Below are 57,424 nucleotides of genomic sequence, written 5' to 3'. Positions count from 1 at the left end.
TTTGTCGCCATAATATCGCCAGTACAATATTTGTATCCACAAGCATCTAGCCCGTCACTGACGTATTTTGCTAATGCTTCAAAATATTTACCGTGCTTTTCTTCTTGATAAGTATCATCAAGGATGATGGCGTTGTCTTGGTCTGTGACCAACAGTTGCTCATCTCGTCCCATAGAGCCAAGGGCGAGGAAGCAGTACGGATAGGAGGGGGACCAAGCGCTTCTTCGGCCATTTCCAATAAACGCTGTTTGAAGCTTCGTCCAATCACTGACATTGCACTGCCGACCATGTGAGAGTTGGCATCTTCATTGACCAGGCGCACGAAGCTACTGCTTACCTCTTCAGCAACCACGGCTAAATCTCAATGGTTTGTTGTTGGAAAATGCTGCTCACCAATAACAATGAGTTTTGCGATTCGTAACGGACGATGTCCGTTGTTTCGATAATGCCAATCGGTAGTTGATTTTTGACCACCGGAAGGTGATGCACGTTGTAGCGCAACATGGTCAGCATCGCCTCATAGATGTAGGCATTGTGGTCGAGAGACATTACCTCGGTCGTCATCACACTTGACACGTCGTCTTGCGGTGATAGCCCTTCTGCCAACACGCGTGTACACAAATCACGGTCGGTAATAATACCTAGTACAGGGGACTGAGGGTCGTCTTCATCACGAACAAAGTCAGGTTCTACGATGAGCAGGGCAGATACGTTATCATTTGCCATTAATTGAGCGGCTTGTTGTATCGTTTGACCGCGATCGATGGTATGTACATCGCCAGTTAGCAATGTTTTCACTTTCGATGTGGTAAGGTCGTTCGCATCTTTGTTTTCTGAAATAGCAAGTCGTAAGCGTGCGCTGTTTTCTACTTCAACAAAGTCTGCGAATGAGTCAAAGAATCGTAAATTTCTTGGAATACATCACCCGGGATACAATAGAGCAAAGAGTCTTCAATGGCTTTGACCGGAAAACGAACTTTGTTATTAGTTAGCATGCCCATCTGGCCAAATAGGTCACCTCATCAAGACGGTTGTAGAGCTCCCCTTTACGTCGATAAACTTCTACAACACCGCTCCTTACCACATAAAGATCCTGAATATAATCACCAAAATGATGATAGGTGTGTCTTGTCGATAGTACGATATTTCGACGCTTTCAGTCACTTTGTTCAGTGTTTCTTCTGGGAGTTCATTGAACGGGGGTACTTGGCGAGAAAGTTATATATCTCGAGAAGTTCTGCATCCATCAAGGTGCCTTTTGGTTCGCAAATAATAAAGCAATCTTAACTTAGTTTTAAAACAGAGTCTTATTCGATCCTTGTTTTTCATACTCAGTCGTAAGATTCTGACATACCGCACGGCAAGAAATCAGCACTTCAACTACTATGTAGACTCTCAAGTCTTAGCATCATATCGTGTTTAGATAGTTCTCATAAGTTTAGATAACTCTCATAAAAGGAAGTTGAATGGTGAGAAGTTTAGTGTTTGGGCTACTTTCAGTCTTACCTGTAGTGAGTAGCGCTTCAGCTGTAGATCAAGGTGAAAAATTTGGTTACGAGCACCTTCATCTTGATGTCGGTGCAGGCACCACAAACGAAGAATGGTTAGATAACTCTAACGCGACCACAGTTAATTTTGGCGGCAACTATTTATTTACCAATAATTGGTTGTTTAATGTTGATTATTCGGCACAGTTTTTTCATCCGGATGATTTTACACTCCGAATTGACCGTTTGTTAGTTGGTGGTGGTATCGTCAAGGTATTACTCCGCTATTCGATATCTACGGTACATACGGGGTCGGTGCAATCAAAGCCAAAGCAACCAATGATAAAACAGATAATACGTTATCTTCCGATAGTGAACTGCTCCAGGCTGTTACTGTAGGTGTCAACTACTTGTTGAGTGAGAAGCTCATCGCAACGGCAGAAGTGGAAGTAAATCGAAGTGATATCGTCGACGAAAATAACGTCAAGATCGGTTTAATTATCAGTGGCACGACGTTATCGGCAGTGGGCTTTTTTACCAATTTCGAGACACTGATTACAGCGGCGAAAGCTCGGACTACATTAATGAAGTGGGTTTGAGTTTAAAGTTCATTTATTAAGTCAAGATAAATAAAAAGGTCAGCACATGCTGACCTTTTGCTTCTTCTGATAATGGGTTTACGTCACTTAAAGAACTGCTGCAATCCCTTTACATAGTGGGCCCATATTTGATTTAGTCATGCCAGCAACGCTAATACGACCTGAGCCGACAATATAGATTGCGAACTCATCTTTAAGGAGATTAACTTGTTCTTTTGATAACCCAGAGAACGAGAACATGCCATTTTGACGCTCAATAAAGCTAAAGTCTGCGTCTACGCCTTCTGACTTAAGTGTCGCAACAAATAGCTCACGCATCTCTTGAATACGATCACGCATCTCTGCGACTTCTGCTTCCCATTCTGCACGTAGTGCTGGGTTGTTTAGAATGTGAGTCACAACTGCGCTACCGTGCGCTGGTGGGTTAGAGTAGATAGAACGAATGATCGCTTTTACTTGTGAGAAAGCCGTTGTTGCCACTTCTTCTGACTCTGCTACAAGCGTAAATGCGCCGACACGCTCATTGTACAAACCGAAGTTCTTTGAGAATGAGCTCGCTACGAGGATCTCTTTATTGTACTTAGCAAAAATACGCAGACCTGCAGCGTCTTCTTCTACGCCTTTAGCGAAACCTTGGTATGCAAAGTCGAACAGAGGTAGAAGGTTCTTCTCGGCTACCAACTTGGCCAGTGCTTCCCATTCTTCGGCTGTTGGGTCGATGCCTGTAGGGTTATGACAGCAGCCATGCAGAAGCACGATGTCGCCTTCCGTTGCCGCTTGTAAATCGCTTAGCATCGCATCAAAGTCTTTATCTTTGCTTTCTGCATTGTAGTAGCTGTATTGTGCAGTTTCGATACCTGCCGCAGCGAATACGCCATTGTGGTTCGCCCATGTTGGGTTGCTGATCCAGATTTTTACGTCGCCAAGCTGACGTTTAATGAATTCACCAGCAACGCGTAGTGCGCCAGTACCACCGGGTGCTTGTGCCGTTTTTGCACGCTTTTCTGCAACAATGTCAGCATCCGAACCGAACAACAGTTTTTGCACGGCTAAACCGTATTCTGCTGTCCCTTCAATAGTGAGGTAAGATTTGGTTGTTTCAGTCTCGATGAGTGCTGCTTCAGCTTTTTTGACAGTCGTAAGAACTGGTGTTTCACCTTGCTCGTTTTTGTAAATTCCTACGCCAAGGTTAATTTTCTCAGCACGAGTATCTTTTTTAAACTCTTCAGTCAGGCCAAGAATAGGGTCAGCCGGAGCGGCAACTACTTTTTCAAACATAATCTTCATCCATGTTAATCGAAGGGGTCTGGTGATATTTATACCTTTCAGCCATATTCGTTACAACCGTTCATGAAAAGAAAACCTGAAAAAATTGCGATTTGAAACGAAAATCTAACATAATTAGAGTTTTGCTATGAAAACGTCAGCTAGGCAAGGAATAAAAGTAATCGTTCACCAAGGTAACTTGACTCGATATTAACGGGGGGAACAGCCTATAGATCAAAGATGTTGGGGTACGGTCTCTTCGCCACAACAGCCGTGATGATCTCACTCAACACTGACATTGCCGACAAGCCACGTTTTTTGCAGGTTTCGATGAGGGTATGTATCCTACTGCGGAATTTATCGCCTGCATCCGAGGTCGTTCCGAAGCTGATTTTCCTTTGGATTACAAAACCTCTAATACATCGCTCAGCTTCATTATTGGTTAAGGGGATTGACACTATCTTGAGGAAAACCCACAAGCTCTCTCTATGTTTGAGCAGTAACTTGCATCGCCCCCGATATCGCTTGACCATGACATCAGTCCCTTTGCTCAACCAATGATCGAACGATTTCTGCAACCTACGCATTCTTCGTAAGTATAGCGCATAATTTAACTCATCTTGTTCATAACGATGCCGAGTATGGAAAATGGCGTTCGTCAGCAAACAAAGATGTCTGCCAATATAAGCGGTGTGGCCACCGCCACTATAATCCGCCATTTGCTGAAGGTTACGCTTCACATGTGCCCAACATAACTGATGACGGTCTGCGGCTATCCAGTTATAGCTAGGGCACTGGTCGCTGACCACAATGCCTGCATAGTCTTCATCAATGACCTTTTTCGCTGATGAGGTCGAGCGCGAATAAAGTATTTGCTCATAGACAAGGTCATCACTTGCCACTAACCAACACCAGCGAAGGCTTTGTTCATCATTTCTGTGATGAGAGGTCTCGTCAGCATGAATCAAAGGCGCTTTCTTTAATGCTTGTTTTATCGCTTGATGTAATGGCGTTAGCATTGAAGCGACTTTCGTTTGAGCTTCGCTGATCGCGCCAACTGAAAAGGTTGTGCCAAGCTGTTCTTTGAGAAGAGATTGGATTTTTCGAACACTGAGGTGATATTGCCCCGCAAGAACCCCAATGTAACTTAATAAGTTAGGCCCTATAATCCCTTGTGATGCATCGTCAGGCTTTTGAGCCTTGACGGCTTCTTTGCAGTGCCGACATTGACCTGAAAATAAACGGTATTCGGTGATATCGACAGTGGGCTTGGGAATATCAAAGACTTGGTGTCGGTAGTAAGGGCCGTCATGAACATCAATGTCAGACTGTTCGCAACAAGGACAACTATCAGGGAAGCAATCAATAATGATATCCGTGTCTTTTAACGGGGAAAGTTTTCGTTGATGCCCTGTGTGGCCTTTTTTAGCTCCTCTCGAATTGCGACCACCAGAGCTTTCATCTTTTTTCGCTCATGGCGATCTTTAGGACTGTCTGATGAGGGCGATTTTGAAGAGTTTTTGGAGCTAGTGGTAAGCTTATCTTCATAGTGCCTGAGCTGCTCCCACAGCTCATCAATAAGCACCTTAGCCTCATTCAGATCAGAGACTTTAGGTGGTGCGTCTTGGTATTTAGGAGCTTTTTTTCTAGTCATATAACTATGATGAAGCTCAAAAATGATCACTCAATACCTAAAGTGGGATCAAGTGCTAGAGGTCACAGTTTTTATGTCAATAGGGTTTGGTGAACACTTACAAGAATATAATTCTCGCTCCTGAGCTGGGTAAATGTAAGAGACAAAGTGCTCTTGAAGAGGTGATTTTTGGACAGAACTTCGTTCAAATAGGTAAAAGGCAACTCGCTATTGTTGGTTATCGTCAATTGAGAGAATCGACAAAAGAAAAGGCTACTAATAAATTCGGAAATGACTTAATTTCTCTTGGAGAAGCATACAAGATTTTCATAGCTGCTATTGCTAATTTATCGCTTATCTATACAGGATGGCGGTTAGAGGAAATTGTTAATAAAAATATTGGCATTAAGAGTGAAAATTTTAAGTTAGATACCATTTTTAACCTGACTGAAATATATAGATATATACAGAAGGAGGGAAAGGAAATTACAAACCGAGAGAAAGCAGTCGTGGGACCGTTTGTTGGTCATTTACTGAATTTACTAGATGAAGTAAATGAAAGAGTAGCAGTAAATTATGAACCAAATACGCCATTATTTTCCCCTAAATTAGCTAGTGTAGACTCTGCTAATACTAGCCTCGCAATTGAATATGCTGGATCAACAATGCAGCATAATCCTCTAAGGGCATTAGCTTTGGAAGAAGGCATCAAAATACCAACCCCTAAGCAATTACGTCGTTATTTTGCTGTTGCTTACTTTTATCAATTTGATAATCCTTACCTCTTAGCATTGTCAAAGCATTACGGACACGGTTCAATTGAAACGACCGAAATTTATGTCACAGATGCAGACTCTAGATCGATTGCTAAAGATATGAGAAATACCATTCCAGTTAAAATGCTCCCTTCTCGTTCCGATATGGACGATAGCCAATTTCGAAAAATTTTTAATGATGCTCGTGATAGTAAACTACGTGACCTAGTCAGTAAAGCGCTTGAAGAAAAGTCTCATGGCGGCTTTCAAGCAACATGTCGAGCGATGTTTAAAAAACTATACAGTGATGTAGAGTTTAAAGAACTGACGAAAGACGTTCAGGAGAAAGCAGCAGAAGATATTGCAGTTAATCTTAAAAATAAAGGGTATTCAGTCGAAGTATTCTATCATGCTAATTGTACCAATTCGGAAAAAATTGCCAATTATTCTGATGGTAATTGCGTTAATAAGACTACTGGCGATATTGAGAGACAGCATGCGGAAGCCACCTTATGTAAAGGCTGTGCATTTCATGACGTACAGACGCAACATATTGAGAATCTGAAAGTTGAACGTGACCGATTAAATGAAGAGTTAGACGATAGCTTTGACTTAAATGAGGTTTTTGGAGGTGGAAAAACGCTTCTAGAAATCAAACAAATTAAACAGAGTGTCAGTGAATTAGATCGAATTATTGAACTATATGAACAGGAGTCAAACATTGTGTAAAGTCAATTGCCGAGAAGAGCATGCTCGTGAAAATATTGTTAACAAAATAAATTTGATAAAGAACTGGTCTTCTAATGGTATCCCCATTAAAAAAGATGCCGATGGAAATGAGCTTTATATTAAAGGCGTTCCTCGTTTATATCGTATACCCGTAACGAAGGATGCCTTTAGGCGATGGAAAGACGTAAATTATCAAATTAGTTCAACCAATGATACTACATTTAAAAATTTTTTTAACACATCATCTAATGACTTCACTCTAACTCAATTAGAGTCAGAATTGAAAAAGCTGAAATTAAAATTTGAAGACCAATTATCGATATTTACTAAGTCAGGAAAGAAAGCTTTAGAGGAAAAAATTGCAAACCAAAATAAATTAATTAAAGTTCAAAATGATGAAATAGCTGACTTGATACTAGAACAATCAGAATTAAAAGGACAAATTTCAGATATCATGGAGCAAATACGTGATATTGAAATCTTCTTTGAAGCGAAGATCACAGCAAAAGATAAGGAGATCAAGAGACTCAACGACACACTTGGGCGTTTTCGTTCTTTGAAGGAGGTGCCGAATGGCTAAGACAAATGTAGAACGCGGCAAAGAAAATGCTCAAACACTACGTCAATACATAGAACAGAATGATACATTCCCCCTTTACCAAGGACGCTTAAATAAGCGCAAGCTGGTACTTGAACTTGGTTTGGGTGAAGCAGCTTTACAAAATGAAGATATAAAAGAACAACTAAATCAACTTGCAGTAAAGATTGCACAAGGAAATAGTAAAAAGTTACATCAGAGAAGAATTGGTGATGATAACAGTCATACAATTAGCCAGTTGCGTAAGTTGGTTGATTCACTTACGAAAAAGTTAGCATTATCAGAAGCTAAGTTAGATGAATACCGCCGTGCAGAAATCAGTCACTCTCACTTAATCAAAACAGGTAAGTTCATCCGACAAAAACCAGAATCTGAGGAATAGTGATGAAACAAAAGCTTTTTGTTGCTACAGGAGAACTTGAACAATGCGAAGGTACTGTTGAATCGATTCCATTTAGTCACGACGATTCGTATATTTTAAGACTTCGTCTTAATGATAATTCAAAAATTTCCGCTGTTATCGATTATGGACTGCTACTTGGTCCACCCATAGTTGTCGGCGAACACCTTAAACTTAAAGGTGAGTTCAAGTACAGCATGCAATTTGGTGATCAGCTTTATACTGTTGAAGTAAATCGTAAAACAATAAATAGCAGCAGTAATCTTGTTAAAGAATGGATTGCTCGGGACAGAAATATTCCTGGTGTCGGCATTGCCTCGGCACAGAAACTCGTAAGTACGTACGGAAATAAACTAATCGGCATACTAAATAGGCAAGATGTTGAACAAATTATGTCCGATACAGGTATCCATCCAACAAAAATTATCACTTTAATCGCTGCATGGAAGAAATATGATCAGGAACTAAGGACAATCAACTACTTAGTTGAAAAGCAGTTTCCTTATGCTCTTTCCAAAAAATGTATTAGTGCATGGGGTGATAATTGTAGAGAAATTTTAGAACGTGACCCTTACTACTTAAGTGCTTTTCTGCCTTTTGAAAAGCTAGACACTTTTGTGCAGACAAACTGGAATATCTGTAAAAATGACCAAAGAAGGTTAGTGGCTTGCGCTGAAGATATTTTGTACCGAAGCTACCAAGAAGGTGGGAATACAGCAATGTCTGCTAATGATCTTGACACAAAATTACGACAGAAAACTAAATACGGTATCGATACAATCACAGATAGCCAAGATGCATTCTATGTACATGAAAATGGCCTCGTACAATCTACAGGTGCATTTATTATGGAGTCTTACGTTGAACTTCGGCTAAATGAAATTGCAAGAACTCGTTTGTTTCCTCGTACATTTTCGGAAGAAAAACTTGAGTATTATCAACACTATTCTGGTTTTCCATTACACGCGAACCAGATAAATGCGATAAAAAACTCTGTGATTAATCCTGTGAGTATTATTCAAGGTGGCGCTGGAACAGGGAAGACAACTGTTATTGAAGCTATTATCGAGCAATACAGAGACACTGAACGGGAAGTTGTTTTGTTAGCACCGACTGGTAAGGCCGCGTTACGCATGCGAGAAGCCACAGGGAGGAACTCACAGACCATTTGTAAATTTGTTAGTGAGACAACTCGCTTTGGTCGAACTAGCCACTATCAAGGAGCCATTATCATAGTCGATGAATCTAGTATGATAGATCTACCGACCATGTATTCTTTGTTGTCGAGTATACCAAACAACATCAACTTAATCATGGTAGGTGATAATCGACAGCTCCCGCCTATAGGAGCTGGTTTAGTTTTCCAACTTTTGGTGAAACAAAATTGGATACCGCAAGCTAAACTGACTGTTACTCAGCGGCAGAAACTAACAGCGGGTATTCCTGATATGGCTCAAAAAATCTTGGATTACGAAGTACCTGAGTTTGAGCCGATGAAAAAAATTATGTTTGAGGGGGTTAGTTTCAAGCATGATTCTGATTTACAAAGCACGATTACTAATGCAGCGAAACTCTATGTAGCCATTCATTCTAGAATTGGTGACTCGATTAATTATGATTTGCAGTTGATTGCTGACACGAAAGCCACGGTAGCAGAGCTAAACAAGGAAGTTCAGAATATGCTTAATCCAATTTCTGGTGATGATTACGTTACGAAAGCGATTTATCAGCCTGATAAGACGATGTTTGTGGCTGGAGATAAAGTTGTATTTAATGAAAATAATTATGAGAAGAATTTGACTAATGGCGTTGTTGGAACAGTTTTAGAAGTATACCCTCAAGGTAAATTCTATGGGGTTTCAGGAGAAGTGGTCAAGTATGCGATAAAGATTAAATTTGAAGATATTGAAGATGATGTGTACTTAACTGAAACCGAATTTTATACACAAAAAATAAGCCTTGCTTACGCTGTTACTGCGCATAAAAGTCAAGGAAGTCAATTTCACACAACTATTATTGTCGCTAACTCCACATATTTGGTTGATAATTCTTGGATATATACAGCTATTACTCGTGCTAAACATGCATGTTATCTACTGGGAGATGAGGAAGTTTTTAGAAATGGAATAAAGACTGAAACACAGGCTTTAAAACGATTGACAGGAGTTGCTTTTGCTAAACATCATTAAAAATAACTCTTCTACATTATCTTCGAACTCATGTATTCGGGTTATTTACTCTAGGAAATCAGGCCGCGATTATCCCATTTTTTATGGTGAAGATCATCGGGTGATACGTGATGTTACGTTTACAGTGCTTGCTCTGTTTCCAGATGGAGTTTCAATTGATTCATCAAGTCATGACCGAAATTGGATTTATGAAATTAAGCGGTTTTTATCCTATTTAATGGAGAATGATATACCTCTAGCAAGATGTAATGACAAGGTGTTGGAACTATATCGAGGTATAATGTTAGTGAAAGCCATAAAGAGTAAAAGTGGCAAGGCTAATGAATATAAAGCGAAACGAAGCGTTAATGTTTATTTAACATATATATACAAGTTTATCGCAAAGTACTATGAATTAGATCGAGTGGCTAGGCCTTTTTTGATTGGCTGTACAGATGACCATAGAATTAAATCAGGGATGTTTAACCATGAGGGAACAAGGCTCGATAGCTCTAATAAAGACAAAGAGCTAAAATTCTATCCTCTACTATTCAAGATTGCGAATGCATCGTCAACCCTCAACCCTCAAGATATACCTACTGATGCTGAATATTTCGAATTGTTAGAATGTATTGATGAAACAGCGAAATCTTCATTTGTTAAAAATAGAGACAAACTGCTTGTAAATATTGCTAGACATAGTGCATTCAGACGAATCAGTTTGAATAGCTTAAATGCTTCAGATTTTACTGACAATGTTATCCATCAAGCTGAGTCTGACGGCACTGCTCCCATCACTCCTAAAAAGCAAAAGTTCGGATATGGTAAGTCATTCGATCTTGATTATTCACTGCTTTTACAAATTCAATCTTACATTAACCATTCGTTGAAGCCTTATTTGGAATCAAAAGAATTATTGGCTAGTTGGGATGGCGCACTCTTTGTTAATACTACTGATGGTTGCAGAATGACGAAGAGGTATATGACACAAGCTATATCGAAATACTGCCGTAAATTGGGCTGGAAAAAAGGGAAAGTTATACATGCACTCAGGCACTTATTCGCGTCTAGTGAGTTTGAAGATGAGTATGAAAAGCAACTCCAAATTGGTGATAAAGATCCAAGTAGAGCAATGCGAGCTGCTAAAGTTCATTTGAAAAACAAGCTCGGGCATAATAGTCTTGCATCACAAGAAGCTTATCTAGTCTCGGCTAGGCTTCGTGAATCTAAAGCGTTTGAACAGAAAAAGCATGAAGCGGAAAAAGTTGAAGTTGCTTACCGAGCCAAACAGCAAAGAGAGCACCAAGAGGTTGAGAGCAAGCTGGAATTGTTAAAGAATAATCCTCATTTAGATATAGACTTTTTTTAAGAGAACGTTATATGAAAAAACACCTGCTAATAAAGCTTCTTTTCTGACGGTTGTAACTTGCTCATGTAACGCTAGTTAACTTCTCTTTTGGCAAGGAAATTGGTGCGTTGATTAAGTTATTGATTATACTTATTTATTGGTGTACATCGTCTACTTTAATCATTTCCTCAATATGATTTGGATCTTCAGAAGGTAAGAGATCGTGTATTGAGCAGTCTAAGTGGGCAGCCAATATGTAAACCTTTTCCAATGTTATTCTCTGTTCACTCCGCTCCAGTATGCCGACTAACTTCTTGTTAAAACCGCACGCTAAACTAAGTTTCTCTTGGGAAATTTTTTTTATGGTTCTCTGGGTATGTAGCTTTTTTGCAAACTCGCGCACTATCTTATTCATTTTTATGGATTTTAATTTTTAGATACTTCGAGATGAAGTTGTTTTCAGATTTACCTCCTTTTTCCTACGTTGATCTTTCTATTTCAACCCATTATATTGGGTTAATGGTAGTTTGCTAAGGCATCCCCAATGACTGTACGATTAAGAGAACCATTCTTTAGTATTTACAACTCCCTAGAGAGTGATGAGAAGATCACACTTAACGACTTCGTTTCACGTATGAAGCAAATCGATATAGGTTACGAAAAGTTTGATGAAAAAGAATTGAGAAAAATTGCTTATCGACAAATATGTCGGTTGAGAGAAGAGGAACTACTTATACAGCTATCCCCGAAATGGGATCAAAACCCTGAATTTGTGAAAATATGGAATCAAAACACTTCCATTGTACCAATGTCAGGGTGCCGTATTAGCCCTTTTACTTCTAAAAATGGCAGTGAAGATGAATTTTCTGAGGTGCTTGAACATGTACAAGCTCAGATTGACTCTGTACAGACCAAAAAAACAGAACTAGCAGGAGAGGCAGAAGCATATAGAAAATTGAGTGAATGCTTTCCAAGAATTCAAAATGTCATCGCAGAACGAACACGAACGTTAAACTTTGAAACGGCGAAGCTAAATGGAATGCTGAATGCCCTTACGCTAACAATCGACACTCTCCGTTCAGAATCAAATAGGATGTAGCGTGTGACTGTTACAAAGATCAGGAGTTAATTTGTACAACTCCATACTTTACGCATATGCCGCAAACAACAATATGCTCGTGGGGCAGTTTATCCAACAATCGAAGACTAACTGGTCATTTTCATATTCTGACGAATGGTTAGCATATGATACAGCCTTCCCGATCTCGTTAAGCCTGCCACTAAGAAAGGGAGAGATTTCATCATTTAATGCATTGAACTTTACGCATAATCTTCTTCCTGATTCAATGGAAGAACGATTTAGTCTTGCTCACTCGGTCGGAGTGCAATCCCAAAATGCACTAAGTTTACTCTCCAAAATTGGTCACGATTGCACTGGTGGTGTTTCATTTTCAGGAAGCAAGGAACCTCCAAACACTGAATGGCAATATCGAGAAATCTCGACAAATGAATTAGATCAACTCATTACGCTACGTAAATCATTTCTCCCATTCTTTGGAAACTATCGACCTTGTATTTCGGGGACACAGCGAAAAACAACGTTGACTAAGTTGAATGGTAAATGGTACGTGCCTCAAGGGAAATCACTGAGTAGCCACATCGTTAAATATCCAATGGATGTGATTGCACAAAGCAATTCGGTACTAGATATGAGCAGCAGCATTGAGAATGAATTCATCTGTACTCAAATTGCCAAGGAACTTGGTTTTAACGTTCCCAATATAGAGATAATAGAGACTGAATCAGGAGCTAAAGCTCTTGCTGTGGAAAGGTTCGACCGATGTTTTGGCGAAGGAGTTGTGTCTCGTAGACACCAAGAAGATTTCTGCCAAATTTTCGGTGTGCCTGAACTAAAAAAATATCAATCGGAGAGCAACCAAGGAGTCTCCAAAATTGTTGATGTTTTGAGTCTCTCTGCGGAAAGTAAGGCGAACAATCATGACTTTTTTAAGTTCTTGGTTTTACAGTATCTTCTTGGTGCGACAGATGGTCATCTCAAGAATTTTTCTGTGCATATCGATTCAAATGGATGCTATCAACTAACGCCGTTTTACGATCTTTTGTCGGCTTACCCCGCTATCGGTAAGAGAGGCTTAAATAAGCGAAAACTAAAGTTAGCAATAGGACTGAAAGCATCGAGAGGATACAAATACCATATCAACAAAATTCTCTTTCGGCACATAGAGCAGACAGCGAGTCAGGTCGGTATCAGTAAGGTGGAATGCCTCGAAATCATCTCATATTTTCTCTCTCAATTTGGTAACGCACTTAGCTCTATAGATAAACAATTTCCAGGGGAAGAGTTCATGTTAGTAAAGGACGCGATATTTCAACATTCCATTGAAACCGTCGAAAAGTTAAACAGAACAATCAAGTAAACATCTTGGGTAACAATTGTTGCCCTTTTTGTAAGCATACTCGCTAGCGATGAGGGGAAAATGGCTGACACCACGACTAACGCCAGTAACTCGACTCTTGATTTGAGGCAGTCTTTCGCGCTGTTAAGTGTCGATAAGAACGGTATCGTAACCATGAAATTCGGTGATGAAGTAACGGTTTTTATGAACGATAAATGTCCAGCAATCGCGGCAGATTTGTTAAAAGTGATTGCGTCAATAAAAAGCGGGAGTAGCTAACAGAACGTTCTTGTGAGAATCAGAACATTGTTCACTTTCTAGACCTGCTTGTAAAAGACATAGCACAGCATATAGGAGTGAGGATGGTATGAAGGCAAGAATCGGCATTTTATCAGAAGAGCTTGCCCGTAAGCGCATGATTCGCATTACCTGTATTAGCATTACCTGTATTAGCATTACAAATCACATTAGCACAAATAAAACTTAGGAAAAGCCGCTTAAACAGTGGCTTTTTTCATTTGCAACTAATAACTGGAATGTGCTTCCAATTAGTTGTGTATTGAGGACTTAAAAGATCTCTTCTCATTTCCCACTTCTTTTGTGTGCCTTGTGAACCGAGAAACACAGTATCACGCCCATACTTATCATTCAGAGTGTCAAACACACTCATAAGCTTTTCGTTGTTAGGCTCTGGGTTGAATAAACCAGATTGTTCATTTTTCCCGTAAACCACATCCAAAAGCGCTACAACTAGATATAGCGAATTATGTATTGTTACTCGCAAGTTAAGTGCGTAGGAATTGATCATGTATAAATTGTGGTTAATTGTGCTTCCATCTTGTGGCATGTGTGGTTAATTATGTGTGATTTGTGTAAGCCCTGTATTGGTGTTATCAATGAAAAGTTTATTGGACATAGACAGAAAGGGAAATATAAGCAAGAGGTATTCCAAGAATTAGGGCAGTTTTTAGAAGTTTCCGCAAAAATAGCAGATAGATCGGATATTAATGTTCGTTCTTTTTTGCACTGGGTTAAACCAGCAATCCTTCATGATCAATATTTTTTATTGAAAAATGAAGGGGATTTAGAACCTTTCGGTTATGTTTTATGGGCTTGGGTAAGTAAGAAAACATTAAATAAATACCTTACTCAGAAACGTTTTGCTCTTCATCCAATGTGTTGGAATGAAGGAGAACATCTAATAATTGTAGATCTTGCTATTACTGATAATACAATGTCTAAATCTGTTGTTCGAAGTCTATATCAAAAAGCTAGAAAAGACGCAAATGTTTCTTTTAAACAAATCAATATTTGTATTCGAGATAATTATGGTTTAATCACTAAACATAATAGGAAATATTCTTATGTTTAATAATGTGACTGAAGTAACTACGTCAAAATGTGATGTTTTTAATAAAAAGTTACCTACTATTTCATTTGTACCTTTTGAGTGTAGAAGATTAAAAGGTGCGGAAGTTGTTTGGTTAAACAAAGAACTTTTGCGTCTTTATGGTATTTCAGGGCAAATTGAAGAAATAGAAAACCTGTTACTAGATGAATTTGCCTATGTTTCGGATGGCTATACAGAAGATTACCGACTTTTGGGTGAGCGGCGTAAGGTTTTCTGGGCTGATCGATATGGATCACGACATGAAGTATGTAATGGCGGGAGCGCTAGATGTGGATTTGATGGTGCTTTCCAAGTCAAAGGGATTGGTATAACCCCTTTACTAGCCCAGAACATGAGCGAATCACATTCTACTGGTAAGTTGTTTTTAGATGAAGCTATATCAGAAGCTATTTGGGGTGAAATATGCCAAAAACATCTACCTTTAGGAGCAATTAGAACAGTCGCAATTATCAAAACCAATGTAGAGCAAGAATTTCTATATTTAGATGACAAACCTAAAAAACCTTGTGCTTTAGCCATTAGAGAATTCGCTATTCGTCCTGCTCATTTTGAGAGAGCCACTTTTTTTTGGCCTTCTTATGACAATAAAAAGTTGCGATTAAATGATGCAAATAGAGTAAGAGAAGCGATTAAGTACCTGAACATCGCATCTGAGGTCGGTAACGAAGAGCTTTCTACAAAAGACGAGCTATTGACTTGTTTGGATTCACTAATCTCCAAAATAGCCAAACAAATAGCATATTCAAGAATCAAAGGGATACCACATGGATCTTTGACAAGTTCAAATATTGGAATTGATGGTCGGTTTTTAGATTTCGGAACGATAACAGCAGTGCCTGATTTCGGGAACTATGTGCTTGCCGATGGAGTTGGAGCCGTTTGGGATGATCACCTCCTTATTACTAATTGGTTACAAAACATAATAACAACGTTGAATAACTACACGACATTTGAGGACTCTATTTCCAAAACCGAAGAAAAAAGACTGATAGATCAGTTTCTTAATCATCTCAATTATCATGAAAATTTCGCCTTACTTGATGAGTTAGGGGTGGAGGAAAAAGACGCTGAAAATTTAAAGTTAGCGTTTAAATTGAAAGAATCATTCGTTTCGCTTCATAGAAGAGTTCTAGGTGATTTTAATGCAGATGATTTTATAGAAACTATTGTTAGGTCTGCAAAAGAAGAAGGGCTAAAAGTCGGAGACATAAGTTTTAAACTTAGAAAGTTTAAATATTCATCATTTAAGATACTTAACGATAAAAATGTTATTAAGTCAGGTTATACGAAATGTTCTGTAAATGAATTAATTGAATATTATTGTAAAGGTTAAATTTATGTACGACTGGATAGAAGTTTTCTTAATTGTAAGCTCTTCAATAACATTGTTAACAACGATTGTGCTTTTAGTAGCGTATAAATATATCGAAGAACATAGTCAAAATACTAAAACGCCTTCTGTGACGGTTTTTGTACCATTTTATAATGAAGATGAAGGTTTGCTATTGAAAGCACTATCCTTCTTGGAAAAGCAAAACTACCCACATGAAATGGAAGTTCTCTTGATTGATGATGGCTCAACAAATGGCACTACAGAAGTAGTTGAAGAATGGCTGTCTACGGTTAGACAACAAAATTATAAATTAATAAAAAAACCATTTAATGAAGGACGTAAAGGGTTTGCTTTAGATTACGTGTTAAAAGAAGGCATTCCTACAGGTGATGTTTATGTTGTTGTCGATAGTGATACATTTATCGAAGAAAATGGGATTTATGAACTCGTTCAAAAGCTATGGTCAAACAAGCGTTATGCGGCAGTATGCGGGTATATTACACCTAATAATTATCAAGATAGCTTTGTTGGGCTATTACAACATTATGAACATATTAGTTTTTATGGGGCAATAAGAGCAGCTCAAGACAGGTTGGGGTGTGTACCAGTGTTAGCAGGTGCATTTGTTGCTCATAGAGCAAGTGTTGTGAAAGAGTTAGGTGGATGGAGTGAATGGCTTGTCGAAGATATTGCATGGTGTTGGAAGGCTATATCAAATAAATATAAGACTGGTTATGCGCCAAGAGCTAGAGCAACTACTCAATGTCCAACGGATGTAAAGAGTCTGTTTAAACAAAGGAGAAGGTGGGCTAGAGGTCGAGTTGAAGCTTATGCTGTAGCTTGGAAAACACATTGGTTTGCAGGTTTGTGCTCAACTCCATGGTTTATTATAACAGCAGCACAATATATTTTTCCGTCAAGCTTAATTTTATTAGGGTTAATGATTGTATTCCAGATATGGATTCCTTTGGTAATAGGATTGCTCAATATGTCTTTATATCTGTACTTAGTTAATGAATATATAAAAGACTACGACTTAAAAACTGACATTGACAACAAAACAATGTTCAAAGCTCCTCTATTCTCATTACTCTTGGAAACTATTACTTGGCTACCAAATCTAACAGGTTATTTAGACGAATTGATTGGTAGAAAGAAACATTGGTTAACTAGATAAACTTCGAGTAATCAATTATGAGCGCAGTACTCTTTTACTGTATAAATAAAAGGAAATTAATATGTACAATTTGAATGCAGAAGAAATCATGATGGTTGATGGTGGTGGCGATGGAGGCTACGGAGAGGTGATAGGTTGTTCGATAGTTGGAGGGGTCGCAGCCGTTGGTGCTGGGTTAGTTACAAAAAATAGTAATATTGTCAGTACAGTTTCAAGTATTGTAACTGGTAGTTGCATGGTTGCAGCTCAAGGCGGTAACAATGGTAATCAAGGTGGGAGTACTTCCAATGTAGGTTCAGGTGGATATATGGGTAATGGGTTACAATCTGGAGGTGGAATGATGGGTTCTCCAACTGGCGGAATGGGTAACGGATATTAAAATTTAATTTTGAAACCTATTTCTTCTTTGAAGTAGGTTTCATTTCAGGGGTTTGGATATGTACTTTAAAATATTTTTTTGTTCTTTTTCTACAGCACTTGTTTATTCGTTCATATTTGATTTAACAAATAGTAAGTATATTTCATTTATTATCGCGGTGATTTCTGGGGTAATTATATTTTCCGCTTGTGAATTGGTTGTCAGAAAGATGAAATCATAAGTTAAACTGACTTATAATAAATTTAAAGTAATTTGCCTAAATGGATTTATATTTGAGTTGAGCTTTTGAAGTTGTAGGCTATAGGTTACATATAATTATATGGTGCGGTTATTATAATGTTCTTTACTACTCGAATTATAAACAATTGACTTGGTTTAAGGTTAACTATGAATAAGTTACTAAAAATTAATAATGATAAAGCTTACTTTGGTATTAACTGGGCTTTGATGAATCATTGTAATTATAAATGTAATTATTGCCACTCTGATCTAAATGGTGGAACGATCAAGCATCCAAAATATGAGGAGGTAATATTTTTTGTGAAAAAAATTATTGAACATTCAAGTAAGCTACGTTTTAACCCTTATTTTGAATTTGGGGGTGGTGAAGTAACCTTGTTACGATATTTTCCTGATTTGATCAGATATATTTGTGAACACCAAGGATTAGTTAGTATTATTTCGAATGGTTCAAAATCTTTGAAATGGTGGGAACAAAATGTTCAGTTTTTAAATGGTGTTAGTTTAAGTTATCATGTAAATGATATTAAGAGTGAAACTCATTTCATCAAAGTGGCTAAAATATTGGAAGCATCCCGTATTACTCGATTACATGTTAATGTGATGATGGATCCTAGTCAATTTGAAGGTAAGTGTTCACCAAACCCTATTGACATAAAAACTGTGACCTCTAGCACTTGATCCCACTTTAGGTATTGAGTGATCATTTTTGAGCTTCATCATAGTTATATGACTAGAAAAAAAGCTCCTAAATACCAAGACGCACCACCTAAAGTCTCTGATCTGAATGAGGCTAAGGTGCTTATTGATGAGCTGTGGGAGCAGCTCAGGCACTATGAAGATAAGCTTACCACTAGCTCCAAAAACTCTTCAAAATCGCCCTCATCAGACAGTCCTAAAGATCGCCATGAGCGAAAAAAGATGAAAGCTCTGGTGGTCGCAATTCGAGAGGAGCTAAAAAAGGCCACACAGGGCATCAACGAAAACTTTCCCCGTTAAAAGACACGGATATCATTATTGATTGCTTCCCTGATAGTTGTCCTTGTTGCGAACAGTCTGACATTGATGTTCATGACGGCCCTTACTACCGACACCAAGTCTTTGATATTCCCAAGCCCACTGTCGATATCACCGAATACCGTTTATTTTCAGGTCAATGTCGGCACTGCAAAGAAGCCGTCAAGGCTCAAAAGCCTGACGATGCATCACAAGGGATTATAGGGCCTAACTTATTAAGTTACATTGGGGTTCTTGCGGGGCAATATCACCTCAGTGTTCGAAAAATCCAATCTCTTCTCAAAGAACAGCTTGGCACAACCTTTTCAGTTGGCGCGATCAGCGAAGCTCAAACGAAAGTCGCTTCAATGCTAACGCCATTACATCAAGCGATAAAACAAGCATTAAAGAAAGCGCCTTTGATTCATGCTGACGAGACCTCTCATCACAGAAATGATGAACAAAGCCTTCGCTGGTGTTGGTTAGTGGCAAGTGATGACCTTGTCTATGAGCAAATACTTTATTCGCGCTCGACCTCATCAGCGAAAAAGGTCATTGATGAAGACTATGCAGGCATTGTGGTCAGCGACCAGTGCCCTAGCTATAACTGGATAGCCGCAGACCGTCATCAGTTATGTTGGGCACATGTGAAGCGTAACCTTCAGCAAATGGCGGATTATAGTGGCGGTGGCCACACCGCTTATATTGGCAGACATCTTTGTTTGCTGACGAACGCCATTTTCCATACTCGGCATCGTTATGAACAAGATGAGTTAAATTATGCGCTATACTTACGAAGAATGCGTAGGTTGCAGAAATCGTTCGATCATTGGTTGAGCAAAGGGACTGATGTCATGGTCAAGCGATATCGGGGGCGATGCAAGTTACTGCTCAAACATAGAGAGAGCTTGTGGGTTTTCCTCAAGATAGTGTCAATCCCCTTAACCAATAATGAAGCTGAGCGATGTATTAGAGGTTTTGTAATCCAAAGGAAAATCAGCTTCGGAACGACCTCGGATGCAGGCGATAAATTCCGCAGTAGGATACATACCCTCATCGAAACCTGCAAAAAACGTGGCTTGTCGGCAATGTCAGTGTTGAGTGAGATCATCACGGCTGTTGTGGCGAAGAGACCGTACCCCAACATCTTTGATCTATAGGCTGTTCCCCCCGTTAATATCGAGTCAAGTTACCTTGGTGAACGATTACATTTGAAGATTGTTATGCTTTCGCAATGAATCTAAAGAAGCAAGTTAAATGCTCAATCGCATTGCAACCTTTATTTGAAGGTTTTGGTAGCGGAGGAATTACACATAAATATACATATACTAAAGAACAAGAAAAGTTGATGCAAAAATTCAGAGGTAGACCCGATGAAAAAGATCTACCTGAGCCTAGAGCTTTTTTAAATGTTGAATATTCAGATGGTTCAGTCGATACATTATCTACTTTTGATTTGTTAATTAATGATAAAGTTAATTTTATAGGGTGGGATTGTTATGCAGGTGTTGAGAGTGTGGTTGTTACATTTTCAGGTGATATTTATCGAGCATGGTGTATGCAAGATGGTCCAATTGGCTCAATTTACGATAAAGAAATTAATCTCCCAACTAAACCTACCCGTTGCCGAACTAAAATATGTCAGTGTGGGGCTGGCATTTCATCTACCAAAATAAATAGAAATATACTTAGAAGCAAAGATAATTGCATAGACATTACAGAACTTGATTAAGAGTGTATTTATATGGTAGCAAGGGGGAAACACATATATCGACCTGAATATTTTGAAGCTCAAAAAACAACAAATGAAGGTCGAATTTTACTTAAAACTTCATTGAATCAAAATGTTTACCTTTTTTGCTCTATGTTGGTTTTGTTTGCTGTGGTTACATTTCTAACTTTTGGTGAATACACGAGGAGAGAAACATTAGTTGGCTTGGTTAGCCCTTTAGGGGGAATGATTAAAGTTCAAGCTAATGACTCAGGTTACATACATAAGTTGTTCGTAAAAGAAGGACAGGTTGTCGAAAGCCTAACACCACTTTATGAAATACAAACAGAACGTTTTGATGAATCTGGCATTGGCGTGAAAAGTAGACTTTTAGATTCAATTGATAACCAATATCAGTTGATTACAGAGAGAAGAAAACAAGAAAAAGAAAAGGTTAATTTTGAACGTCAAGTTATATCTGAAGAGATTAAACGCTTAGAAGCGGAACTAACTATTTTACATAATGTTCTTAACTTATCCAAAAATGAATTATCCCTTACCCAATCAATACTTGATAAGCAAAGAATTCTTTTAAAAAATAATTTTCTTTCAGATTTAGACTATCAAAAACAAAAACTTGATTTGATGGCTAAACAATCACAAGTTGAAGGTCATAACTTGAATTTACAGAGATTGAAACGAGAAAAGGAAAGCTTAATTGCCACTTCTAAAAATCTTAGTATTAGCCTAAACATCACTCTTAAAGATATAGATAGACAATTAGAAGAAATTACGCAGAGTAAAGTAGAGTTTTTGCATAATAGTGATAGTCAAGTTCTTTCGCCTATTGGTGGTATTGTTGCTTCGATTCTGGCCGAAGAAGGTCACTCTGTGACTAATGGTCAACCCCTACTTATTATTGTGCCAGAAGGTAAAAAAGTCTTTGTTGAACTATACGCACCTAGCAGAAGTGTGGGGTTTCTTAAAGTTGGCCAAAATGTACGATTGAGATTTGATGCCTTTCCTTATGAAAAGTTCGGTGTTCAAACTGGAACAATCGCTAATATATCAAAGTCTTCTATTGCTCCCGAAATGATCGAAAATAGACGGCTACTCAAAAACACTGAAGTTGAAGGTTTATATCGAGTCAAAGTCGAATTATCAAAATCTACTATCACAGTTTATGGTAAAGAAGAAACTCTAATTTCAGGTATGACGGTAACTGGTGATATAGAGTTAGATACTAGAAAGGTCTATGAATGGATCTTAGAACCATTATACACAGTAAAAGGGAAGATTTAAGCTGTGGAAATAAACAATAAAATTGATTGGGGCTTCAGCAAAAAGTTAGCGTTGGTGCGACAGACTGAAAACGCTGAATGTGGTGTCGCTTGTCTTGCAATGATCGCCGATTGGTATGGTTGTAAAATTAGTTTAAGGCATTTACGTGAAAAATTTGGTATCACGCAGCATGGTATGTCATTTTCTAGGCTGATTGAATGCGCTGAGTTGATTTCCCTTTCTGGACGTGCAGTTAGACTTGATTTAGATGAACTGGAGCAATTAAGAAAACCATGTATTTTACATTGGAACTTAAATCATTTTGTTGTTCTTAAGTCAGTTAAAGGTAAGAAGGTTATCATTCACGATCCTGCGAATGGTATTGTTACTCTTACCATGTCTGAAGTTAATAAACATTTCACTGGCATAGCTCTTGAGTTAACTCCGACTCATGATTTCAAGAAGAATGATGAAAAGGACAAAGCTAAACTTTCAGATTTAATTGGTAGGACAGTCGGATTAAAATCGTCATTAATTAAAATATTTATGTTTGCGTTGGTTTTAGAGGCGTTAGCTTTGTTATTACCAATGCTTAATCAGATAGTGATTGATGAGGTTTTAGTCGGTTATGACGAAAACTTGCTAATATTGATAATCATTTCAATTCTTCTTATCACGGCAACACAGACTCTTATTGGTCTAGCCAAAGAATGGGCAACCATTACGTTATCCGTTAATTTTAATATGCAATGGACAGCAAATGTGTTCCATCATCTATTTCGGTTACCTATTGAATGGTTTGAAAAAAGGGATATTGGCAATATCAGTGCAAAGTTTGCTGCAATCAATGTGATTCAAAATACTCTGACAACTAGCGTAATCCAAGCATTGCTAGATCTTGTTTTAGTTATTGGTACGGTAATAGTTATGCTGCTATACAGCCCAACACTTTCGTCCATCGCTATTGTTGCTTCAATACTATATATATTATTAAGATTTGCTTGGTTTGCTCCTTTCAAACGAGCAGAAGAGAATACTTGGGAAGCAAATACGAAAGAAGAAAGTTATTTTTTAGAAACAGTTAAAGGAATACTGAGTTTAAGAGTTAATGGTAGTTTGCCTTGGCGTGAATCTTCGTGGCGAAATTTAAATATTAATAGAAGAAATGCCCAACTTCATGAGCTAAAGTTGGGGATGATATATAATACCATTAACGTAACTATTATCAGTTTAGTTTCAGCTTCAGTTCTTTGGGTTGGAGCTAGCTTAGTATTAAATGAACAATTTACTATTGGTATGTTAGTTGCGTTTTTATCTTACCAAAGTCGTTTTTCTGGAAGCATAAGTTCATTAATTGACAAGTATTTTGAATATAAAATGTTATCTGTGTATAACGAGAGGCTTGCAGATATAGTATTAACCGAAAAAGAAAAGAATGATGGTCACGGATTCAAGTTTAGTCAATTAAACAACGATAATCATCAGGAACTAATAAATTTTTCTGACGTGTCATTTTCTTATGGTAAAAATGAGCCTCTTTTACTTAATAATGCCTCATTTTCTCTCAAACGAGGAGAAATAGTTGCGCTAGTTGGCTCTTCTGGTTGTGGTAAGTCTACCATTTCTAAATTACTACTTGGAATTTATAAACCTCTGAGTGGGACCATTAATTTTTTTGATAACTCCAACCTGTCAATAAAAGAAGTTAGAGAGCGTATAGGGTCGGTTCTTCAAGATGATCAGCTGTTTAGTGGCTCTATTATTGAAAATATTACCTTTTTCGGTTCTGAGTTAGACGAAGAATGGCTAATTGAGTGTGCTCAAAAAGCAGGTGTTCACGATGATATTGAAAAATTAAATATGGGTTATCACACGCTGATAGGTGAAATGGGAGGGAGTCTATCTGGAGGTCAAAAACAACGGATTTTAATCGCTAGAGCACTCTATAAAAAGCCAGATGTTTTAATATTAGATGAGGCTACGAGTAGCTTGGATATCCATACTGAGTCATTAGTTTGTCAGACCTTTAGAGATGTCAATCTCCCTATATTAATGATTGCACATCGCCCCGAAACAATAGCATCTGCGGATCGTGTGTTGTTTCTACAAGATGGAGTGATTTCAGAAGTATCAAACTCATTTAAAGCGAGGTGAAATAAATGTTGTATCAGTCAAATCGAATACTCTGCCCTATAGATGGTTCTGATCTAACAGATGAAGAGGTCATGAATCGTTATGGGCAATATTTTGGAATGGAACCTTGGGTAAGTTTTTCAGGTTGCCCAGCAATCACCCTTACAAGGGTTAATGAGAGAACTTCCTCATTGTCATCAGATAGAACCGAACAATGTATTAAGATTGATGTTGGTTGTTATATTGAATCAACGATAAGTCCTGCTTTCCCTTCTAGCCCTACAAAGTTAACTTGTGTCTCTGTTTCAGACGCAGAATATGGGCAAATAACAATCGGGAGTAACACTACTTTACAAGGAACTTCGATCTGTTCATACAAATCAGTATCTATCGGAAAAAATGTCATATTTGGACCGAATGTCGTTGTTATGGATTGTAGTGGTCACTCGATTGATCGTAGAGGAGAGCAAGATGAACTAAGTCGTTTGAAAATCGCTCCCGTCTGTATTGGTGATGATGTATGGATCGGCTATGGAACAATTATTTTACCTGGCGTTTCTATTGGAAATCGAACTGTAATTGGTGCTGGGAGTGTTGTGTGCAAGGATATCCCTGAGGATTGTGTAGCAGTGGGAAACCCTTGTACTGTCAAATACAGTTTAAAAAATTAAGGAACTTAGTTATGAAATCCAAAAAGTTATATTTATTAGTTCTATTTGCTTTTTTGACTGGTTGCCAAGAAGAAAACATTGAAACTGTTGTCACTTACCCGCCTAGTCACAAAATCCAAATTGTGAGAGATACCCTCATTTATAATGGAATGATTACTGGAGATGCGGTGTTAGAAGCCCTCCGATTAGTCAGAGAAAGTGACAAATCAATAAAAAAACTCAAGATTACTAGTTCAGGTGGCGATATGGCCGTAGGAATTGAGTTTGGTTATTTTGTAAAAGAACGTGGTCTAGATGTGGAAGTGAGTGAGTTATGCTTTTCTTCTTGTGCCAACTACGTACTACCTGCTGCAAAATCTGTTGTAATTAATACTAATTCTTTGATTGGTTGGCATGGTGGAACACATCAGTCTGATGAGCTTTGGGAACAAAGTGTACCACAGAAAGACAGGTCTCAATTTATGGCTTATCTTAATAGATTGCGTGTAAAGGAAACGGTGTTTTTTAATTATGTCGGTGTAGACCAAAAAATTACTACTTATGGCCAGACAGTAAGTAATAGCTGCCAAGTTGAGAAAAATACAAGTGGATGGTATTACTCGGTTGAAGACCTTCGGACAATGGGGATTAAAGATATTACTATTAAAGGTGCTGGTTTATTGACTGAGATCGACTATAAGAATAATGGCGCTCAAATAAATACAACAAACTCGAATGCTACTAAGATTACTTCTTGTCTATTAAATGATGTTTTTGAATCTTAGAATTTAGTTGTGAAAATAAGTTTATGCTAATTGAGGCTCTAATTGAACAAGCTCTACTGATTAGAGCTTGTTCAATTATTCACCTCTTAGTTCTTCTATTTGCTTCCTAACTTCTTTACGTGAGTTACCTTTTAAAACCTTCATAGAAGTCTGAAGGTTTAATATTTCCATAAGACTTAGTAGTTTATCTATAGAAAACTTGTAATGAAATTCTTCAGGTCGAGAAAGTTCACTAACTCTTGGTTGTGAGATCCCTAAAATCTTTGCTATTTCTTTTTGCTTTGCTTTTTTTGGTATTAAAGAGAATGTATTCATTATCTCTTTCATTAAGTAAATGTGTAGCTCTTTCTTCGTCATAATCAACTCCTTTTTATTTGTTATATATTATAAAAATTACAGTATATAAAATGATTGTCAATTATAAGGCAGAACAGATAATGAAAAACTTGTAATCATAAAATCTAAAGTTTTAGTTTTTAACACAAAACCACCTTTTGTTTTTTCAGTAAAAAGCAAAAAAATTAAAAAATATTTATGCTAGGAGGTTTATAAAAAAACACCATTAATTAAGTAAAATATTATAGTGATAATTTTAAAGCATAATAATAAGTAAGAAAATTCTAGACGTAATTTTTGACGGCTTCTTTTTATATGTTAACTAAATACTTATGACAGTTAAAAAATGGATTTTTAACTAAGTCAAAGTTAACAATATAAAAGGAATTAAAAATTATGTTCAGTTTAATTATTGCAATAATTTCAGTTGCATTAGTAGCAGCTTTAGCATTAACTTCAATCTACCATGGTGGAGAATCATTAGATAGATCAAGAATACAAATTGAAGCTTCAACGTTTGTGCAACACGGTCAAACTTTAGAAATGGCAATCACTCAACAACGCTTAGATAAAAATGATGCAGTTGTAGCAATTAGAGATTTAGTTATTGAAGGTTACTTAAAAGACTTTCCGATTTTAAGCGAAGGGAATAGCTATGATTTTCACGCTTTATCAGATGATTATATCTGGATTCCTGAAAGCCAAAGTGATGAACTATGTGCTCAAATCAACATAGAAGCGAATAACGTAGACGCAGGAGGCGAACCAACATATGAAGCTTCAGGTTCAGAAGTAAGATTATTTGGTTGTAATGATGGAGGATTCCCTTACTACAAAACAGGTGATTTATACGTTAACGCAACTCCACCACCTGCATAATGAGAAAAGAAAAAGGAAGTCGAAAGACTTCTTTTTTTTCTTATACAAAAGAAAAACTCTACCGAAGTAGAGTTCAAGCAAATCAGAACCAATGGCTTTAGTTCAGAGTTAATTTTGATTTGCTTTAGTATCTTCACACAAAACAAAGGATATTTTAAATACTATTCTTCAATTTAATAATAATGAAATAGATAACTTGTATCTATTTAGAAATATATACCAACAAAACATTTAGTCAATACGCTAATTGTTTTTATTTTAAATAATCTTGATTTCTACAGATCGTAGAAGGAAAGAAAATAATTATTTTTTATAATTATAGTTTCATTATTGTAAGTTCCCCTTTTTATGATTAGATGATTCATAGAAGGAGTAACATTATGATATTTAAAATGACGAAAGTTGCACACACTTTCAATCAAGTGAGAAAAGAAGAAAAAATATACATCGAAATAGATTCTAAAGGTCGTCAGCACTCTATCAAAAAAACAGAGAATGTAAATGATTCTGCTAATTTTGGAAACCATATCTATTACAACGTAAAGAACAAAAAAACAGTAGAAATGTTTTACACCAGATGTCATATATCGTGAAAACTTGATTTAATCAGAGCTAATAGCAAGCTCTTTCCCTTGATTCAGACGAATCATAAACAAAACTGACACAATCATAACACCTGCCGCAAAGAAAAAACCAAGCTGAGTTACACCAAAGTGGCTTAGATATGCGATAGCTACGTAACTAATACTTTGTGCTAAGGTAGAAAACATCTGTAACCCACCATCCGCTAGCCCCCGTTGGTCAATACTTATACTATGATGCATCCAGTTTGTTCTAGCAATGCGATTTAACGCGTTAAATGTGCCAAAGAAAAAAGTAAAAAACAGTAGTAGTAATGGCGATGAAGATAAACTCATTCCTATCAGCATTATAGCTGCACACCCCATAGCGCCAATCATAATACTCTGATGTGAGCCTAAACCTAATAACTTCCCAATCAATAATCCAGTTACTAATGACCCCATTCCAAAGGCAATATTATAACCAGCAAACCAATCACCTGAAGTACCAGTTTCTGCAAACCAAATAGGTACTAACTTGGCAAGGAACGTTAATATTGGGTAACTTAACGCGGATAAAAGTAAGAAACCGTAAAAATGTGGCCGTTGAATAAATATCTCTCGGCTTTGTTTCAACTGAGTTACAAAAGAGATTGAGCTAGACTGAAGCAGTTGTCGGCGATAAGGTGTCAACATATAGCTGATAGCAGCAATTCCTGAAGCAATCGCAGCAAAGCTAGAAAATTCAAACATCCCCCACGCCTCCAATAAAATGACACCTAAAGCCCCAGCTCCTAAAGTTGTCACTTGCATAATTATCTCTTGCTTTCCCGAAATTGAAGCATATTCATTTTGATAGAAATTTTCTTGAGTAAAGGCATTATTGGTTGACCAAGCTAAGTTACTCGAATTCCAAAAGACCAACTGGGCAGCCGCGAGTAACCAGTTAGATTCATACCCAATTTCATAAAAAACAGCAACGATAGCGGCAGTTCCAGATTGTAATAACTGAACCAAAACCAGCAATCGCTTTCTTGAAAATCGGTCAATCAGAGTTGAGAAAAAAGGCGTAAGAATAAATGAAAGTGCTGTACATGATAAAGCGAGCATAGCGACAAAAGCTCCCATATGAGGGCTTAATAGCATTACCCAAGGAAGAGCCATCATAAAAAGCCCTGAAGATATTCCATCAAAGAATCTCCCAGTTAAATATGTTTCTGTACGTGTTTTGACTTCTAATTCCATTCTTTTTATTCCCTGTAAGACCAACTTAATGCTACGTTAATACCTCAAGTTAACTTTAGGTAAAGTGTTTTTTCATATAATTTGAATAAATGTCAGTTCAATAGGAGGACACAATATGGAAATGATGGTAGGTGAAGTTGCTCGAAGGTCTGGAATTAAAGTATCAACCTTACATTTTTACGAGCAAAAAGAGCTTATTTATAGTTGGCGTAATCAGGGCAACCAACGCCGCTATCATCGCAGTGTTTTGCGCAGAATAGCAGTAATCAAAGCAGCACAGATGGTAGGGCTAACTTTAGAAGAGATTGCAGATTCATTATCTGAGCTACCAAAACATAAGGCACCAAGTCAGAAGCAATGGACACAAATGGCCTCGAATTGGAATTCTATGCTTGAGCATCGTATTCAACAGTTGAAGGCTCTACAAAGTGATCTTGGAGGATGCATTGGCTGTGGTTGTTTATCTATGGAATCATGCGCTATTTACAACCCCCAGGACATTCGTGCCGAGAGTTTTTCGGACAAAACACGATTGACTAACCCTGAAGATTGGTCATCTGAAGTCTAATAAGCATACATTAGTTAGACTTAGTCAAAATGGGTCAATTATGATTCAATTCAGGGCCAGATAAGTGATGTATATCTGGCCCCATCTGATAATTTTTTGTCAATCAAAGACTGTTTGTCTGGTTTTCACAACCAAGCAGCATTCACAAGCCATTTTTGTCTAAATATGCCGATACTTTTACCGATCAATACAATAATGACCGCTCCAATGAGAACAGGGGTAATCAAAAATCCCCAGCTTTGTCCTGATAGCATAATTAAAATTGGATTAGCACCAGCAGGCGGATGCGTGGTTTTTGTTACTAGCATTGCACTTACAGCGATTCCCGTTGCCAATGCTAAGCTTAGTGCCGATACACAGATAAACTGAACAAATAAAACACCAACAAAAGCCGTTAATACATGTCCAAGAATGACATTTTTAGGCTGAGCCAATGGACTTTCAGGAACCCCGAACACTAATACCGTGGTCGCTCCAAATGGAGCCATTAGTAAAGCTATATCATTAAATTCATGTTCAAAATAAGACAATGCTCCAATAGCAAGGCTTGCACCGATCCCTGCAATAATTGCCAACAGAATACGATTCATATTTACTCTCCCTTTTAGTTAAGTAGACCGATTTGTCTACTTGCTGAATGGTAGACAAGTCGGTCTGCCTATGTCAACATAGTTTTAAAGGAGAATGTCTATGAGTAAAAAACGTCAGATATTAATCGACACAGCGTTAGCGCTTTTTTATCAAAACGGAATCAATTCCATAGGTATTAACGAAATTCTGAAATGCGCAGGTGTGGCTAAAAAAACCTTATATACAGACTTTGACAGTAAAGAAGCTTTGATATTAGCGACATTACACCAACGACATGACCGTTTTATACACTGGTTGGATAGTAAGCTTTCCGAGTCAGATTCTGATACCAGTGTCATTAACAATTTATTTAATGCATTAGAGAGTTGGTTTGATAGTAAGGAACCTGAGCTAGGCGACTTTAGAGGCTGCTTTTTTATTAATACATCCGCCGAATTTAGCGATACAAATAGTGAAATTGCCCATTTTTGTAATCATCATAAACAGCAGGTACGTGAAGTAATTCAACGACATCTTCGTAGCAACGACCCGCTATTATTGGAATCCATATGTGTACTAAAAGAAGGTGCCATCATTACAGCATATATGAGTAGCGATAGTCATACTGTAATAACGCATTGTCTTGATATATTGAAAGTGCTTCAGAAATAATCAAGCAGCGTCAATGCAGTTAGCCATCGTTGTTAGAGGAATAGCGATTTTGGGGCATGTGTGATTTAGGCAACTAAGAAGGATTTCTTCTCAGTTGCTAGTACGGAATAGGGCATAAATCCGCCAGTCTGTCAGATCTAATCACACCGATGAAACGAAGCTGACAGACTGCATTCAGCCTATATGTATATTACTCCCAATCACACAGATTAGATTAGGCACTTTTAACTGCTGCATGAGTAAAATTAACAGCATCTAATTCGAGATCAGTCTTTGCTCTACAGATGCAAGGCAAGATTTGATTGCCTTCTGTGTATGCCATTGCAAAACCAATATACTCAATCTCACCAGATACGAGATTGCAGCGACATGCACCACAATGACCATCTCGACAGTTGTATTCTGGTGATAATCCCGCATTTTCCATCGTTTCAAGCAAAGTGTTCGATGGATTTGATGAGATAGTCGTAACTCGATTTATTTTTAGATTTGGCATTACAGCTCAAAACCTTTAAAGTCTTGAATTGAAACATCATTTTCAATCTGCCCGACAAGGTACGAGCTAATCTCGCTTTCTTGAGGTGCAATTTGAACGTTGTCAGAAGATAGCCAAGCATTGATCCAAGGAATCGGATTTGAAGTCGAACTCGGATAAGCCACATCCAAACCTACTGCTTGCATACGTATATTCGTAATATATTCCACGTATTGGCAAAGAATATCTTTATTTAAACCAATCATTGAACCATCTTTGAATAGGTATTCAGCCCATTCTTTTTCTTGTTCAGCAGCAGCTTTAAATAAATCAAAACATTCTTGCTTAGCTTCTTCAGCAATTTGCATGAAGGTAAAATCATCCTGACCATTGCGAAGCAAGTTGATCATATGCTGTGTCCCTGAAAGATGCAGTGCTTCATCACGAGCGATTAACTTGATGATTTTTGCATTACCTTCCATGAGTTCACGCTCAGCAAATGCAAATGAACAAGCAAAGCTAACATAGAAACGGATCGCTTCTAGCGCGTTTACTGACATTAGGCAAAGGTAAAGCTTTTTCTTAAGTTGATATAAATCAACCGCAATTTCTTCACCATTAATGGTATGTTTGCCTTCACCAAATCTATGATAGTCATTGGTTGCTTCTATAAGGTCATCATAGTAGTGCGCTATGTCTTTGGCACGTTTCAAGATCTCTTCATTTTCTACGATATCATCAAAAATTTCTGATGGATCATTGACGATATTACGAATGATATGTGTGTATGATCTTGAATGTATAGTTTCAGAGAATGACCAAGTTTCAATCCAAGTTTCAACTTCAGGTAGAGAGACCAAAGGTAGTAAAGCAACATTTGGGCTACGGCCTTGAATTGAATCAAGAAGTGTCTGGTACTTTAAGTTAGAGATAAAAATGTGTTTCTCATGGTCAGGAAGCTTTTGATAGTCTATGCGATCAGTAGATACATCGACTTCTTCTGGACGCCAAAAGAAGCTAAGCTGCTTTTCAATAAGCTTTTCGAAAACCGAGAACTTCTGTTGGTCATAACGTGATACATTAACATTTTGCCCAAAGAACATTGGTTCTTTGAGTTGGTCATTCTTTTGGGTGTTAAAAGTAGAGTATTTCATAATCTGATATTTCCTTTTCTATTCACTAATACAGCAGATTTTAGATTTTTGTTTTATAGCTACTAATGAAATGTTTTTGGACTGGATCCTAAGCGGCTTGTTGGTGAGCAGGGTCGTAACAAAAAACAGGTGTTTTTAATGGGTGTACATTTATTTCCGCTTCTTGAGGTGCAACTTGAACGTTATCCGATGACAACCAAGCATTAATCCATGGGATTGGGTTGGTTGTTGCTTCTGGGTACGCCGCTGGAAGTCCAACCGCGTGCATACGGATGTTCGTTATGTACTCAACGTACTGGCTCAAAATGTCTTTGTTTAGACCTATCATGGAACCGTCTTTGAATAGGTACTCTGCCCATTCTTTCTCTTGCTCTGCTGCTTCTTTGAAAAGATCAAAGCACTCTTGTTTTGCTTCTTCTGCAATTTGAATGAACGAGAAATCGTCTTGACCATTACGTAGTAGGTTGATCATGTGTTGAGTACCATTCAAGTGAAGGGCCTCGTCACGAGCAATGAGCTTGATAATTTTTGCATTACCTTCCATTAACTCGCGCTCAGCGAAAGCAAATGAACAAGCGAAACTCACGTAGAAACGGATTGCTTCTAATGCGTTAACCGACATCAGACAGACGTATAGCTTCTTCTTCAGATCGTGCAGGCTGACTTTAACCGTTTCACCGTTGATAACGTGATCACCTTCGCCGTAACGGTGGTAATCGTTCGTTGCTTGGATCAAGTCATCGTAATAGTGCGCGATGTCTTTCGCACGCTTAAGAATATGTTCGTTTTCTACGATGTCGTCAAATACCACACTCGGGTCGTTGACGATGTTACGAATAATGTGTGTGTATGAACGAGAGTGGATCGTTTCAGAGAAGGACCAAGTCTCAATCCAAGTTTCTAGCTCTGGCAGAGAAACAAGCGGGAGCAACGCTACGTTTGGGCTACGACCTTGGATAGAGTCTAGCAGCGTCTGGTACTTTAAGTTGGAGATAAAGATGTGCTTCTCGTGATCAGGTAGCTTGTTGTAATCGATACTGTCGCTCGATACGTCAACTTCTTCTGGGCGCCAGAAGAAAGAAAGCTGCTTCTCGATGAGTTTTTCGAAGATCTCGAACTTTTGTTGGTCGTAGCGAGCAACGTTTACTGATTGACCAAGAAACATAGGCTCCTTGAGCTGGTCATTCTTTTTTTGGTTAAAAGTACTGTAAGCCATAATGCCTCAATTCCTTTTAAACCTCCCCATGAAGAGGAGGTTTTCGATAGTCGGTTTTTTACGAATGGTTGGAATGGGTAAGATTAAATCTTACAACCGCCGCCTGCACAATCGTCATCTTGTGGTTGAACAGCATCTTTCTGTTCGTCTTTCGCACCATCACGAGTGTTATGGTAGTAAAGTGTCTTCACTCCAAATTTGTATGCAGTCAGTAGGTCTTGAAGCAGTTTCTTCATTGGAACCTTACCCGTCTCGTAGCCAGATGGATCATAATTAGTATTCGCTGAGATCGCTTGGTCAACGAACTTCTGCATAATACCCACAAGGTGTAGGTAGCCGTCGTTAGAACCGATGTTCCAAAGCAGCTCGTAATTGTCTTTCAGCTCAGTGAAATCTGGTACAACTTGCTTCAAGATACCGTCTTTTGATGCTTTTACAGAGACGTAACCACGTGGTGGCTCAATACCATTAGTCGCATTAGAGATCTGAGAAGACGTCTCAGAAGGCATTAGCGCAGTCAGTGTTGAGTTACGTAGGCCGTGTTTCATAATTTCTTTACGTAGGCCGTCCCAGTCATAGTGCAGCTCTTCGTCACAAATTAGATCGATATCTTTCTTATACGTATCAATCGGCAATAAGCCTTTTGCATAGTTCGTTTCATCAAATAAAGGACATTTGCCTTGCTCTTTTGCGAGTTCTACCGATGCTTTCAATAGGTAGTATTGCATTGCTTCAAACGTACGGTGAGTCAGGCCATTTGCGCTGCCATCGGAGTACTTCACACCATGCTTCGCGAGGTAGTAAGCAAAGTTAATCACACCAACACCTAGTGTACGACGGTTCATGGTCGATTTGTATGCGGCTGGTAGTGGGTAATCTTGATAGTCCAATAATGCATCAAGAGCACGAACAACAAGCTCAGACAGTTCTTCGAAGTCGTCAAGTGACTTGATCGAGCCAAGGTTAAATGCCGAAAGCGTACATAGCGCAATCTCACCTGAGTCATCTTCAACATTAGTCAATGGTTTAGTTGGAAGTGCAACTTCCAGACATAGGTTCGATTGACGAACGGGTGCGACTTCAGAGTCGAATGGACTGTGCGTATTGCAGTGGTCAACATTCTGGATGTAGATACGGCCTGTGGATGCACGTTCTTGCATTAGCAATGTGAACATCTCGATCGCTTTAACCGTTTCTTTTTTAGTCGAAGGATCGTTTTCGTATTTCACATATAGGCGTTCAAATTCCTCTTGGTTCTCGAAGAATGCGTCGTATAGGCCAGGTACGTCCGATGGGGAAAATAGCGTGATATTGCCACCTTCAACCAGACGTTGGTACATCAATTTGTTCAGCTGTACGCCGTAGTCCATGTGACGAACGCGGTTCTCTTCTACACCACGGTTGTTTTTAAGCACCATTAGAGAGCGAGCTTCGCCGTGCCACATTGGGTAGAATACAGTCGCTGCGCCACCACGAACACCACCTTGCGAACAACATTTTACTGCGGTTTGGAAGTATTTGTAGAACGGAATACAGCCTGTGTGAAATGCTTCCCCACCGCGGATCTCAGAACCTAGCGCACGGATACGACCTGCGTTGATGCCGATACCTGCACGTTGAGAGACGTAACGAACAATCGAGCTTGCTGTTGCGTTGATAGAATCAAGACTGTCGCCACACTCGATCAGAACACATGAACTGAACTGACGAGTAGGAGTGCGCACACCAGACATAATTGGTGTAGGTAGAGAAATCTTAAATGTCGACGTCGCATCGTAGAAACGTTTAATGTAATCAAGACGTGTCGCTTTTGGATACTTCGCAAACAGGCACGCAGCGACAAGGATATATAAGAACTGAGCACTCTCGTAAATTTGACCCGTCACACGGTTCTGTACGAAGTACTTACCTTCTAGCTGTTTGACTGCAGCGTAAGAGAAGTTTAGGTCGCGTTTATGGTCGATGTACGCATCAAGTTCGTCGAGTTCTGCTTTTGTGTAGTCTTCTAGAATATGTTGATCGTACTTACCTAAATCGACAAGGTGAGACACATGGTCATAAAGCGTAGGTGGCTCATATTGGCCATACGCCTTTTTGCGCAGATGGAATACCGCTAGGCGAGCTGCTAGGTATTGGTAATCCGGAGTCTCTTCAGAGATCAGGTCTGCCGCAGACTTGATGATAGTCTCGTGGATATCTGTCGTTGTGATGCCGTCGTAAAACTGGATGTGAGCGCGCAGTTCTACTTGGGAGACTGAGACATTATCTAGACCTTCTGCAGCCCAAGTGATAACGCGGTGGATTTTATCCAGATCGATACTTTCTTTACGGCCATCACGTTTGGTGACGGTAAGTTGTTGGTTCATTCTGCTTTATTTCCCTAAGAAAACTGATAAAAGCCGTATTTTTGTTTGTTTATATGCCATATGAGTAAAGCTTGCGGCGGCTTTGTGATCAAAGTCTATCTATATTTTATCCATATATATTGTAGCTCAAGCACAACATATAGGGGTTGATTTGATTTCGGGTTACAAGATAGAGCTATTACACTGATTTATCAAGGCACAGATTTGGGATGACTTGTGGATAACTAACAAAATAAAAAAATCAGTAAGTGAGCACTAACCGATGAGAAAAGGGCAGACTTGAGTGCTTAAAAGCAAGGTTTTCAGATCGGTTTATAAATAACCGCATGTAAAAAAAATCTCCTTGATCTTTGACCGTTTTTACCTACGAAAAATGGGTTAGTCAAAATGGAAGCTAGAGCACGAATTTTATCCATAAAAAGACAAAAAAGTAGCAACTTTGTGCTACCAATTTTGATTCATTTTTCGCAAGAGATGTCAATCAAGGAAAGTATTTTTAACACAACGTGGTATTAATCTTTTTTAGTATGGACAATGTAATTTACATCTACATTATGACCAAGCTTATAAGTGTCATTTAGAGGGTTGTAATGTAGCCCTGTGATGCCCATTTCAGTTAGATCGGTCTGGTCAATCATCTTCATCATCTCAGCGGGTCTGATAAACTTTTCGTGCTCATGAGTGCCCTCAGGAACAATCTTTAGCAGCTTCTCTGCACCGACAATCGCAAATAAGTACGACTTGATGTTTCGGTTCAAGGTCGAGAAAAAGACGTGTCCACCCGGTTTAACCAGTGCTGCACAAGAACGGATAACGGAGAGGGGATCTGGTACATGTTCTAGCATCTCCATGCAAGTTACCACATCGTAGGTTGCGGCGTTTTCTATCGCATGATCTTCTATCGTACTTTGGATGTAAGTAAGTTGAGTACCGGTCTCCAATGCATGCAGGCGTGCAACTTCTAATGGTTCCTTGCCCATGTCGAGTCCGGTCACAAGGGCACCTTCTTTTGCCATGCTCTCTGCGAGAATACCACCACCACAACCGACATCAAGTGTACGTTTACCAAACAAGCCATTTGCTTTCTCAAGTACATAGTTTAAACGAAGTGGGTTAATCTGGTGCAGCGGTTTAAACTCACCTTCTAAATCCCACCATCGAGAAGCCATGTCCTCGAATTTTTTAATTTCACTAGGGTCGACGTTCTGTGCTTTAGTCATCATGGTTGTACAACGTTCAATCTGAGTCCTTTAGAGGGGGTCAGTATACTCCAACGTTTGTTCAGGATTAAACAGATTAATCTCGGTTTGCACGTGTTGATTCCTATTTTGCTCAATACTGGCCGAAATATAACCACTAATCAGAAAGATATGGGATGAGTGTGCAAATTCTCGACATTTGATTCATAACCAAACTCACAACCTGATAAAAGGAGAGGGAAAGTGATGCCGAACTGGTGCATTATGTGTTATATTTTTGCACCTTACACGTATCGTAATTACGATCAGATAATAGAGGGATAATGGCTCTATGAGCGATTTAGCTAAAGAGATCACGCCCGTAAACATTGAAGATGAGCTTAAAGGTTCATACCTAGACTACGCGATGTCAGTCATCGTGGGTCGTGCTCTTCCAGATGTGCGTGATGGCCTAAAACCAGTACACCGCCGCGTATTATTCGCGATGAACGTACTAGGCAACGATTGGAACAAACCATATAAAAAATCAGCCCGTGTTGTCGGCGACGTGATCGGTAAATATCACCCTCACGGTGATAGTGCTGTGTACGATACTATCGTACGTATGGCTCAGCCGTTCTCACTTCGTTATATGCTGGTCGATGGTCAAGGTAACTTTGGCTCGATTGATGGCGACTCTGCTGCGGCAATGCGTTACACCGAAGTTCGAATGGCAAAAATTGCCCACGAGCTTTTGGCTGACCTAGAAAAAGATACCGTAGACTACGTACCTAACTATGATGGTACTGAGCAGATCCCAGCGGTTCTTCCGACAAAAATTCCCAACCTATTGGTCAACGGTGCTTCTGGTATCGCAGTAGGTATGGCAACCAACATCCCGCCACATAACCTTGGCGAAGTGATCGATGGTTGCCTCGCATTCATCGATAATGAAGAAATCACGATTGATGAATTAATGGATTACATTCCTGGTCCTGATTTCCCAACGGCAGCACTTATCAGTGGTCGTAAAGGCATCGTAGACGCGTACAAAACAGGTCGCGGCAAAATCTACATGCGCTCAAAAGCTGATATCGAAGTGGAGAAAAATGGTAAAGAAACCATCGTTGTCAGTGAAATTCCTTACCAAGTCAACAAAGCCCGCTTGATTGAGAAGATAGCAGAGCTAGTTAAAGATAAGAAAGTTGAAGGCATCAGCGCGCTACGTGATGAGTCTGACAAAGACGGTATGCGCATCGTTATTGAATGTAAGCGTGATGCTGTGGGCGAAGTGGTCCTGAATAACCTTTACGCTCAAACTCAGCTGCAAACGACTTTTGGTATCAACATGGTGGCGCTAAATAACGGCCAGCCACAGTTATTCAACTTGAAAGATATGTTGAAGTGTTTTGTTGATCACCGTCGTGAAGTAGTGACTCGTCGTACCATCTTCGAACTACGTAAAGCGCGTGAACGTGCGCACATCCTCGAAGGCCTAGCGCTTGCGCTGGCTAACATCGATGAAATCATTGAACTTATTCGTAAAGCCCCAACGCCTGCTGAAGCAAAAGCGGGCCTTATCGCGCGCGGTTGGGATCTAGGTAACGTTTCGGTAATGCTTGAGCGTGCTGGTACTGATGCCGCTCGTCCTGAATGGCTAGAGTCGCAATATGGTGTCCGTGACGGTCAGTACTTCCTAACAGAGCAGCAAGCACAAGCCATTCTAGATCTACGTTTACACAGACTAACAGGTTTAGAGCACGAGAAGATTCTGGGTGAATACAAAACACTTCTAGAAGAAATCGCGGAGCTAATGCACATTCTCGAGAGCACTGAGCGTTTGATGGAAGTGATCCGAGAAGAGTTAGAATTGGTTCGTGATGGCTTTGGCGATGCTCGTCGTACAGAAATCACAGCAGCTAGCCATGACATTGACATGGAAGAGCTGATTGCACGTGAAGACGTCGTAGTTACGCTGTCTCACGGTGGTTACGTTAAGTACCAAGTACTGAGCGACTACGAGTCACAGCGCCGTGGCGGTAAAGGTAAGAGCGCAACGAGGATGAAAGATGAAGACCATATTGATCGTCTTCTAGTGGCGAATACCCACGACAACATCTTATGTTTCTCTACCCGTGGTAAAACATACCGCTTGAAAGTTTACCAACTGCCGCTTGCGAGTCGTACTGCTCGTGGTAAGCCTATCGTGAACATTCTTCCACTAGAAGAAAATGAACGTATCACGGCTATCCTACGCGTAGGTGAGTTCTCAGAAGATAAATTCATCTTCATGGCAACAGGTGACGGTACGGTTAAGAAAACGCCGTTGAATCAATTTGCCAACGTACGTTCAAATGGCCTAATTGCTGTTAACTTGCGTGATGATGATTCATTAATTGGTGTTGATATCACTAATGGTGAAAATGAAATCATGCTGTTCTCGAAAGCGGGTAAAGTTGTTCGCTTTAAAGAGGCAGAAGAAATTCCTGTACTTGATGAAAATGGTAATCCAGTTCTTGATGAGAACGGTCAGCCTGAAATTAGGTTTAAAGGGGTTCGTCCTATGGGTCGTACCGCTTCAGGTGTTCGTGGTATGAAACTGGCAGAAAACGACCAAGTCGTCTCTCTCATCATTCCATCACATGAAGGCGACATACTAACGGTTACAGAGAATGGTTATGGTAAACGTACCGCGCTTAATGAGTACCCGACAAAAGGTCGTGGCACTCAGGGTGTGGTATCAATCAAAGTCTCTGAGCGTAACGGTCCAGTAGTTGGAGCGATCCAGGTCGACGAAGGCGACGAGATGATGATGATCACCGACGCTGGTACTTTAGTTCGTACCCGTGTTTCTGAAGTTAGTCAAGTCGGTCGTAATACTCAAGGTGTGACGTTAATCCGCACAGCAGAAGATGAGTCAGTTGTTGGCCTACAGCGCATCGAAGAAATCGATGAAGCAGAGCTAACAGGTGGTGAAGAAACGGAAGCCACTGAGTCAACTGAAGCAAATACGCAACAGGATGCTCCAGAAACCCCTGCCGTCGATGATGCAGAAGAAGGCAATGAAGAGTAATCTTTTGTCGCTATTCTAATATTAAAAGCCGAGCCTTAAACGCTCGGCTTTTTTGTACCTGTATCAACGCAATTGTGACGGTAAGTTCGAGATTGTTGGTCAACATTTTTGTCGATGGTGTCGAAAGCACGCTCTACATACGGGCGAGTTAATGCCAGCGCGAGCTCGCCTTTCTTAAGCCCTTCAGAACGCGTATCGTGACAATCTGAACAGCCAATAGGATTGACGATTTCAGCCCCCAAGCGGCCCATTTGTCTTCAAAGTAACCGTCGTCACCACGCTCTTCTATCACGCGCGCAAAGTCGGGGCTTTTTCAGCTCCAACAAACCATCGGTATTGGGCCTGAGTTTCATCGCTCGGCGCACCAGTACGTAAGGTTTGGCGTACATCATCTATGGCGTAAAAGTGGTCACGTGCTTTATTGTAATCTTTGGCGAAGCCATAGCCTGCCCACATAAGCACCATGTTTGGATCTTCGCTTAAAGCATCTTCGATATGTTGGCTTTCTGAAGTCGCTTTCCAAGAGTGATATTGGTCAGGATGGTTTTGTTCAAAGACATCATTATAAGGTTCGATGAGAGCTTTATCTTCCGATGCTAACGGAGCGCCGACCAACATTATTTGGCTAGCGAATAAGGCCATAACCGCGGTAGGTATTTCCGTTGTCTCTATTAGTACTTACCGTATTAGCGATAATGCCAATATTGCAATAGTTTTGCTCAATATAGAGGCAAGTTAAGTATTGATAAATGAGACTCGCTATTTTCAGGGTATTTTAATGTCGTACTTTAAATATTTCTATATCACTATTTTCATGTTGGCGTTATTTTCTCCCATTACTAAAGGAGAGCCAATAAAGCAACATGTAGATCTATTTGAGTTCCATTCGATTGAATTGCAGCAGAGAGCAATGTCGCTTGCTAAGACCTTACGTTGTCCGCAATGTCAAAACCAAAACCTTGTAGAATCAAACGCACAGGCCGCGAAAGACTTGAGGCTAAAGGTCTACTCTATGATGAACGAAGGAAGTAGTGAGCAAGAAGTAAAAGATTACTTAGTCGAGCGGTATGGGAATATCGCTCTATATCAACCTCCATTTAATTATGCAACGGCGATATTGTGGATCTTTCCTGTGTTATTTTTTATCCTTTTCGTCTTATTTTCAAAGCGAATGTTAAAGCGTCATTAATGTGATTACTATTCCACTCTGGAAAATAAATTGTGCACTTAACAAGCAGAGTGTTATCATTTTCAACGATTGATGAAGGCTCCGTATTTAGCAAGCTATCAGATTTGAGCTGGATAAGTAATAAAAGAACTAAGTAGGTGTACGCAGTGGATTCAGTTATATCGCAGTTAAAACAGGACTTCTATTCGCAGATTCGTGCATTGCAAACACCGAAACTGCCTCAAGTTACTTCGACTCTCGCCGTGTTAACCGACGAGGAAATTCAAGAACTCGAAGCAGTATGGATAGAGCTTACGGTTTGGAAGCGTAGCCAAACGCATTAAATCTCTTTCCTAACCCCTACTTTTTAAAAAAACCCAGACAGAATTTGTCTGGGTTTTTTTATTGTAGTTTGGCGAAAATGTTATAATATAACATTTCATCCGCGTCGCGAAGTCACCATCGTCTTTGCAGGCCTGAGAGAGTATGATTCATTCAATTGTGATCTCTATATTGAAAAATACGGTATCAATCCCCATAGTTGAGAAGCAATGAGTGAATCCCATGAACGCAATAATAACGAACACGCATCAAGCGCATCAAGCAATAAATCGAGTGAGTATAGATATGGCTGAAGTACGTGCCAGAGTAGATTTTAAAGTCGGGGCTAAAAGTAATATCGATGCTGAAATCCTGTCTTTCCATGGCCTGAAGACAGATAAAGAGCATGTGGCAGTTATCTTCAGGCAAGCGGATAAAACGCAAGAAACGCCTTTAGTACGAATGCATTCAGAATGTCTCACTGGTGACGTTTTTCACTCGTCTCGCTGCGACTGCGGTGAGCAACTAGAAGAAACCATTCAGCGAATGGGCGAGTTCGGCGGCATCATCCTTTACTTACGTCAAGAAGGGCGTGGTATCGGTCTATACAACAAGATTGATGCATATTGCTTGCAAAGCCAAGGAATGAATACCTATGAAGCGAACAACCATTTAGGTTTCGACGATGATCTTAGAGACTTTACCGAAGCTGCGCAAATGTTGGAAGCGTTGGGGATAAGCAAGATTCGACTCGTCACGAATAACCCTAAAAAAATTCGTGAGTTAGCAGAATATGGCATTGAGATCGTCGAGGTTGTCAATACGTCAGCACATATTAAAAAAGATAATGAAAATTACCTTAAAGCGAAGGTTTCTCACGGAAAGCATAAGCTAAAGTTCTAATATAAAAGAGAAAATCAGTTTTTTATATTTGAAAGCCTCATAATAATGAGGCTTTTTTTGTATCTGGGAGTTGCAAAAAAATTGTAAATTTGTATTATCTTGCCAATCTAAGTGTAAATAAGAATAATTAGCACTACTAATCAATAAAATAAATTGTTCAACAAGGATGCTCCTAATGAATGCAAAAAGCGTGTTAGTCCGATCTATAACGGCTTCATTTCTCATTGCCAGTGGTTCTACGGTGGCGGCTCAAGTAACGAAACAACAAGTTGTCGAACATTATGCTGATGTTGCGCACGCGGTCTTCGCTGATTCAGTGACGACAGCGAAGGTACTTGATGAAAAAATCGATGAATTTCTAACCGCTCCGTCTGCTGCAAAGCTTGAAGAAGTAAAGCAAGCGTGGTTTGACTCTCGCGTTCCATACCAACAGTCTGAAGTTTTTCGTTTTGGTAACGCTATCGTTGATGATTGGGAAGGCCAATTGAATGCTTGGCCACTGGATGAAGGTTTAATCGATTACGTGGCCACTGACTACCAGTATGAACTGGGTAACGAAGGTGCAGCGGCAAATATTATCGCGAATACCAGTTTAACGATTGGCGCTTCTCAACTCGACATTGCAAAGATCACCCCAGAACTTATCGCAAACCTGAACGAAATTGGGGGATCTGAAGCGAATGTAGCATCAGGTTATCACGCCATTGAATTTCTACTTTGGGGTCAAGACTTGAACGGTACCAATGCTGGCGCAGGCCAGCGTGCTTATACAGATTTCGTTGTAGGCGCTGAATGTACGAATGGACACTGCGATCGCCGTGGTGAATATCTACAAGCGGCAGCGGATCTTCTAGTGCAAGATCTGGAATGGATGGAAAAACAGTGGTCTGCGGATATCAAAGATAATTACCGCCAAGCGCTTATATCTGATTCTGCCGATAATGGGTTACGTAAGATGCTATTCGGCATGGGATCTCTAACGTTAGGTGAGCTGGCGGGTGAGCGTATGAAAGTGGCTTTAGAAGCGAACTCGACAGAAGATGAACATGATTGCTTTTCTGACAATACGCACAACTCTCATTACTACAATGAGCAAGGCATCTATAACGTTTACACTGGCTTGTACAAACGTGAAGATGGCACGTTACTTTCTGGGCCAAGCATTGCCGATTTAGTGGCGCAGCAAGATAAGCAAGCAGCAAAAGAAATTCAGAAGCAATTCGACGTTACACGCCATCAAGTTGGTGAGCTTGTCACATCTGCTGAAAAGAATGGTCAGCATTTTGACCAGTTGATTGCAGCAGGCAATACGCAAGGTAACGCGTTAGTGAATGACGCAATCATGTCGCTAGTCGCTCAAACGGGCGCCATTGAACGCGCCGCGGGTATTGTTGGTATCGATAGCCTAAGTCCAGATACTGCTGATCACGAGTTTTAATCCGACAACCCAATAGATAAAGGGTTCTTTTTGAACCCTTTATTGTTTGAGCTCGTGGTATCCCTCCTGTTGTATTTTTTGAGCAATGATATGAAACCATACTTAATTTCGGCGATAGCCGTGTTCCTTTCTTGTTCTGCTATGGCTTACGACGTTAGGTCTGGCGGTAAAACCAGTGTTAAAAAAGAAGGCGCAAACGCCTATTCGCTCCCAGCTGCCAATCTTCCAATGAGCAAACGTCTTGATTTCAGTGTAGGCAATAGCTTTTTTAGAAACCCTTGGGTGCAAGCACCTGCTTCTACTGATGCGCGTGATGGATTAGGGCCGTTGTTTAATACCAATGGTTGCCAAAACTGTCATATCAAAGATGGTCGCGGTCATCCGCCGGAATCTGGCGATACTCATGCAGTGTCAATGTTAGTACGTTTAAGCATCCCAGCGATGACAGCGGAGCAAAAGCAAGCTTACATCAAAAATGGTGTGATTCCGGAACCAACCTATGGTGATCAATTGCAAGACTTTGCTCTTCAAGATCAAAAACCGGAAGGAAAGATAGACATTACCTATACAGATGTTCCGGTACAGTTCGAAGATGGCACGACCGTTATATTAAGGAAGCCAAATTTGAAAATTACCCACTTGGGTTATGGTGAAATGCATCCTGATACCCAGTTTTCTGCCCGTGTTGCGCCGCCGATGATCGGTTTAGGACTACTAGAAAGCATTCCAGACGCAACGCTATTTGCTTGGGCGGATGAGCAAGATGTCAACCACGATGGGATTTCAGGTAAGGTTAATCGAGTCTGGGACATCGAAAAAGGAGACTTGGCAGTTGGCCGCTTTGGCTGGAAAGCCGGACAACCGACACTGATGCAACAAAACGCTGCGGCGTTTAATGGTGATGTGGGTTTGACGAGCCACTTATTTCCTCAGCAAAATTGCACATCGAATCAAACTATTTGTGACGATATGCCAAATGGTGGGGCGCTGGAAGTCAGTCAAAACATTCTCGATTTTGTTGAGTTTTATAGTCAACACCTAGCGGTACCGACTCGTCGTAATGTCAACGAGCCTAATATCCAGTTAGGGCAGCAGATTTTCTCTGCATCTGGTTGTGAAAGCTGCCACAAGACCAACGTGAAGACGGCGAAGCGCAATGGTTTACCAGCACTGTCTGAACAAGAGATCCATCCTTATACCGACCTGTTACTCCACGATATGGGAGAAGGGCTTGCGGATCACCGACCTGAGTATCTTGCGGATGGTCGAGAGTGGCGCACGCCAGCGCTATGGGGAATCGGTTATACCAAAGAAGTGAGCCGTCATACGTACTTTTTACATGATGGTCGTGCTCGTAACTTAATGGAAGCGGTACTTTGGCATGGTGGTGAGGCTGAAACGGCCAAACAAAATGTATTAGCGCTTAGTAAGAAAGAGCGTGATGCACTGATTGCATTTTTGAACTCCTTATAAGGAATCGACCGTGAAAAAAATGATGTTAGCAAGTACGGTCGCCGTGACTGTAGGCTTGGTGGGTTGCCAATCGAGCACAAACTTAAATGGTGCTCAGCCTGATACAACGAGTCATATCTCTCAAGGTGTGTATGAAGTTGAGTTTCAATCGGCACACAAGTTTTTAGCACAAACCGCCCAGCTAAAACGGGACTTAACTGCTTATTGTTCTTCAGAGATGAAAGATGATGTACCTGCGAAGCTGCAATGGCATGAATCCATGCTCGCTTGGATGGCACTCCAAGGTCAAGAGCGTGGCCCAGCGACCGCGTTAAAACAAGGATGGAGCGTTCAGTTTTGGCCCGACAAGAAAAACACCACAGGGCGTAAAATGTCGGTGTTAACCAAATCGAATCTCATCTGGACAGCCGACCAAATTTCAGCTCAAAGCGTGACAGTGCAAGGTTTAGGCGGGTTGGAGTGGTTACTTTACGATAACGCATCGACGCTTGCTACAAATCACAATACTTGCATGACGGGCATGGCTATCGCTGAAAACCTTCACAATAAAGCGCAGGTCATTGCCACGGCTTGGGCACAAAACCCTTGGAAATCAATGCAGCTGACAGAGTGGGAGTCAGAGTACATCTCTCTGCTTTCTAATCAGCTGGATTACAGTATGAAGAAATTAAGCCGGCCCTTGGCGAAAATTGGCCAGCCTCGCCCCTATTTTTCTGAGTCTTGGCGCTCGGGAACGTCACTGTCAAATTTAAAGGCGAACCTTGAAAGCTTAAAGGTCCTCTATTTTGCGAATGGTAATGGTTTGGATGCGTTGTTAAGAAAGCAAGATAAAGCACCGTTGGCGAACCGTGTTGCGCGTCAGTTTGAGTTGACTTTAGAGACGTGGCCTGAAGAGGCAAGCCTTTTTTCGGCACTGCAAACTAAAGATGGTTATCGCATGGTGTTGTCACAATATAACAAGCTTGAGCAACTGAAATACCTTATCCATGAAGAGGTTGCTATCGAACTTGGCGTAGTCATAGGATTTAATGCAACCGATGGTGACTGATCAAACTCGACGAACGCTACTAAAAGCGGCGTTGCTTGGAGCTGGAGTTCCTGCTATGCCTTTTGGCTGTGCTTCTACTGCTTATCGACAACCAGCTTTGATTGGTTGCTCGATCATCGGGCGCGATAAATACGCAGCGGTGGTCGCGGATGAGCATGGTATGCCGATTTCAACGCTGCCGATTCCGGATCGCGGACACGGTGTGGCCACTAATCCGCAAGGACATGCGGTGGTATTTGGCCGCCGCCCCGGAACATTTTTTATGGTATTTGACTATCGCACCGAGCAAATGGTTAAGCTTCAACTCGCAAAGTCAGAGCGGCATTTTTATGGGCATGGCGTTTATTCTCACGATGGTGATTATTTGTTCGCAACAGAAGGAGAGCGGGGCACAAGCCGAGGGATTATTGGTGTCTATGATGTACAAAAACAATATCAAAAGATTGATGAATTAACGAACTTTGGTATTGGCCCTCATGAAGTGATCATGATGCCCGACGGTACATTAGCGATTGGTGTTGGTGGTGTGCATACTAATGGTCGCGAACCGCTAAACTTAGCAAGCATGACGCCAACCTTGAGCTACTTGTCACAAGATGGAGCGTTGCTTGACCAAGCCTCTTTACTGGATCACAAGCTCAGTATTCGCCATTTAGCCCATGATGGCTCAGAAACCGTACTGTGCGGGCAGCAATATCGTGGTGAACCTGATGAATACCCTGCGCTTCTTGCTATGCATACCCGAGGTGGCGAGATGCAAACACTGCAAGCAGAGCCTGAAGAATGGGCGCGTTTCAATCATTATGTTGCAAGCATTGCCGCGACAGAAGATTGGATACTGGCGACATCGCCACCTGGTAGTTGTTACGGTATTTGGTCAAAGGGGACAGGCAAGCTCGTGGAATTAAATGCACTACCTGATGCATCAGGTGTCGTGATCTACGGAGATGAATTTAGGATAAGCTCAGGTGCAGGTAAAGCCGTTGAGCAGAGGCCAAATGAATTTAAAAGCACGATTTTTAGCGGTATCCAATGGGATAATCACTGGTCAAAAATCGTTTAAAAAAGGTCAAGTTATCGTCCGATATTGAAGAAGTAGCGTCAATTTACCTTGCGGTATTCTTAATTTTAAACCTGCAAGCGGTGAGATGTTTGCCATACTTTTCATTGTGGTTCAAGTAACGCAATGGTGGTTTCAGTGTTTGCTAGAGTTTTAATAATGACGGCGCTTATGATGCCGCTTTGCAGTTTTTCTAGCGCGTCTGTCGCAGTTTCCTTTGAAGCTTCAGCCCAAACGAAGCAAGAGGGAGCAGTGCAACAGCTGTCATTAGAAAAACTGATCCATTACCCAGAGGTGATTGATCGATTATATCAAAGTACCAACTATCGCCTGAATTGGGAAAATGAAAGTGATGTGGAAGAGCTCATTTTTCAAATGAATCTTGTTGCGCTTGCTGATGTCACTAAAGAGTTTGAAAATCAACTCTACCGAATAAATCAAGTGAAATGGCAAGGGGATAACCTCGACTTTGATTTGGTGATGACCGACTCTCTGCTGTTGTATCTCAGTTACCTTGAACAACTCCCTCAAACAGGCGTCAGCTGGCTGTTTGCAAAACAAGCTCATGTCACGCTTCCTGCACCGAGTATCGACATTCTGTCAGTGCTTAGTAATGAAATCACCGTAGGTAAGCTTGGCCTATTTCTAGCGAGTCTTCGCTCTCCATTGCAAATGGATGAGACGTTTTACTCCGCCTATTCATCGCTATTAGAACATACTCAATATCAATACCCTCTATATGAACAAACAGGTTTAGCACGTGTGGGTGATCCACTAGAAAATAAGCCGCTGCTGGCTGAAAGAATGGAAGTGGTAGGGGTAGATGTCAGCCAGTTAGATTTAACCACGCAACGCTATGATGAGACGTTAGAACAGGTTGTAAAAGAGTTTCAACGAATTCATGGCTTAAAACAAGATGGTGTGATCGGCCCTAATACAATTCGATGGATAAACTTTTCTCCGCAACAACGATTACATTTATTGGCGTTGAATGCCGAACGTTCGCGGATTTGGTCCAAAGCGCGAGACAACGTGGTATTTGTCAATGTTCCTGGTTACGAAGTGACTTACTGGCACGATGGCCAACCCCTCTTTGAATCTAAAGTGGTGGTGGGTAGAGCATCAAGAAAAACCCCCATTATGACCGGGACATTAGATTCCGTTATTCTAAACCCAACTTGGAATGTGCCATGGAAGATCATGGTGAAAGACATCATTCCGAAAGTGAAACGCAACCCAATGTATTTGATGGAACATAACATTCAAATCATCCACTCTTGGACATCCAACCAAATTATCGACCCTACGACCATCAATTGGGCGACGGTGAACCCAAGAGCATTCCCTTATCGGATGCGACAAACTTCCGGTTTTCACAATGCATTAGGGTTGTATAAATTCAACATGCCAAACCCTCAAGCCATTTACCTGCATGATACGCCTAGTAAAAACTTGTTCGAGCAAGACAGAAGAGCGTTTAGTTCTGGTTGTGTCCGCGTAGAAAATGCCGATCAGCTTGCTGAACTTTTGTTTAAAGCACAAGGACTAGAAGCCCGCTTGGCGAAGAAGCGGGAAAGCGCTAACCGACCAAATACGTCGGTTCCATTGGCAGAGCGGATTCAAGTGCATATTATTTATCAAACAGCATGGCTTGAAGAAGGGACGCTCTATTACCGCGACGATATTTATCAATACGATCATCGAGGTTGATACACTCAAAAAATTTAACGAAAATTTACAAAAGAGAAAATAGCTTTATCGTTCAATCATTAACCAAAACTGAACTGGGCTTTACTAAACGCTGGTCACGTTTATGCGTTTGACGTGACGATTGGGTTTGGGTAATGTCCGCTGCCTATTTGGTTACTGAGCATTATTTTTAAAATGGTAAGTCGTAATTTTTCCCGCCGAGATTTCCTTAAAATCACCGCTGGTGGCGTTGTATTAGCGTCTACCATGCCAGCCCTTTCATGGGCTTCGCTTCCGGATAAACCGCGCGTGTTGGCGATGAATAACCTTAATACTGGAGAGCTACTCGAAACGTGTTACTTCGATGGTAAAGGTTACATCAATGATGAATTACAAAAGCTGAATGAGTTTTGTCGTGATCATAGACGTAATGAAGTGCATCCAATGGATCGACGTTTATTCGACCAGATTACTCAAATTCAAAAGTTGATTGGTACTGAATCTGAAGTCGTCGTGATTTCTGGTTACCGCGCTCCTGCGACCAACGCTTCTCTACGTCAAGGTTCTCCGGGAGTAGCAAAGAAGAGTCTTCATATGGAAGGTAGGGCGATAGATTTCCGTCTCGATGGTGTGAAATTGTCCGATGTTCGTGATGCTGCGATAAGCTTGAAAGCAGGTGGTGTCGGTTACTACCCAAGTAGTGATTTTATACATATTGACACTGGGGCGGTGCGCTCTTGGTAAGTGATGTAGCGGCTTCTGCAAGTCTTGAAGTCACCTAGGGTTAGTGTCATAGTTGCCGCAGTTTTTAACGCAAATTTGTTTGGAAATAGGTTTTCTATGGCTCTGAAATATCAAGTTGTCCCAGTGACAGCTTTTTCTCAAAACTGTTCAATTGTCTGGTGTGATGAAACAATGAAAGGCATTGTGGTTGACCCAGGCGGTGATGAAAAGCAGCTTGCAACGTTGATCAAAGAGCTTGGTGTCGAGGTCGTCAATTTGGTGCTCACACATGGTCACTTGGATCATGTCGGGGGCACAGAACCGCTGGCAGCCATGCTCGGTAGTCCTGAGATCGTTGGCCCTCACAAGGCAGATAATTTCTGGCTGCAAGGTTTAGAAGGGCAGAGCCAGATGTTTGGTTTCCCACTGACTGAAGCATTTGAACCACACCACTGGCTGAATGAAGGTGACGTTGTCACGTTTGGTGGGCAGGCATTAAAGGTGCTTCATACTCCGGGTCACACACCAGGTCATGTGGTTCTTTATAGTGAAGAAGCACGTTTGGCATTTGTTGGTGATGTTCTTTTCAATGGTAGTATTGGTCGTACGGATTTTCCTCAAGGGGACTTTAATACCTTGATTCGCTCGATTAAAGAAAAGCTTTGGCCATTGGGTAATGATGTCACGTTTATACCTGGTCACGGTCCGCAATCCACATTTGGTCATGAACGCAAAACAAACCCGTTTGTTGCCGATGAGATGCCAATCTACTAAAGCCTGTTCCGAATGACGGTCAGTTAGCACTAATCTGGCTCGGCGGCCGCTAAGTATCGTCGAGTCAATCCCACAAACTCTTCCGCTTCTCGGTCGAGGTCACTGGCAGAAATAAACAGGTCATAACCGTAAAAGCCTCGCTGATATTTCATCCTATTGGCTAACATGGCAAGTAGGCCTTTGTATTGGACCCCATTGCGGTTGATATAAGGTTTGGGGTCAAGCACCATATCTTCAAATTTCTCTTCACATTGATTTTGTCTCGCACCTAAATAGAGTAACGCGCGCTGACCTAAGAGGATTTCAGTTGCTATACGTGGGCAAATTGAATCTAAATAAGGCGAATAATTTTTTAGACGTATCCCTATCCAAGGCAATGGCTGGTGCCATCCATCTTGTTGGTAACTGCAAATACCAATCGATTCAACGTTTCGCCAGCGTATTACCCATCCACCTTTGAATAAGTGTTGTTGAAAGTGTGAAGCGGTAAGTGTGAAAGCGACTTGGCTCTTTTTGATCATCAAGATGGCGAAGCCAACAATCACGGTCATCAACATCACGGATAATATTGCTTGTTTCCATCCAGGTGACAGTATCACTAAAAACAGAGTGATCAGTGCAACAAGCAACAAAATCAGTTTATTGATCGGGGAGTCAGATTTGAAGTGTGAATTTGTCAGATGAAGCGTTTGCATGCTTTTATCCTCGTTGAACACTAGCGTGAAGACTTCCGTTTCTTTTTATGCACTTTTATTCATTAGGCGAGCAAAGAAACCTCTGTCTTTATACCCAGTATTCAATAAATCCGTTCACAAAATAACTGGTTAAATTGTAGACGTTCTAAGCTTTGTGCGTATTTTTCATCGCGTTTCGCCGCTAAAACCTACAAATTGTTTGTAAATTTTGATATAAAACGCGCTTCAAATTTTCATCCCTGCTGAGATGCAGTGAACTGGAGAAATATTCAATGAGACTTGCTCATAAGCGTAAAGTGCAGATGAAACTGCAAAAACGCATTAAAGCGACAGTAGCTAACTTAGCTGTAGTATCTAAAGCAGCAGCAAAACCTGTTGTGGAAAAAGCAGTAGCTGAGAAGAAAGTAGCTGCAGCGCAAACTGTTGATGTTGCCCTTACTCCTAAGCAACAACAAGTATTAGACATCGTTGTAGCAAATGCTGAAGGCATCAACCCTAAAGGCATCGGTTTAGCTGCAGGTCAAGAAGACACTAAAGCGGCATCCTGGGCTACTGGCGCACTGAAGAAGCTTCTTGAAGATAACCTAGTTCAAAAAGAGCAGTTAGTAGGTAATAAAGTTATTTACAAAGCAGTTTGATTACCGCTACCGTTCTGTTTCTAATACCTCGACGATCGGCGGGGTATTTTTTTGCCTTAACTTCTGGCTTTCTTTATCTCAACAAACTCAATTCTAGAGGCTTAGATAAGGGCTTTGTCACGTTTTTTTTAATATTATGTAAATTCTTTAATGAAAGAATACGTACGTACTCTTTTTGAAGTTCGCTCCAGGATAAGATTCCAATTTATTGATTTTATTTAAATAGAGATATGGTGTTATTTATATATTGCGTATTAATACGTAATACTAATGGATAATAAGTCTTTTAGTAAAAAGCGAAATTCAGTGTTCATGCTTATTTCGCATTGGACAACATTGTTACATCTTTTATAACGAATACACCTAATCCTTGAAATGGATGACAACGATAACTCTGGTGATAAAGGACGTGAACAATGAGTCTAATTAAAAAATCTTTAAAGCGAGTGCTCAAAATAACCGCTGTCGTCGCAGCTATGACTGTCGTGACGACTTCTGTGAGTGCGGCTGAAAAAGTCTACCGCTTAAAGCTTGCTGAAACGTGGGGCCCCAACTTCCCAATTTTTGGGGATGCAACGAAAAATATGGCAAAAATGGCAGAGGAGATGTCTAACGGGCGCCTTCAAATCCGTATTGACTCTGCTAACAAACACAAAGCGCCTTTTGGTGTGTTTGACATGGTTAAGTCTGGCCAATACGACATGGGTCATTCGGCCTCTTATTATTGGAAAGGAAAGGTTCCAAACACACTTTACTTCACTTCTATGCCTTTCGGAATGCTACCGACAGAACAGTATGCGTGGTTTTATTACGGTGGGGGTATGGAACTGATGGAAAAGGTGTACTCGCCGCATAATCTAATGTCTTTCCCTGGCGGTAATACGGATACACAGATGGGAGGATGGTTCCAAAAAGAGATCAAATCCGTTGAAGACCTTAAAGGTTTGAAAATGCGCATTCCGGGTTTTGCTGGTGAGATCTTGGCTGAGCTAGGTGCAAAACCAACCAACATTGCACCGGGCGAGTTATATACTTCGTTAGAGCGCCGTACAATCGATGCGCTGGAGTGGGTTGGCCCATCGTTAGACTTACGTATGGGTTTCCACAAAATCGCGCCATATTACTACATAGGTTGGCATGAGCCTGCAACAGAGCTTCAGTTCTTAGTCAACCAGCGTACTTGGAATCGACTACCTGACGATCTGAAAGCAATTTTACAGGTAGCGATGAAAACGGCCGCTTACGACATGTACACCCAGTCTAAACACGAAAGTGGTAAAAACTGGACCTCTATCCAGTCGGAATATCCAAATGTTGAAGTAAAAGACTTCCCGCCAGAAGTGGTGTCTGCATTACGAGAGGCAAATGATCGTTTGCTGCAAGAGCACGCAGACAAAGATGCTCTGGCAAAGGAGATTCAAGAGTCTCAAGCGAACTATTTAAAGCAAGTTCGCCCTTGGTCAGATATTTCACATCGAGCTTACTTAAACAGCCAAGCACAATAAGCACTGCACTAACGGGCTAGCCTTGGTATGGCTAGCCTGAATTCAGCTCAAGGAAAAACTTTCGTTGAGAAGATTGCAAATACTGATCAAAGTAAGTGGTGCGGCATTGGTAGAAAGAATACTGAAGGTTAAGGCAGAACTTTTCGATAAGTAGTGATTCTACAATCAAAGGCTTCAACGTCGTTACCTCGTGTTTTCAAAAGCTTGGATGACCCGCAAGACTTACGGTGATTGATATAAAAAGTGCTCCATAACACAGTGGAGCACACCCACACGTTCCACGGAGTTCGGAATGAGAAGCCTTATTTATATTGAGCGACTATTTAACCGCTTCGGTGATTTTCTGGGGTGGTTGTCCAGTATCCTCTTCATTTTGTTGTTAGCAAACGTGGTGTACGACGTTGTGATGAGATACGTGTTCAATGACGTGTCGATTGCCTTTCAGGAGATGGAGTGGCACTTGTTCTCTGCGGTATTTCTGCTTGGGGTCCCATACGCGATTAAATCGGGTGGTCACGTACGAGTCGACATTTTTTATGAACGCTTGTCTTACAAAGCGCAATCGGTCATCGACATCATAGGCACACTTTTTTTTCTTTTTCCTTTTTGTTTATTGGTGGCTTGGTTTGGTATCGATTTTGCCAAAGAAAGTTACGCGCTAGGGGAGACGTCCGGCGATCCTGGCGGCTTGCCTTATCGCTGGATTATTAAAGCGATGATACCGCTGTCGTTTTTCTTTATGGCGGTCAGTGGCATTGGGTTGCTGCTGCATTCGATTAATAAAATTGTTAACCCTCATCTTATCTATGCCGGTAATAACGGTAAGTCGTAAAAGGAATTCATGATGATCGGTATAGTGATGTTTTTTGTCGCGTTATTTGCGCTTCTACTCGGGTTCCCTGTTGCGTTTACTTTTGGTGGGATCGCATTGATTTTCGGTGTTTGGGCTGAAGGCGTAGAAATGTTTGCGTTCATGCCATATCGTATTCAATCCATCATGGAAAACACGGTGCTAATGGCCGTCCCACTGTTCGTTTTTATGGGGTTGGTGTTACAGAAAACGAAACTGGCAGAACAATTGCTCGAGTCCATGGGACGTCTGTTCGGAGGCGTACGTGGTGGTATCGCGATTTCGACCGTATTGGTTGGTGCATTGCTCGCCGCCTCAACGGGTGTGGTTGGGGCATCAGTGGTTGCAATGGGGTTGATTTCGTTGCCAGTCATGCTGAAATACAATTACGACAAAGGGTTGGCATGTGGAACCATTTGTGCGTCCGGCACTTTAGGTCAAATTATTCCACCTTCTATCGTGTTGATCCTGCTTGGTGATGTTCTTGGGGTTCCTGTCGGGGACCTTTTCCAAGCGGCTATCTGGCCAGGTATTATTTTAGTGGTCGCCTATGTAATCTACATTCTTATTTATGCCAAGTTGAACCCTCAAGCGGCGCAAGCGATTGAACGTGATGAGTCTATCAGCCGTAAGCAAGAGGTGTTTAAGGCACTGAAAGCCGTGATACCACCATTGGCATTAATTATCGTGGTTCTGGGCTCTATCTTCGCTGGGATTGCAACACCGACCGAGTCTGCTGCGCTTGGTGGTGCTGGCGCGATAGTATTGTCACTGCTGTATAAGCAGTTTAGTTGGTCGATGGTTTACGACGCTTCGAAAGAAACCGTTAAAGTGACAGCAATGGTCTTTGCTATCTTACTTGGGGCGACAGCGTTTTCCATGGCGTTCACCTACACAGGTGGTGATTACCTAGTTGAAGAGTGGATGCTAGAGTTACCGGGTGATAAGTGGGGTTTTCTTATTATCACTATGGTTGTGATTTTGATTTTGGGCTTCTTTATAGACTTCGTCGAGATCTGTTTCATCATTGTGCCGATAATCGCTCCTGTCGCTGAACTCATGGGGATCAACATGACTTGGTTTGCGATACTTGTTGCGATGAATTTACAAACGTCCTTCTTAACGCCTCCATTTGGTTTCAGTTTATTTTATCTAAAAGGCGTAGCACCTACGGGCGTGACAACGCGAGATATTTACAAAGGCGTAATGCCGTTTATCGCTATTCAAGTTGTTGTGCTGGCTTCACTGCTCTTTTTTCCAGGCTTTTATGGCATGAGTTAAACAATGGGTGGGAATAAAAGCGATTTTGTGAACTGAGAGTTTTCACCTTTCAAAGCAAGTTGATAAGCTGCTGATGATTACTATATCCAAATAACTTCAAGATGCTCGGTTGTTCTGAACTCGGCGTCTTGAGTTTATTTTGGGTATAGGCAGCGTTTCATGGAGGGAAGGGATGCCTCTTAAAGCAAAATTAATTCTGTTAACACTGATACCGGTGGTATTGGTGTCCGCCAGTATCAGTTGGATTTCTATCTATCAAACCAAAACGCTTGGTACTAGAGAGGTAGAAATTTTTCATCAAAACTTGATCCAATCAAAAGAAGCGGCGTTAAAAGATACCGTAGACGTAGCATTTGATTCGATCTCTCATATCTATGACGATCAAACCCTAGAGAAAACTACCGCTAAAACACGTGTGAAGGCCATTTTAAATCGTTTAAGTTACGGCTCGGATGGTTATTTTTTTGTATACGACAAAAACGGTACTAACCTCGTTCATCCCGTTTTGCCTGAGTTAGTCGGAGAAAACCTGCTTCATTTACAAGATGAAAATGGAGACCGTTTAATCGAGGCATTGTTATACCAAGCACAATCGGGTGGTGGATTTCATCAATATTTATGGCAAAAACCCTCTACAGGAGAGGTGGTCCCCAAACTCAGTTATGCTGCTTGGCTTGAAAAGTGGGAGTGGATGATTGGCACAGGGCTGTACATTGAAGATGTGAGCCAAGAGATCGCCGATATGCGCGCTGCTGTGAATCAAAACATCGAAACAACCTTTTTCTCAGTAGTGATGATATTAGCCGTGACGGTGGCAGTCATCATTGTTCTTACTTTAGCGATTAATTTGCATGAACATCGCCTTGCCGATAAAAACCTCAAAGAGTTAGCACATAAAACCGTTATGTTTCAGGAGGATGAGAAAAAGCATCTTGCGCGTGAGCTCCATGATGGCATTAATCAGTTGTTAGTTTCCAGCAAATGCCATTTGGATTTAATGAGTCACCGATTGGAAGATGAAAAGCTTAAAGCGCACCTAGACAAATCACAACGGTCCTTGGTGACGGCGATAAACGAGGTGAGGCATATTTCCCACCAACTGCGCCCGAGTGCTCTGGATGATATTGGTTTGGAGGCAGCATTGACGACTTTATTGCAGGACTTTCATTCGCACTCCAGAATTGATATCGAAAATCACTTTGATATCCAACAGTATAAATTGACCTCGGAAGTGGCCACCACCTTGTATCGGGTCGCTCAAGAGTCTCTGAATAACATTGAAAAACACGCTAGAGCGAAAAAAGTCACCGTTATTTTGCAAAAAATGGGCAATATGCTGCAATTACTCATACGTGATGATGGTGTTGGCTTTGTGGTCAACCAAGCCGTGCATCAGCAAGGCATTGGGTTGAGAAACATGCAAGAACGTGTTGAGTTTATAGGTGGGGAGTTTGAGCTTATGAGTGAACTTGGATTAGGGACAGAAATTACCGTGCTGCTGAATTTGGATGAGTTAGTTTATGGATAAACCGATTAGCGTGGTGATTGTCGATGATCATCAAGTCGTATTAGATGGATTTATGGCACGTTTGGAGTTGGAGACTGATATTGAGGTTCTCGGCACCGCCAGTAATGGTTTAGAAGCGATTGAGGTCGCGAAGCACCTCAGGCCGGATGTTATTCTTATGGATATCAGCATGCCCATAATGAACGGCATTGAAGCAACGGGCGTTATCAAAGAGGAGCGGCCAGAGAGCAAAATACTCATGCTGACAATGCATGACAATCGTGAGTACATCATGAAAGTAATGCAAGCCGGTGCGGTCGGGTATATGTTGAAGGAGATTTCGGCCGACAAGATGGTACAAGCGATCAAAACGGTCAATCAAGGTTCGACTTACTTTTGTGAGTCGGTCACGCAGACGTTATTTACTCAAGAAGTCCTGCCTGCTAACCAAAAAACCAATCCTCTTAGCCGCAGAGAAGAAGCGGTACTTAAGCTAGTCGCCCAAGGGAACAGCAGCAAAAAAATCGCGATATTATTGAGTATTAGCTATCGAACGGTAGAGA

At 40.5% G+C, this 57,424-nt stretch carries 50 protein-coding genes and 4 pseudogenes (1 of these 54 running past the window's edge); 40 read left to right on the top strand and 14 right to left on the bottom strand.

Going from position 1 to position 57,424, the window contains the following annotated elements:
- Positions 1-1,247: pseudogene (locus ATG66_RS14115) on the bottom strand (DUF294 nucleotidyltransferase-like domain-containing protein); the annotation flags it as partial.
- Between the two features lie 219 nt (positions 1,248-1,466).
- Here ATG66_RS14115 and ATG66_RS14110 point away from each other — a divergent pair.
- Positions 1,467-2,106: pseudogene (locus ATG66_RS14110) on the top strand (outer membrane beta-barrel protein).
- Positions 2,107-2,173: 67 nt separating this feature from the next.
- Here the strand turns inward: ATG66_RS14110 and ATG66_RS14105 are convergent.
- Both ATG66_RS14105 and tnpC (ATG66_RS14100) read right to left on the bottom strand, forming a co-directional pair.
- On the bottom strand, positions 2,174-3,364 hold the full coding sequence (locus ATG66_RS14105; RefSeq protein ID WP_098415812.1) for an amino acid aminotransferase: 1,191 nt from the start codon (positions 3,362-3,364) through the stop codon (positions 2,174-2,176).
- A gap of 215 nt (positions 3,365-3,579) precedes the next feature.
- A protein-coding gene (gene tnpC, locus ATG66_RS14100; RefSeq protein ID WP_098414497.1) for an IS66 family transposase occupies positions 3,580-5,006 on the bottom strand; the annotation gives its coding sequence in 2 pieces (ribosomal slippage) (positions 3,580-4,814 and positions 4,814-5,006; 1,428 coding nt in all).
- Between the two features lie 89 nt (positions 5,007-5,095).
- Between tnpC (ATG66_RS14100) and ATG66_RS14095 the strand changes: the two genes are divergently transcribed.
- The 8 genes from ATG66_RS14095 to ATG66_RS14055 all read left to right on the top strand — a co-directional run bounded on the left by ATG66_RS14095 (position 5,096) and on the right by ATG66_RS14055 (position 13,679).
- Positions 5,096-6,469: a site-specific integrase gene (locus ATG66_RS14095; protein ID WP_098415858.1), complete on the top strand. Its 1,374-nt coding sequence runs from the start codon at positions 5,096-5,098 to the stop codon at positions 6,467-6,469.
- Positions 6,462-7,049, top strand: coding sequence for a hypothetical protein (locus ATG66_RS14090; RefSeq protein WP_098415857.1), 588 nt, complete (start codon positions 6,462-6,464; stop codon positions 7,047-7,049). The genes ATG66_RS14095 and ATG66_RS14090 overlap by 8 nt, the downstream gene beginning before the upstream one ends.
- Entirely contained in the window at positions 7,042-7,449 is a 408-nt protein-coding gene (locus ATG66_RS14085) for a hypothetical protein (RefSeq protein ID WP_098415856.1), read from the top strand. Before ATG66_RS14090 ends, ATG66_RS14085 begins: the two co-directional genes overlap by 8 nt.
- A 2-nt stretch (positions 7,450-7,451) precedes the next feature.
- A complete protein-coding gene (locus ATG66_RS14080; protein WP_098415855.1) occupies positions 7,452-9,656 on the top strand; it encodes an AAA family ATPase in 2,205 nt (734 codons plus the stop codon).
- Positions 9,640-11,004 carry a site-specific integrase gene (locus ATG66_RS14075; RefSeq protein ID WP_143699703.1) on the top strand — a complete coding sequence of 455 codons (1,365 nt, stop codon included), beginning with the start codon at positions 9,640-9,642 and terminating at the stop codon, positions 11,002-11,004. The genes ATG66_RS14080 and ATG66_RS14075 overlap by 17 nt, the downstream gene beginning before the upstream one ends.
- Positions 11,005-11,527: 523 nt before the next feature.
- On the top strand, positions 11,528-12,082 hold the full coding sequence (locus ATG66_RS14065; RefSeq protein ID WP_098415852.1) for a hypothetical protein: 555 nt from the start codon (positions 11,528-11,530) through the stop codon (positions 12,080-12,082).
- A 31-nt stretch (positions 12,083-12,113) separates the two neighbouring features.
- Positions 12,114-13,421, top strand: a complete 1,308-nt coding sequence (locus tag ATG66_RS14060; RefSeq protein WP_257145746.1) for a HipA domain-containing protein — start codon at positions 12,114-12,116, stop codon at positions 13,419-13,421.
- Between the two features lie 60 nt (positions 13,422-13,481).
- Positions 13,482-13,679, top strand: coding sequence for a hypothetical protein (locus ATG66_RS14055; RefSeq protein ID WP_098415851.1), 198 nt, complete (start codon positions 13,482-13,484; stop codon positions 13,677-13,679).
- A 235-nt stretch (positions 13,680-13,914) separates the two neighbouring features.
- Here ATG66_RS14055 and ATG66_RS14050 read toward each other — a convergent pair whose 3' ends face one another.
- Entirely contained in the window at positions 13,915-14,070 is a 156-nt protein-coding gene (locus ATG66_RS14050; protein ID WP_257145754.1) for a DUF4113 domain-containing protein, read from the bottom strand.
- 189 nt (positions 14,071-14,259) lie between these two features.
- Here ATG66_RS14050 and ATG66_RS14045 point away from each other — a divergent pair, with 189 nt between their 5' ends.
- The 11 genes from ATG66_RS14045 to ATG66_RS13995 all read left to right on the top strand — a co-directional run bounded on the left by ATG66_RS14045 (position 14,260) and on the right by ATG66_RS13995 (position 25,496).
- Positions 14,260-14,772 (top strand): toxin-activating lysine-acyltransferase, encoded by a 513-nt coding sequence (locus ATG66_RS14045; RefSeq protein ID WP_098415850.1) that lies wholly within the window; start codon positions 14,260-14,262, stop codon positions 14,770-14,772.
- A complete protein-coding gene (locus ATG66_RS14040) occupies positions 14,765-16,144 on the top strand; it encodes a protein adenylyltransferase SelO family protein (RefSeq protein WP_098415849.1) in 1,380 nt (459 codons plus the stop codon). Before ATG66_RS14045 ends, ATG66_RS14040 begins: the two co-directional genes overlap by 8 nt.
- Before the next feature lie 4 nt (positions 16,145-16,148).
- Positions 16,149-17,321 carry a glycosyltransferase gene (locus ATG66_RS14035; protein WP_098415848.1) on the top strand — a complete coding sequence of 391 codons (1,173 nt, stop codon included), beginning with the start codon at positions 16,149-16,151 and terminating at the stop codon, positions 17,319-17,321.
- A gap of 61 nt (positions 17,322-17,382) precedes the next feature.
- Entirely contained in the window at positions 17,383-17,700 is a 318-nt protein-coding gene (locus ATG66_RS14030) for a hypothetical protein (RefSeq protein WP_098415847.1), read from the top strand.
- Between the two features lie 387 nt (positions 17,701-18,087).
- Complete coding sequence (locus tag ATG66_RS14025) at positions 18,088-18,621, top strand: radical SAM protein (RefSeq protein WP_143699702.1); 534 nt, start codon at positions 18,088-18,090, stop codon at positions 18,619-18,621.
- Between the two features lie 48 nt (positions 18,622-18,669).
- Positions 18,670-20,096 (top strand): IS66 family transposase gene (gene tnpC / locus ATG66_RS14020; protein WP_098414497.1). Its coding sequence is split into 2 segments (ribosomal slippage): positions 18,670-18,862 and positions 18,862-20,096, totalling 1,428 coding nucleotides; the frame shifts between segments, so codons are not numbered across the junction.
- A gap of 74 nt (positions 20,097-20,170) precedes the next feature.
- Complete coding sequence (locus tag ATG66_RS14015; RefSeq protein ID WP_179885671.1) at positions 20,171-20,668, top strand: hypothetical protein; 498 nt, start codon at positions 20,171-20,173, stop codon at positions 20,666-20,668.
- Positions 20,669-20,680: 12 nt separating this feature from the next.
- Positions 20,681-21,949, top strand: a complete 1,269-nt coding sequence (locus tag ATG66_RS14010) for an HlyD family secretion protein (protein ID WP_098415846.1) — start codon at positions 20,681-20,683, stop codon at positions 21,947-21,949.
- Positions 21,950-21,952: 3 nt separating this feature from the next.
- On the top strand, positions 21,953-24,082 hold the full coding sequence (locus ATG66_RS14005) for a peptidase domain-containing ABC transporter (protein ID WP_098415845.1): 2,130 nt from the start codon (positions 21,953-21,955) through the stop codon (positions 24,080-24,082).
- Between the two features lie 5 nt (positions 24,083-24,087).
- Complete coding sequence (locus ATG66_RS21145; RefSeq protein WP_306471567.1) at positions 24,088-24,732, top strand: DapH/DapD/GlmU-related protein; 645 nt, start codon at positions 24,088-24,090, stop codon at positions 24,730-24,732.
- Between the two features lie 11 nt (positions 24,733-24,743).
- Complete coding sequence (locus ATG66_RS13995) at positions 24,744-25,496, top strand: hypothetical protein (RefSeq protein WP_098415844.1); 753 nt, start codon at positions 24,744-24,746, stop codon at positions 25,494-25,496.
- 75 nt (positions 25,497-25,571) lie between these two features.
- Here ATG66_RS13995 and ATG66_RS13990 read toward each other — a convergent pair whose 3' ends face one another.
- Positions 25,572-25,853: an XRE family transcriptional regulator gene (locus tag ATG66_RS13990; protein WP_098415843.1), complete on the bottom strand. Its 282-nt coding sequence runs from the start codon at positions 25,851-25,853 to the stop codon at positions 25,572-25,574.
- Positions 25,854-26,228: 375 nt separating this feature from the next.
- Here ATG66_RS13990 and ATG66_RS13985 point away from each other — a divergent pair, with 375 nt between their 5' ends.
- On the top strand, positions 26,229-26,711 hold the full coding sequence (locus ATG66_RS13985) for a hypothetical protein (RefSeq protein ID WP_098415842.1): 483 nt from the start codon (positions 26,229-26,231) through the stop codon (positions 26,709-26,711).
- A 602-nt stretch (positions 26,712-27,313) separates the two neighbouring features.
- Here the strand turns inward: ATG66_RS13985 and ATG66_RS13975 are convergent.
- Positions 27,314-28,516 (bottom strand): MFS transporter, encoded by a 1,203-nt coding sequence (locus ATG66_RS13975; RefSeq protein ID WP_098415840.1) that lies wholly within the window; start codon positions 28,514-28,516, stop codon positions 27,314-27,316.
- A 115-nt stretch (positions 28,517-28,631) separates the two neighbouring features.
- On the opposite strand from ATG66_RS13975, the gene soxR reads away from it, so the two are divergent.
- On the top strand, positions 28,632-29,084 hold the full coding sequence (gene soxR / locus ATG66_RS13970) for a redox-sensitive transcriptional activator SoxR (protein ID WP_098415839.1): 453 nt from the start codon (positions 28,632-28,634) through the stop codon (positions 29,082-29,084).
- Between the two features lie 125 nt (positions 29,085-29,209).
- Here soxR and ATG66_RS13965 read toward each other — a convergent pair whose 3' ends face one another.
- On the bottom strand, positions 29,210-29,674 hold the full coding sequence (locus tag ATG66_RS13965; RefSeq protein ID WP_098415838.1) for an HPP family protein: 465 nt from the start codon (positions 29,672-29,674) through the stop codon (positions 29,210-29,212).
- 100 nt (positions 29,675-29,774) lie between these two features.
- Here ATG66_RS13965 and ATG66_RS13960 point away from each other — a divergent pair, with 100 nt between their 5' ends.
- Positions 29,775-30,326, top strand: coding sequence for a TetR/AcrR family transcriptional regulator (locus ATG66_RS13960; protein ID WP_098415837.1), 552 nt, complete (start codon positions 29,775-29,777; stop codon positions 30,324-30,326).
- A gap of 214 nt (positions 30,327-30,540) precedes the next feature.
- Here ATG66_RS13960 and yfaE read toward each other — a convergent pair whose 3' ends face one another.
- The 5 genes and pseudogenes from yfaE to ubiG all read right to left on the bottom strand — a co-directional run bounded on the left by yfaE (position 30,541) and on the right by ubiG (position 36,757).
- On the bottom strand, positions 30,541-30,822 hold the full coding sequence (gene yfaE, locus ATG66_RS13955) for a class I ribonucleotide reductase maintenance protein YfaE (protein ID WP_098415836.1): 282 nt from the start codon (positions 30,820-30,822) through the stop codon (positions 30,541-30,543).
- Complete coding sequence (nrdB, locus tag ATG66_RS13950) at positions 30,822-31,955, bottom strand: class Ia ribonucleoside-diphosphate reductase subunit beta (protein WP_098415835.1); 1,134 nt, start codon at positions 31,953-31,955, stop codon at positions 30,822-30,824. The genes yfaE and nrdB (ATG66_RS13950) overlap by 1 nt, the downstream gene beginning before the upstream one ends.
- A gap of 148 nt (positions 31,956-32,103) precedes the next feature.
- A pseudogene (gene nrdB / locus ATG66_RS13945) lies at positions 32,104-33,171 on the bottom strand (class Ia ribonucleoside-diphosphate reductase subunit beta); the annotation flags it as partial.
- 83 nt (positions 33,172-33,254) lie between these two features.
- A complete protein-coding gene (gene nrdA / locus ATG66_RS13940; RefSeq protein WP_098415833.1) occupies positions 33,255-35,537 on the bottom strand; it encodes a class 1a ribonucleoside-diphosphate reductase subunit alpha in 2,283 nt (760 codons plus the stop codon).
- Positions 35,538-36,049: 512 nt separating this feature from the next.
- Positions 36,050-36,757, bottom strand: a complete 708-nt coding sequence (gene ubiG, locus ATG66_RS13935) for a bifunctional 2-polyprenyl-6-hydroxyphenol methylase/3-demethylubiquinol 3-O-methyltransferase UbiG (RefSeq protein WP_098415930.1) — start codon at positions 36,755-36,757, stop codon at positions 36,050-36,052.
- 310 nt (positions 36,758-37,067) lie between these two features.
- On the opposite strand from ubiG, the gene gyrA reads away from it, so the two are divergent.
- Positions 37,068-39,788 carry a DNA gyrase subunit A gene (gyrA, locus tag ATG66_RS13930; protein WP_098415832.1) on the top strand — a complete coding sequence of 907 codons (2,721 nt, stop codon included), beginning with the start codon at positions 37,068-37,070 and terminating at the stop codon, positions 39,786-39,788.
- 86 nt (positions 39,789-39,874) lie between these two features.
- Here gyrA and ATG66_RS13925 read toward each other — a convergent pair.
- Positions 39,875-40,430, bottom strand: a pseudogene (locus ATG66_RS13925) (ammonia-forming cytochrome c nitrite reductase subunit c552); the annotation flags it as partial.
- 136 nt (positions 40,431-40,566) lie between these two features.
- Between ATG66_RS13925 and ATG66_RS13920 the strand changes: the two are divergent.
- The 10 genes from ATG66_RS13920 (at position 40,567) to ATG66_RS13875 (ending at position 50,385) form a co-directional block, all read left to right on the top strand.
- Positions 40,567-40,977, top strand: coding sequence for a cytochrome c-type biogenesis protein CcmH (locus tag ATG66_RS13920; RefSeq protein WP_098415831.1), 411 nt, complete (start codon positions 40,567-40,569; stop codon positions 40,975-40,977).
- Between the two features lie 146 nt (positions 40,978-41,123).
- The gene (locus tag ATG66_RS13915) at positions 41,124-41,300 is read left to right on the top strand and encodes a hypothetical protein (protein WP_098415929.1); all 177 of its coding nucleotides are present in this window, start codon (positions 41,124-41,126) and stop codon (positions 41,298-41,300) included.
- 283 nt (positions 41,301-41,583) lie between these two features.
- The gene (locus tag ATG66_RS13910) at positions 41,584-42,180 is read left to right on the top strand and encodes a GTP cyclohydrolase II (RefSeq protein ID WP_098415928.1); all 597 of its coding nucleotides are present in this window, start codon (positions 41,584-41,586) and stop codon (positions 42,178-42,180) included.
- Positions 42,181-42,355: 175 nt separating this feature from the next.
- Complete coding sequence (locus ATG66_RS13905) at positions 42,356-43,618, top strand: imelysin family protein (RefSeq protein WP_179885670.1); 1,263 nt, start codon at positions 42,356-42,358, stop codon at positions 43,616-43,618.
- Positions 43,619-43,708: 90 nt separating this feature from the next.
- Positions 43,709-45,091: a di-heme oxidoreductase family protein gene (locus ATG66_RS13900; RefSeq protein WP_098415829.1), complete on the top strand. Its 1,383-nt coding sequence runs from the start codon at positions 43,709-43,711 to the stop codon at positions 45,089-45,091.
- Between the two features lie 10 nt (positions 45,092-45,101).
- Positions 45,102-46,139: an imelysin family protein gene (locus ATG66_RS13895; protein ID WP_098415828.1), complete on the top strand. Its 1,038-nt coding sequence runs from the start codon at positions 45,102-45,104 to the stop codon at positions 46,137-46,139.
- A complete protein-coding gene (locus ATG66_RS13890) occupies positions 46,120-47,202 on the top strand; it encodes a DUF1513 domain-containing protein (RefSeq protein ID WP_098415827.1) in 1,083 nt (360 codons plus the stop codon). The genes ATG66_RS13895 and ATG66_RS13890 overlap by 20 nt, the downstream gene beginning before the upstream one ends.
- Positions 47,203-47,358: 156 nt before the next feature.
- Entirely contained in the window at positions 47,359-48,909 is a 1,551-nt protein-coding gene (locus tag ATG66_RS13885) for a L,D-transpeptidase family protein (protein ID WP_179885669.1), read from the top strand.
- Positions 48,910-49,083: 174 nt separating this feature from the next.
- Positions 49,084-49,632, top strand: a complete 549-nt coding sequence (locus ATG66_RS13880; protein WP_179885668.1) for a YcbK family protein — start codon at positions 49,084-49,086, stop codon at positions 49,630-49,632.
- 96 nt (positions 49,633-49,728) lie between these two features.
- Entirely contained in the window at positions 49,729-50,385 is a 657-nt protein-coding gene (locus ATG66_RS13875; RefSeq protein WP_098415824.1) for an MBL fold metallo-hydrolase, read from the top strand.
- A 29-nt stretch (positions 50,386-50,414) separates the two neighbouring features.
- Here ATG66_RS13875 and ATG66_RS13870 read toward each other — a convergent pair whose 3' ends face one another.
- The gene (locus ATG66_RS13870; RefSeq protein ID WP_098415823.1) at positions 50,415-51,080 is read right to left on the bottom strand and encodes a DUF2982 domain-containing protein; all 666 of its coding nucleotides are present in this window, start codon (positions 51,078-51,080) and stop codon (positions 50,415-50,417) included.
- A gap of 272 nt (positions 51,081-51,352) precedes the next feature.
- On the opposite strand from ATG66_RS13870, the gene ATG66_RS13865 reads away from it, so the two are divergent.
- The 6 genes from ATG66_RS13865 to ATG66_RS13840 form a co-directional block, all read left to right on the top strand.
- On the top strand, positions 51,353-51,718 hold the full coding sequence (locus ATG66_RS13865; RefSeq protein ID WP_098415822.1) for a MarR family transcriptional regulator: 366 nt from the start codon (positions 51,353-51,355) through the stop codon (positions 51,716-51,718).
- A gap of 416 nt (positions 51,719-52,134) precedes the next feature.
- Positions 52,135-53,223: a TRAP transporter substrate-binding protein gene (locus ATG66_RS13860; RefSeq protein WP_098415821.1), complete on the top strand. Its 1,089-nt coding sequence runs from the start codon at positions 52,135-52,137 to the stop codon at positions 53,221-53,223.
- 292 nt (positions 53,224-53,515) lie between these two features.
- Entirely contained in the window at positions 53,516-54,055 is a 540-nt protein-coding gene (locus ATG66_RS13855) for a TRAP transporter small permease subunit (RefSeq protein ID WP_098415820.1), read from the top strand.
- 12 nt (positions 54,056-54,067) lie between these two features.
- Complete coding sequence (locus tag ATG66_RS13850; protein WP_098415819.1) at positions 54,068-55,354, top strand: TRAP transporter large permease; 1,287 nt, start codon at positions 54,068-54,070, stop codon at positions 55,352-55,354.
- A 172-nt stretch (positions 55,355-55,526) separates the two neighbouring features.
- A complete protein-coding gene (locus ATG66_RS13845) occupies positions 55,527-56,882 on the top strand; it encodes a cache domain-containing protein (protein ID WP_098415818.1) in 1,356 nt (451 codons plus the stop codon).
- Positions 56,875-57,424 carry the 5' portion of a response regulator gene (locus ATG66_RS13840; protein WP_098415817.1) on the top strand. The gene runs 89 nt beyond the window's last position, so 550 of the gene's 639 nt are visible here — the first part of the coding sequence; it begins with the start codon at positions 56,875-56,877; its stop codon lies beyond the right edge, outside the window. The genes ATG66_RS13845 and ATG66_RS13840 overlap by 8 nt, the downstream gene beginning before the upstream one ends.

It is taken from the genome of Vibrio sp. ES.051 (assembly GCF_002563795.1).
In the GTDB taxonomy this organism is placed as follows: Bacteria; Pseudomonadota; Gammaproteobacteria; order Enterobacterales; family Vibrionaceae; genus Vibrio.
The sequence above is the reverse complement of the archived record's forward strand: the minus strand, read 5'-3'. Positions and strand labels throughout refer to the sequence as shown.

Bases quoted from the DNA above. Each gene is read 5' to 3' on its own strand.
- ATG66_RS14105 (WP_098415812.1), bottom strand. From the start codon at position 3,364: ATGTTTGAAAAAGTAGTTGCCGCTCCGGCTGACCCTATTCTTGGCCTG.
- ATG66_RS14085 (WP_098415856.1), top strand. From the start codon at position 7,042: ATGGCTAAGACAAATGTAGAACGCGGCAAAGAAAATGCTCAAACACTA.
- ATG66_RS14080 (WP_098415855.1), top strand. From the start codon at position 7,452: ATGAAACAAAAGCTTTTTGTTGCTACAGGAGAACTTGAACAATGCGAA.
- ATG66_RS14065 (WP_098415852.1), top strand. From the start codon at position 11,528: ATGACTGTACGATTAAGAGAACCATTCTTTAGTATTTACAACTCCCTA.
- ATG66_RS14055 (WP_098415851.1), top strand. From the start codon at position 13,482: ATGGCTGACACCACGACTAACGCCAGTAACTCGACTCTTGATTTGAGG.
- ATG66_RS14050 (WP_257145754.1), bottom strand. From the start codon at position 14,070: ATGAGTGTGTTTGACACTCTGAATGATAAGTATGGGCGTGATACTGTG.
- ATG66_RS14045 (WP_098415850.1), top strand. From the start codon at position 14,260: ATGTGTGATTTGTGTAAGCCCTGTATTGGTGTTATCAATGAAAAGTTT.
- ATG66_RS14040 (WP_098415849.1), top strand. From the start codon at position 14,765: ATGTTTAATAATGTGACTGAAGTAACTACGTCAAAATGTGATGTTTTT.
- ATG66_RS14035 (WP_098415848.1), top strand. From the start codon at position 16,149: ATGTACGACTGGATAGAAGTTTTCTTAATTGTAAGCTCTTCAATAACA.
- ATG66_RS14030 (WP_098415847.1), top strand. From the start codon at position 17,383: ATGTACAATTTGAATGCAGAAGAAATCATGATGGTTGATGGTGGTGGC.
- ATG66_RS14025 (WP_143699702.1), top strand. From the start codon at position 18,088: ATGAATAAGTTACTAAAAATTAATAATGATAAAGCTTACTTTGGTATT.
- ATG66_RS14015 (WP_179885671.1), top strand. From the start codon at position 20,171: ATGAATCTAAAGAAGCAAGTTAAATGCTCAATCGCATTGCAACCTTTA.
- ATG66_RS14010 (WP_098415846.1), top strand. From the start codon at position 20,681: ATGGTAGCAAGGGGGAAACACATATATCGACCTGAATATTTTGAAGCT.
- ATG66_RS21145 (WP_306471567.1), top strand. From the start codon at position 24,088: ATGTTGTATCAGTCAAATCGAATACTCTGCCCTATAGATGGTTCTGAT.
- ATG66_RS13995 (WP_098415844.1), top strand. From the start codon at position 24,744: ATGAAATCCAAAAAGTTATATTTATTAGTTCTATTTGCTTTTTTGACT.
- ATG66_RS13990 (WP_098415843.1), bottom strand. From the start codon at position 25,853: ATGACGAAGAAAGAGCTACACATTTACTTAATGAAAGAGATAATGAAT.
- ATG66_RS13985 (WP_098415842.1), top strand. From the start codon at position 26,229: ATGTTCAGTTTAATTATTGCAATAATTTCAGTTGCATTAGTAGCAGCT.
- ATG66_RS13975 (WP_098415840.1), bottom strand. From the start codon at position 28,516: ATGGAATTAGAAGTCAAAACACGTACAGAAACATATTTAACTGGGAGA.
- soxR (WP_098415839.1), top strand. From the start codon at position 28,632: ATGGAAATGATGGTAGGTGAAGTTGCTCGAAGGTCTGGAATTAAAGTA.
- ATG66_RS13965 (WP_098415838.1), bottom strand. From the start codon at position 29,674: ATGAATCGTATTCTGTTGGCAATTATTGCAGGGATCGGTGCAAGCCTT.
- ATG66_RS13960 (WP_098415837.1), top strand. From the start codon at position 29,775: ATGAGTAAAAAACGTCAGATATTAATCGACACAGCGTTAGCGCTTTTT.
- yfaE (WP_098415836.1), bottom strand. From the start codon at position 30,822: ATGCCAAATCTAAAAATAAATCGAGTTACGACTATCTCATCAAATCCA.
- nrdB (WP_098415835.1), bottom strand. From the start codon at position 31,955: ATGAAATACTCTACTTTTAACACCCAAAAGAATGACCAACTCAAAGAA.
- nrdA (WP_098415833.1), bottom strand. From the start codon at position 35,537: ATGAACCAACAACTTACCGTCACCAAACGTGATGGCCGTAAAGAAAGT.
- ubiG (WP_098415930.1), bottom strand. From the start codon at position 36,757: ATGACTAAAGCACAGAACGTCGACCCTAGTGAAATTAAAAAATTCGAG.
- gyrA (WP_098415832.1), top strand. From the start codon at position 37,068: ATGAGCGATTTAGCTAAAGAGATCACGCCCGTAAACATTGAAGATGAG.
- ATG66_RS13920 (WP_098415831.1), top strand. From the start codon at position 40,567: ATGTCGTACTTTAAATATTTCTATATCACTATTTTCATGTTGGCGTTA.
- ATG66_RS13910 (WP_098415928.1), top strand. From the start codon at position 41,584: ATGGCTGAAGTACGTGCCAGAGTAGATTTTAAAGTCGGGGCTAAAAGT.
- ATG66_RS13905 (WP_179885670.1), top strand. From the start codon at position 42,356: ATGAATGCAAAAAGCGTGTTAGTCCGATCTATAACGGCTTCATTTCTC.
- ATG66_RS13900 (WP_098415829.1), top strand. From the start codon at position 43,709: ATGAAACCATACTTAATTTCGGCGATAGCCGTGTTCCTTTCTTGTTCT.
- ATG66_RS13890 (WP_098415827.1), top strand. From the start codon at position 46,120: ATGCAACCGATGGTGACTGATCAAACTCGACGAACGCTACTAAAAGCG.
- ATG66_RS13885 (WP_179885669.1), top strand. From the start codon at position 47,359: ATGACGGCGCTTATGATGCCGCTTTGCAGTTTTTCTAGCGCGTCTGTC.
- ATG66_RS13880 (WP_179885668.1), top strand. From the start codon at position 49,084: ATGGTAAGTCGTAATTTTTCCCGCCGAGATTTCCTTAAAATCACCGCT.
- ATG66_RS13875 (WP_098415824.1), top strand. From the start codon at position 49,729: ATGGCTCTGAAATATCAAGTTGTCCCAGTGACAGCTTTTTCTCAAAAC.
- ATG66_RS13870 (WP_098415823.1), bottom strand. From the start codon at position 51,080: ATGCAAACGCTTCATCTGACAAATTCACACTTCAAATCTGACTCCCCG.
- ATG66_RS13865 (WP_098415822.1), top strand. From the start codon at position 51,353: ATGAGACTTGCTCATAAGCGTAAAGTGCAGATGAAACTGCAAAAACGC.
- ATG66_RS13860 (WP_098415821.1), top strand. From the start codon at position 52,135: ATGAGTCTAATTAAAAAATCTTTAAAGCGAGTGCTCAAAATAACCGCT.
- ATG66_RS13855 (WP_098415820.1), top strand. From the start codon at position 53,516: ATGAGAAGCCTTATTTATATTGAGCGACTATTTAACCGCTTCGGTGAT.
- ATG66_RS13850 (WP_098415819.1), top strand. From the start codon at position 54,068: ATGATCGGTATAGTGATGTTTTTTGTCGCGTTATTTGCGCTTCTACTC.
- ATG66_RS13845 (WP_098415818.1), top strand. From the start codon at position 55,527: ATGCCTCTTAAAGCAAAATTAATTCTGTTAACACTGATACCGGTGGTA.